At 36.0% G+C, this 57,671-nt stretch carries 52 protein-coding genes and 5 tRNA genes (2 of these 57 running past the window's edge); 32 read left to right on the top strand and 25 right to left on the bottom strand.

The features are described from left to right. From WCQ00_02695 to WCQ00_02685, 3 genes are all read left to right on the top strand, one after another. On the top strand, nucleotides 1-212 hold the end of the coding sequence (locus tag WCQ00_02695; protein MEI6042449.1) for a PAS domain S-box protein. The gene continues 625 nt to the left of window position 1, outside the view; the window shows 212 of its 837 coding nt (coding positions 626-837); its start codon lies off the left edge, out of view; the stop codon is at nucleotides 210-212. Nucleotides 213-507: 295 nt separating this feature from the next. Continuing rightward, nucleotides 508-1,974, top strand: coding sequence for a nitronate monooxygenase (locus tag WCQ00_02690; protein MEI6042448.1), 1,467 nt, complete (start codon nucleotides 508-510; stop codon nucleotides 1,972-1,974). A gap of 146 nt (nucleotides 1,975-2,120) precedes the next feature. Beyond that, the gene (locus tag WCQ00_02685) at nucleotides 2,121-2,672 is read left to right on the top strand and encodes a hypothetical protein (protein ID MEI6042447.1); all 552 of its coding nucleotides are present in this window, start codon (nucleotides 2,121-2,123) and stop codon (nucleotides 2,670-2,672) included. Nucleotides 2,673-2,746: 74 nt separating this feature from the next. Here WCQ00_02685 and WCQ00_02680 read toward each other — a convergent pair whose 3' ends face one another. The 3 genes from WCQ00_02680 to WCQ00_02670 are packed head-to-tail and all read right to left on the bottom strand — an operon-like array spanning nucleotide 2,747 to nucleotide 4,809. After that, nucleotides 2,747-3,136, bottom strand: coding sequence for a hypothetical protein (locus tag WCQ00_02680; protein MEI6042446.1), 390 nt, complete (start codon nucleotides 3,134-3,136; stop codon nucleotides 2,747-2,749). Nucleotides 3,137-3,196: 60 nt separating this feature from the next. Further along, nucleotides 3,197-4,393 carry an acyltransferase gene (locus tag WCQ00_02675; GenBank protein ID MEI6042445.1) on the bottom strand — a complete coding sequence of 399 codons (1,197 nt, stop codon included), beginning with the start codon at nucleotides 4,391-4,393 and terminating at the stop codon, nucleotides 3,197-3,199. Between the two features lie 14 nt (nucleotides 4,394-4,407). Then, entirely contained in the window at nucleotides 4,408-4,809 is a 402-nt protein-coding gene (locus WCQ00_02670) for a cupin domain-containing protein (protein MEI6042444.1), read from the bottom strand. A 49-nt stretch (nucleotides 4,810-4,858) separates the two neighbouring features. Between WCQ00_02670 and WCQ00_02665 the strand changes: the two genes are divergently transcribed. Then, entirely contained in the window at nucleotides 4,859-5,914 is a 1,056-nt protein-coding gene (locus WCQ00_02665) for a phosphatidylserine/phosphatidylglycerophosphate/cardiolipin synthase family protein (GenBank protein ID MEI6042443.1), read from the top strand. A 73-nt stretch (nucleotides 5,915-5,987) separates the two neighbouring features. Here WCQ00_02665 and WCQ00_02660 read toward each other — a convergent pair whose 3' ends face one another. From WCQ00_02660 to WCQ00_02630, 7 genes are all read right to left on the bottom strand, one after another. Then, nucleotides 5,988-6,614 (bottom strand): 3D domain-containing protein, encoded by a 627-nt coding sequence (locus tag WCQ00_02660; protein MEI6042442.1) that lies wholly within the window; start codon nucleotides 6,612-6,614, stop codon nucleotides 5,988-5,990. A 218-nt stretch (nucleotides 6,615-6,832) separates the two neighbouring features. Continuing rightward, nucleotides 6,833-6,915, bottom strand: a tRNA-Leu gene (locus WCQ00_02655). Next, nucleotides 6,895-7,389, bottom strand: a complete 495-nt coding sequence (locus tag WCQ00_02650) for an HNH endonuclease (protein ID MEI6042441.1) — start codon at nucleotides 7,387-7,389, stop codon at nucleotides 6,895-6,897. Before WCQ00_02650 ends, WCQ00_02655 begins: the two co-directional genes overlap by 21 nt. Before the next feature lie 42 nt (nucleotides 7,390-7,431). Next, nucleotides 7,432-7,504 (bottom strand) — tRNA-Cys (locus WCQ00_02645). A 57-nt stretch (nucleotides 7,505-7,561) separates the two neighbouring features. Further along, nucleotides 7,562-7,900, bottom strand: coding sequence for a hypothetical protein (locus tag WCQ00_02640; GenBank protein MEI6042440.1), 339 nt, complete (start codon nucleotides 7,898-7,900; stop codon nucleotides 7,562-7,564). Nucleotides 7,901-7,945: 45 nt separating this feature from the next. Next, a complete protein-coding gene (infB, locus tag WCQ00_02635) occupies nucleotides 7,946-9,526 on the bottom strand; it encodes a translation initiation factor IF-2 (GenBank protein MEI6042439.1) in 1,581 nt (526 codons plus the stop codon). A 55-nt stretch (nucleotides 9,527-9,581) separates the two neighbouring features. After that, nucleotides 9,582-10,070 (bottom strand): DUF4446 family protein, encoded by a 489-nt coding sequence (locus WCQ00_02630; protein MEI6042438.1) that lies wholly within the window; start codon nucleotides 10,068-10,070, stop codon nucleotides 9,582-9,584. Nucleotides 10,071-10,134: 64 nt separating this feature from the next. Here WCQ00_02630 and WCQ00_02625 point away from each other — a divergent pair, with 64 nt between their 5' ends. From WCQ00_02625 to rpmG, 7 genes are all read left to right on the top strand, one after another. Next, complete coding sequence (locus WCQ00_02625; protein MEI6042437.1) at nucleotides 10,135-11,391, top strand: cysteine desulfurase family protein; 1,257 nt, start codon at nucleotides 10,135-10,137, stop codon at nucleotides 11,389-11,391. Between the two features lie 88 nt (nucleotides 11,392-11,479). Next, nucleotides 11,480-14,179, top strand: a complete 2,700-nt coding sequence (locus tag WCQ00_02620) for a peptidoglycan-binding protein (protein ID MEI6042436.1) — start codon at nucleotides 11,480-11,482, stop codon at nucleotides 14,177-14,179. A gap of 22 nt (nucleotides 14,180-14,201) precedes the next feature. Further along, the gene (locus tag WCQ00_02615; protein MEI6042435.1) at nucleotides 14,202-16,307 is read left to right on the top strand and encodes a peptidoglycan-binding protein; all 2,106 of its coding nucleotides are present in this window, start codon (nucleotides 14,202-14,204) and stop codon (nucleotides 16,305-16,307) included. Nucleotides 16,308-16,375: 68 nt separating this feature from the next. Then, a complete protein-coding gene (locus tag WCQ00_02610) occupies nucleotides 16,376-19,126 on the top strand; it encodes an AAA family ATPase (GenBank protein ID MEI6042434.1) in 2,751 nt (916 codons plus the stop codon). Nucleotide 19,127: 1 nt separating this feature from the next. Further along, nucleotides 19,128-19,466, top strand: coding sequence for an ASCH domain-containing protein (locus WCQ00_02605; GenBank protein ID MEI6042433.1), 339 nt, complete (start codon nucleotides 19,128-19,130; stop codon nucleotides 19,464-19,466). Nucleotides 19,467-19,539: 73 nt separating this feature from the next. Beyond that, nucleotides 19,540-19,622, top strand: a tRNA-Tyr gene (locus WCQ00_02600). Between the two features lie 64 nt (nucleotides 19,623-19,686). Beyond that, nucleotides 19,687-19,842, top strand: coding sequence for a 50S ribosomal protein L33 (gene rpmG / locus WCQ00_02595; protein MEI6042432.1), 156 nt, complete (start codon nucleotides 19,687-19,689; stop codon nucleotides 19,840-19,842). Between the two features lie 110 nt (nucleotides 19,843-19,952). Here the strand turns inward: rpmG and WCQ00_02590 are convergent, their stop codons facing one another. Continuing rightward, complete coding sequence (locus WCQ00_02590; protein ID MEI6042431.1) at nucleotides 19,953-20,255, bottom strand: hypothetical protein; 303 nt, start codon at nucleotides 20,253-20,255, stop codon at nucleotides 19,953-19,955. A gap of 34 nt (nucleotides 20,256-20,289) precedes the next feature. Continuing rightward, nucleotides 20,290-20,580 carry a hypothetical protein gene (locus tag WCQ00_02585; GenBank protein MEI6042430.1) on the bottom strand — a complete coding sequence of 97 codons (291 nt, stop codon included), beginning with the start codon at nucleotides 20,578-20,580 and terminating at the stop codon, nucleotides 20,290-20,292. A 219-nt stretch (nucleotides 20,581-20,799) separates the two neighbouring features. On the opposite strand from WCQ00_02585, the gene WCQ00_02580 reads away from it, so the two are divergent. Both WCQ00_02580 and WCQ00_02575 read left to right on the top strand, forming a co-directional pair. Beyond that, a tRNA-Trp gene (locus WCQ00_02580) sits at nucleotides 20,800-20,871 on the top strand. Between the two features lie 17 nt (nucleotides 20,872-20,888). Beyond that, nucleotides 20,889-21,317, top strand: a complete 429-nt coding sequence (locus WCQ00_02575) for an NUDIX domain-containing protein (GenBank protein MEI6042429.1) — start codon at nucleotides 20,889-20,891, stop codon at nucleotides 21,315-21,317. A 77-nt stretch (nucleotides 21,318-21,394) separates the two neighbouring features. Here WCQ00_02575 and WCQ00_02570 read toward each other — a convergent pair whose 3' ends face one another. Beyond that, on the bottom strand, nucleotides 21,395-21,820 hold the full coding sequence (locus tag WCQ00_02570; protein ID MEI6042428.1) for a hypothetical protein: 426 nt from the start codon (nucleotides 21,818-21,820) through the stop codon (nucleotides 21,395-21,397). 237 nt (nucleotides 21,821-22,057) lie between these two features. Between WCQ00_02570 and WCQ00_02565 the strand changes: the two genes are divergently transcribed. Further along, nucleotides 22,058-22,456 carry a hypothetical protein gene (locus WCQ00_02565; GenBank protein MEI6042427.1) on the top strand — a complete coding sequence of 133 codons (399 nt, stop codon included), beginning with the start codon at nucleotides 22,058-22,060 and terminating at the stop codon, nucleotides 22,454-22,456. Between the two features lie 121 nt (nucleotides 22,457-22,577). Here WCQ00_02565 and WCQ00_02560 read toward each other — a convergent pair whose 3' ends face one another. The 9 genes from WCQ00_02560 to WCQ00_02520 form a co-directional block, all read right to left on the bottom strand. After that, the gene (locus WCQ00_02560; protein ID MEI6042426.1) at nucleotides 22,578-23,054 is read right to left on the bottom strand and encodes a hypothetical protein; all 477 of its coding nucleotides are present in this window, start codon (nucleotides 23,052-23,054) and stop codon (nucleotides 22,578-22,580) included. Nucleotides 23,055-23,223: 169 nt separating this feature from the next. Then, nucleotides 23,224-24,444 (bottom strand): ABC transporter permease, encoded by a 1,221-nt coding sequence (locus WCQ00_02555; protein MEI6042425.1) that lies wholly within the window; start codon nucleotides 24,442-24,444, stop codon nucleotides 23,224-23,226. A 44-nt stretch (nucleotides 24,445-24,488) separates the two neighbouring features. Next, nucleotides 24,489-25,223 carry an ABC transporter ATP-binding protein gene (locus tag WCQ00_02550; GenBank protein ID MEI6042424.1) on the bottom strand — a complete coding sequence of 245 codons (735 nt, stop codon included), beginning with the start codon at nucleotides 25,221-25,223 and terminating at the stop codon, nucleotides 24,489-24,491. A 12-nt stretch (nucleotides 25,224-25,235) separates the two neighbouring features. Next, nucleotides 25,236-27,008 carry an HlyD family efflux transporter periplasmic adaptor subunit gene (locus WCQ00_02545; GenBank protein ID MEI6042423.1) on the bottom strand — a complete coding sequence of 591 codons (1,773 nt, stop codon included), beginning with the start codon at nucleotides 27,006-27,008 and terminating at the stop codon, nucleotides 25,236-25,238. Between the two features lie 19 nt (nucleotides 27,009-27,027). Continuing rightward, on the bottom strand, nucleotides 27,028-27,594 hold the full coding sequence (locus WCQ00_02540) for a hypothetical protein (GenBank protein MEI6042422.1): 567 nt from the start codon (nucleotides 27,592-27,594) through the stop codon (nucleotides 27,028-27,030). 43 nt (nucleotides 27,595-27,637) lie between these two features. Then, nucleotides 27,638-28,045: a hypothetical protein gene (locus WCQ00_02535; protein ID MEI6042421.1), complete on the bottom strand. Its 408-nt coding sequence runs from the start codon at nucleotides 28,043-28,045 to the stop codon at nucleotides 27,638-27,640. Between the two features lie 53 nt (nucleotides 28,046-28,098). Next, entirely contained in the window at nucleotides 28,099-28,689 is a 591-nt protein-coding gene (locus WCQ00_02530) for a sigma-70 family RNA polymerase sigma factor (GenBank protein ID MEI6042420.1), read from the bottom strand. Beyond that, entirely contained in the window at nucleotides 28,661-29,656 is a 996-nt protein-coding gene (miaA, locus tag WCQ00_02525) for a tRNA (adenosine(37)-N6)-dimethylallyltransferase MiaA (GenBank protein ID MEI6042419.1), read from the bottom strand. The genes WCQ00_02530 and miaA overlap by 29 nt, the downstream gene beginning before the upstream one ends. A 4-nt stretch (nucleotides 29,657-29,660) precedes the next feature. After that, nucleotides 29,661-29,741, bottom strand: a tRNA-Leu gene (locus WCQ00_02520). 174 nt (nucleotides 29,742-29,915) lie between these two features. Between WCQ00_02520 and WCQ00_02515 the strand changes: the two genes are divergently transcribed. Further along, entirely contained in the window at nucleotides 29,916-31,202 is a 1,287-nt protein-coding gene (locus WCQ00_02515) for a ParB/RepB/Spo0J family partition protein (protein ID MEI6042418.1), read from the top strand. Nucleotides 31,203-31,280: 78 nt separating this feature from the next. After that, nucleotides 31,281-31,895 carry an ORF6N domain-containing protein gene (locus WCQ00_02510; protein ID MEI6042417.1) on the top strand — a complete coding sequence of 205 codons (615 nt, stop codon included), beginning with the start codon at nucleotides 31,281-31,283 and terminating at the stop codon, nucleotides 31,893-31,895. 84 nt (nucleotides 31,896-31,979) lie between these two features. Here the strand turns inward: WCQ00_02510 and topA are convergent, their stop codons facing one another. After that, nucleotides 31,980-34,196 (bottom strand): type I DNA topoisomerase, encoded by a 2,217-nt coding sequence (gene topA, locus WCQ00_02505; protein ID MEI6042416.1) that lies wholly within the window; start codon nucleotides 34,194-34,196, stop codon nucleotides 31,980-31,982. Between the two features lie 67 nt (nucleotides 34,197-34,263). Here topA and WCQ00_02500 point away from each other — a divergent pair, with 67 nt between their 5' ends. Further along, nucleotides 34,264-34,527, top strand: coding sequence for a hypothetical protein (locus WCQ00_02500; GenBank protein MEI6042415.1), 264 nt, complete (start codon nucleotides 34,264-34,266; stop codon nucleotides 34,525-34,527). 25 nt (nucleotides 34,528-34,552) lie between these two features. On the opposite strand, the gene WCQ00_02495 is transcribed toward WCQ00_02500, so the two are convergent. Together WCQ00_02495 and WCQ00_02490 are read right to left on the bottom strand one after the other, a co-directional pair. Then, nucleotides 34,553-34,789: a hypothetical protein gene (locus WCQ00_02495; protein MEI6042414.1), complete on the bottom strand. Its 237-nt coding sequence runs from the start codon at nucleotides 34,787-34,789 to the stop codon at nucleotides 34,553-34,555. A gap of 879 nt (nucleotides 34,790-35,668) precedes the next feature. Then, nucleotides 35,669-36,619 carry a DNA-protecting protein DprA gene (locus WCQ00_02490; protein MEI6042413.1) on the bottom strand — a complete coding sequence of 317 codons (951 nt, stop codon included), beginning with the start codon at nucleotides 36,617-36,619 and terminating at the stop codon, nucleotides 35,669-35,671. Between the two features lie 66 nt (nucleotides 36,620-36,685). Between WCQ00_02490 and serS the strand changes: the two genes are divergently transcribed. From serS to WCQ00_02415, 15 genes are all read left to right on the top strand, one after another. Then, the gene (gene serS / locus WCQ00_02485; protein ID MEI6042412.1) at nucleotides 36,686-37,978 is read left to right on the top strand and encodes a serine--tRNA ligase; all 1,293 of its coding nucleotides are present in this window, start codon (nucleotides 36,686-36,688) and stop codon (nucleotides 37,976-37,978) included. Next, nucleotides 37,962-39,014 carry a hypothetical protein gene (locus WCQ00_02480; protein MEI6042411.1) on the top strand — a complete coding sequence of 351 codons (1,053 nt, stop codon included), beginning with the start codon at nucleotides 37,962-37,964 and terminating at the stop codon, nucleotides 39,012-39,014. Before serS ends, WCQ00_02480 begins: the two co-directional genes overlap by 17 nt. Nucleotides 39,015-39,083: 69 nt before the next feature. Next, nucleotides 39,084-40,499 (top strand): serine hydrolase, encoded by a 1,416-nt coding sequence (locus tag WCQ00_02475; protein MEI6042410.1) that lies wholly within the window; start codon nucleotides 39,084-39,086, stop codon nucleotides 40,497-40,499. A 259-nt stretch (nucleotides 40,500-40,758) separates the two neighbouring features. Continuing rightward, nucleotides 40,759-40,980, top strand: coding sequence for a hypothetical protein (locus WCQ00_02470; GenBank protein ID MEI6042409.1), 222 nt, complete (start codon nucleotides 40,759-40,761; stop codon nucleotides 40,978-40,980). Between the two features lie 120 nt (nucleotides 40,981-41,100). Further along, nucleotides 41,101-41,979: a ZIP family metal transporter gene (locus WCQ00_02465; GenBank protein ID MEI6042408.1), complete on the top strand. Its 879-nt coding sequence runs from the start codon at nucleotides 41,101-41,103 to the stop codon at nucleotides 41,977-41,979. A gap of 65 nt (nucleotides 41,980-42,044) precedes the next feature. Further along, nucleotides 42,045-43,322: a tRNA guanosine(34) transglycosylase Tgt gene (gene tgt, locus WCQ00_02460; protein MEI6042407.1), complete on the top strand. Its 1,278-nt coding sequence runs from the start codon at nucleotides 42,045-42,047 to the stop codon at nucleotides 43,320-43,322. Nucleotides 43,323-43,945: 623 nt separating this feature from the next. Beyond that, the gene (locus WCQ00_02455; GenBank protein ID MEI6042406.1) at nucleotides 43,946-44,266 is read left to right on the top strand and encodes a hypothetical protein; all 321 of its coding nucleotides are present in this window, start codon (nucleotides 43,946-43,948) and stop codon (nucleotides 44,264-44,266) included. After that, nucleotides 44,266-44,499: a type II toxin-antitoxin system HicA family toxin gene (locus tag WCQ00_02450; protein ID MEI6042405.1), complete on the top strand. Its 234-nt coding sequence runs from the start codon at nucleotides 44,266-44,268 to the stop codon at nucleotides 44,497-44,499. The genes WCQ00_02455 and WCQ00_02450 overlap by 1 nt, the downstream gene beginning before the upstream one ends. Before the next feature lie 31 nt (nucleotides 44,500-44,530). Next, nucleotides 44,531-46,756 carry an excinuclease ABC subunit UvrB gene (gene uvrB, locus WCQ00_02445; GenBank protein ID MEI6042404.1) on the top strand — a complete coding sequence of 742 codons (2,226 nt, stop codon included), beginning with the start codon at nucleotides 44,531-44,533 and terminating at the stop codon, nucleotides 46,754-46,756. 169 nt (nucleotides 46,757-46,925) lie between these two features. After that, nucleotides 46,926-47,594, top strand: coding sequence for a nucleoside monophosphate kinase (locus WCQ00_02440; protein ID MEI6042403.1), 669 nt, complete (start codon nucleotides 46,926-46,928; stop codon nucleotides 47,592-47,594). A gap of 186 nt (nucleotides 47,595-47,780) precedes the next feature. Continuing rightward, nucleotides 47,781-50,714 (top strand): excinuclease ABC subunit UvrA, encoded by a 2,934-nt coding sequence (gene uvrA / locus WCQ00_02435; protein MEI6042402.1) that lies wholly within the window; start codon nucleotides 47,781-47,783, stop codon nucleotides 50,712-50,714. 45 nt (nucleotides 50,715-50,759) lie between these two features. Then, complete coding sequence (idi, locus tag WCQ00_02430) at nucleotides 50,760-51,293, top strand: isopentenyl-diphosphate Delta-isomerase (GenBank protein MEI6042401.1); 534 nt, start codon at nucleotides 50,760-50,762, stop codon at nucleotides 51,291-51,293. Nucleotides 51,294-51,383: 90 nt separating this feature from the next. Next, nucleotides 51,384-52,757: a GIY-YIG nuclease family protein gene (locus WCQ00_02425; GenBank protein ID MEI6042400.1), complete on the top strand. Its 1,374-nt coding sequence runs from the start codon at nucleotides 51,384-51,386 to the stop codon at nucleotides 52,755-52,757. 74 nt (nucleotides 52,758-52,831) lie between these two features. After that, entirely contained in the window at nucleotides 52,832-57,487 is a 4,656-nt protein-coding gene (locus WCQ00_02420; protein MEI6042399.1) for an IPT/TIG domain-containing protein, read from the top strand. Nucleotides 57,488-57,583: 96 nt separating this feature from the next. Beyond that, a protein-coding gene (locus WCQ00_02415) for a hypothetical protein (protein MEI6042398.1) crosses the window boundary here: on the top strand, nucleotides 57,584-57,671 show its start. The gene runs 3,944 nt beyond the window's last position; only the first 88 of its 4,032 coding nucleotides appear in the window; it begins with the start codon at nucleotides 57,584-57,586; its stop codon lies off the right edge, out of view.

Raw genomic sequence — 57,671 nt, 5'->3', positions numbered from 1 at the left:
TTGATTTTACAACTGATGGAGATACAGAAGAGGCTATAAAAATCTTTAAAAATTTCTCATTACTTGGACAGCCTTATAGAATAAACAGTAGGGCTTTTTTGAACAAAAAAGGTCATACAATGAGTGGAGAAATGTATTTTGCCCCTAAGTATAATGATATGGGTAATTTTGTTGGTTATTGTGTGTTGTCTTGGTTAAAAAATAACAAGTAATTTTGACTACTTGTTATTTAAACTGGGAATCTATATCAAAAAATTATAGTATCTGATATACTATATTAAGCAGAAAACCCGAGGTTCTAGAAGCCCGTGATCTATTTATAGGTTCGGGTTTTTTGCTTTTTTAAATAAGGTTTATAGGGTATTTTTAAATAATTCAACAGAAGAAGTAGTTCGTCGAAATAAGGAATGAATTTTCGTTTTATGCTATGATTTGCCTAGAAAAGGTCATTGACTGGTGTTAAAAATCGTTCAAATTCAACAACAAACAAATAGAAGGCTATTAATCATGAATGCAAAAACTAATGATAGTTTAGTATCAGTGAGCGCCGATTCAGTTAAGCTACCGCCCATCATTCAAGGTGGAATGGGGGTTGGAGTTTCTGGTTGGAGACTTGCAAATGCTGCAGCTCGTGCGGGTGCAATTGGCACCGTATCACTTACTGCGGTCGCCAACCTGTTGGCATATGTATTACAAAAAGGTGATCCAACTGGCGATTATCGTAGGTCACTAAAAAGATTTCCATATCCAAAAATTGTGGAGATGGTTATGAATGCATATTTTGTCGATGGTGGTATTAAGGAAGGAAAGAAGCAAAAACCTGTCCCGATGTATACCTTCGAACCCTCAAATTTATTGATGGGTTTAACAATTTGTGCGAGCTTTGTATTTGTAGATTTGTCGAAGGAAGGTCATTCAAAACCTATCTTTATCAATCTACTTCATGAAGTTCCGATGCCGAATCTTTACAGTGTACTGGGTGCGATGCTTGCTAACGTTGATGGTGTTGTAATGGGTGCTGGTATTCCAAAAGAAATGCCAAAGCTCATTGATGACATTATGAATGGCGAAAGGATCACTTATCCAATTTACGTCGTTGGTCAGGACAAAGTTCCTGGTTCCGATAAAAACACTGTGGACTTGGTGTTTGATTGTGTTTCGTTTTTTGGAGAAAGACTGTACATCAAGAATCGTCCTTTGTTTTTACCTATTGTGGCATCCAATACGCTTCTTGAGCGTTTGCATAAAACATATCCAGGAAAAATCTATGGATTTATTATTGAGGCTCCAACTGCTGGCGGGCATAACGCTCCACCTCGCGGAAAGGACTTAATACTGAATGCTCGTGGGGAACCTGTGTATGGGGAACGTGACGTTGTGGATTTTGCTAGGGTAGCAAGTTTGGGTGTTCCATTTTATATTGCTGGTGGACTTGCTTCTCCTCAGGGTCTACGCTACGCACAAAGTGTTGGAGCAAATGGTATCCAAGTTGGATCGGCTTTTGCTTTTTGTGAGGAATCTGGCACTCGAGAGGATTTAAAAAGCCAGTCTAGAAAGCTGGGCTTCAATGGTAGTCTCGATACTTTTACTGATGGCGATGCATCACCTACAGGTTTTCCATTCAAGGTTTCTAGAGTCTCTGAAACGCTTTCTGAAGAAGTCGTATATAATGAGCGCAAGCGCGTTTGTAATATTGGGCTACTGAGGACGGCATATATCAAGGATGACGGAAGCATTGGATTTAGGTGTTCTGCTGAACCTATCGACAATTTTGTCAGTAAAGGCGGTTGCATAGAGTGCACAAAACGTACTGTGTGTCTCTGTAACGCTCTCATGTCTACAGCGGGAGCAAGAGATGGAGAGAAGCCCATTCTTACCGCCGGTGACTCCTTAGGGTTCTTCAAAGTATTTATGGCGCATGAAGATGCTACATACTATGCGGAGGATGTCGTGAGGTACATTGAAGGTGTGTGATTTGTTGGTAGTTTTGATATGGGGCCGCATGCGAGTTTACTCGCATGCGGCCTTTTTTTTAGGTTAGGCACGGTAGTGACTTATGACAATACAAATACTAGTGCTACCTGACCCCGATATAAAATCAATATGATATAATTACAATCATGGAGAAACTGAAAGAAAATAAAAGAATTTTTTACATACCGGGTTGGATGGATATAGGGGAAATATATGGTTTTAAAAATAATCTTGATATTTGGGATAATGAAATTAATCTTGATGAAAGAATTGATGCAGATACTGTGATTGCTCACAGTCTTGGTTCAGTGGCGCTTTTGTATAATTGGAATATATATAGAAATTTTAGGATTATTCTAATCAATCCTGTATTTGTAAAAGATAATATATTTATTCGGTGGTCTAAATATATTATATTTGAAGGGGTAAGAAGTCCTGTTAAAAGAATTAAATTAATGTTATTTGCTGTACCTGCTTTTTATAAAGCAATGAAATTATTTAGTATTCCTGTTGTAGATATTATAAATATCGTACCACATGATAAAATAACAATAATTATGGGTGAAAAAGATAGATACTTGTGTGATAAAAGAATCGTAAATAGTTTAGAAAAAAAAGGTGTAGATGTTGTTAGGGTAAAAAATGCGGGACATAATTATAATTCAAATATTGAGGATGAGATAATGAAGATATTGTAAAATGGTAAATTTATGCCCGGCAGACCATGGGTCTGCCGGGCATTTTTGGGTTTGTAGATTTCCCGCACTAGGCGTTATATCTGAAAGTTGTTTGTGCCAGCGTCATCAACGTCAGCGTTAATACAAGCAAGTCCATGAAGATGAACTCGCCCGTCGGTAATCACTTTGAGGGGGCATTTCATGTGATTAGATTGCATACTTGCAAGCTTACACCAATTTGCCAAAAGGCAGTTATTGTAGAAATCACATCCTTTCTCAAATTCTTTGCGTTTTTTATCAAAAGCAACCGCTCCTCCATATTTTATGTAATGCTCAATCAGCCATTCTGGGTGTTTCTGTAGTTCCCATTCGTCACATCCATGCTCGACGCATGTCGCATGTCGATTAATGGGGCAGGTAAGTGCCTGAATAATCTGTTTGAGGTTATACAGCGTTGGGTCAAATTCTGCATAAATTTCCTTCATAAAGTGCTCCTTTGTTGGTTTTCTTAGCCTTGACTAGTATATAAAATTATGTCAGAAAAATCAATGTTTTGGCTTTTTACTCAAGAAATATTTTTCCATTCCATAATATGAAAGCGTTGCTAGCACGTACACGGTAGTCAATGATAGCCCCATAGATATGAACCAATTGATAATGGACATGTGCCATATATCGATTCCGAAGCAATACATAGAAAGCAGTACTATAACAAATGCAATCATGTGATATGAATATAATCCATAAGAAATCTTTCCAAGCGAGGTAAGTATTTTTGATCTCCCGATTTTAAAAATTGATCCACTTGATTCATTCTGCTCAAAAATTATAAGTGCATAGGTAGAGGCTAGGATTAGAGGAAATATCGAAACAAAAAGGCTGTAAAAAATAGAATGAGAAATTAATGCGTCAGTAGCATAATGTCTTCCTGCTATAATTAGTATTAAAAATGTATACAGTAAAGCAATGATTTTTTTTGGAGCAACTTTGATCTTAGAAAATAAACCATCCATTAAATTATTTTTAGTATAAAGTAAGTATGCTAAAACTGATCCAACTGCTAAATCGGACATAACAGAAAATGTCGAATATGATATCATGTCTGGAAAAAAAGCATAAAAATATCTATATAAACACGATATTAAAATAATAGTGCTTAGGAATTTCAATAGATGTTTCCTGGGAAGAAAAGCTATTACAAATGGCCAAACTAGATAGAATTGCTCTTCAACTGATACTGACCAAAGAACAGCTGTTGGCACATTAGTACTCAAAGCGCCATTGAAGTTAGCAAGAAAAAATATATAGTTAGGTAGTACTGAGAACAATGGGTTCATCAGAAAAACAAAACTTTCAGAGCCAATAATTAAGCGCGCTATTACTGGTAATATAAAAAAACCAACAATAAGAGTTGTGAAATACACCGGCCATATTCTAAGAATTCTTTTAAGATAGAAACTTTTCAAAGATACCTTACCATTATTATCTTTTTCTCTAATCAATAGGTAGGTAATCAAAAAACCAGAAAGTACAAAGAAAAATGATACGCCAACATCTCCATTTACTAGAATATACTTTTTAAATAGCTGATAAAAATAAGAATTATTGTCATACCCTAGAAATAACGATGCATGAGAAATAAAGACAGCAAAAAAAGCTATGAACCTAAGTCCATCAAGATTTTCAAAATATAAAGGTTTATGATGGTTGTCCGCCATCGCATCGTTTGTTACTACAGACACTTGAATATTTTTAATTACTCACTTAAAACACCATCAAATTCTGGTCCGTCTTTTTCCGCTTCCTCCTTGGTTAATCTTACGACACCATCTTTGTGATGAGCAGGAGAGTAGATTGTGTACATTTTTAAGTCTTCTGTATCTGAGGTATTAATAATATTGTGTTGAGTATTTGAAGGAACGATTATTACATCACCATCCGCTACTTCATATTCAGTCTCACCAACAATTACTTTTCCATGTCCCTTTTCAAAACGGAAAAATTGGTCATTTTCAGTATGAACTTCAAGGCCAATGTCTTCACTTGGTTTAAGTGACATAAGCACTAATTGCATATGAGCGCCTGTATAAAGCACTTTTCTAAAATTAATATTTTCTAATGTTTCTTTTTCTATGTTTTCTTTATATCCTTTTTTCATAACGATATTGTAGCATATTTGCTATTTGAGGTATAATATAAACATTAATATGCGTTACAAATTCTTCGCTAATTCTCAGAAGTCATGGCAAGCAATGTTTAATGCTATTTCTGTTGCTAAAAAATCTGTATATCTCGAGATGTATATTTTTCAGGATGGGATGGTGGAGTTTGATTTTTTGAAGTTAATAAAACAAAAAGCCTCAGAAGGTTTGAGAGTTAGAATAATTTTAGATTCATTTGGAAGTTCAAATTTGAGTAAAAAAGCAGTAATGGAAATTAGAGAATCAGGGGCAGAGATATTCTTTCTAAGTTATCTTTTCCACAGAACACATAGAAAAATTTTGATTGTCGATGAACAAGTAGCTTTTATTGGAGGTGTAAATTTTCAGCAAAGCTCATCGCTTTGGAACGATTTAGTTGTGCAATCAAAAGGAAAGTTGGTATCTGTTATAATTAGATCTTTTGCAAAGTCTTATGTAGAGTGCGGAGGTCTTGATCAATCCATTATTTCGCTTAGTAAAAGGAATAATGTTCATAGAAAAATTCCTAGAATCAGAAAGAAAATGCACGATTGGATTATAGAGCATTCGCCTGTGAAGAATAGATTTCGTCTAAAAAAGATTTACACAAATCATTTATCGAAAGCTAAAAAGGACATAGTTCTTTTAACCCCGTATCTTATACCAAAGCGATGGTTTATTGGCTTGCTCCACCAGGCACATCTTCGGGGTGTTAATGTTGAAATTTTAGTACCAAGAGACACTGATCATTATGTTATAGATAGAATTAATTACTATTATATGTGTAAGCTCTCTAAACTCGGAATAAAGTTTTATCTGGAGCCAAAAATGAATCATGCAAAAATTATGGTTATTGATTCTAAGGATGCAATTATTGGATCAAATAATTTGGATTTCTTATCATTTGAATTTAACTCCGAGATTGGCATTTTCTTTAAAGATCCTCATGCAATCTTGAAAATCACGAAAATAATTGATGTATGGAAAAAAGAATCAGTTTTTTTTGATCCAGGTTCATGTAAAATGAAGTGGTTTGATTATGTCTTGTTTCCTGTTATAAGTTTATTTTTGCGATTTCTCTAACGTCTGAATTAGGTTTAATAAAAAAAGATGGGGCTTGCGGCAGATGCCGCAAGCCCCATCAGGGGTTACAATCTTATTTGTTATAGGCCATGAACTGCTTCTTATCGGGCAGCTCAAGCCCTCTGGACATCCAGTATCCGGTGTACATGCGTTCTTTCAAACGCGGCCTCAACTCCGAGTCTTTCAGCTTTCCCAATGGGGCGGCTTTGACTATCATAACTGTTGACCAGTTGCTGATAATCTCTCGTGATGAATATACATCGATCACTGGGCGGGTAGCCCATTCCTTTCCTAGTCCATCTTGCTTCGCAAGTTGACGTGATGCTCTTCTGGCGGTTACTGCTCCTCCAATATCCACAGCGAGATAGAGGTTTGTGACCCCTTTCTTTGTAGTCATCAGAACGAGTGAGCCAAACGGTATGACCCTGGGGTCAGTTGCGATTGTCCCAATAACCTTGGAGTTTCCTTCACGGAGTTTAACGCCCGTTTTGGAATCTCCATTCAATGTACCTGGATCGCAGTGAGGTTCAGACTTGTGATACTTGGTCACGCAGACCTCCATGTAGCACAATTCCAACCTATTACAATCCCTATCTCTGTTGTGATTTTTGTTTTCTCCATCACCCTTGGCGTTGGTAGTGCCAAATGGGATTATAGTGATGAATGCTGCAAAAATAGCAACTTTCTTTATATGTATCATCAGTCTTTTTTATGGTTCACTTAGCACCGACAGTTGTGTACTCGGTCCTTATTACTTGTAATCTATTTTTGACGATGTGTCAAGTTTTTTACCAAAAATAAGGCTAATATGAGCCATTCTGTAATATATGATGTAGAATAGCGTCAAAATCAAGTAAGTTATGTAAACAAAAATACACATCTGGTTATTGATGTGTATTTTTGTTTTTTCCGACTTTGTGCTCGGGGCGGGACTCGAACCCACACAGGCTTACGCCTACGACATTTTAAGTGTCGCGTGTCTACCATTCCACCACCCGAGCTTTTTTATTTTTATTCAATCCTCTATGAGTAGGCTGCAAACTATGACAATTTGGGCAAAGTATCTGCAAATTAGATATTCTATTGTCCATATTATCACCATTTATATGGTCTAGTTCTAAAGGTAATCTTCCTTCGGCTGTTGTTTTGTTCCAACCACATATCTCACATTTCTTTTCCTTTAAGCCTTCTTTAAATAAACGCTTTTTAAGTTTGTGACTTTGAAATGTGCTGTTTACTACAAGAATATCTTTAGTTGGAATTAAAGGTGTCTTATCAGAAAATTTTTTACCCTTGCTCCACCCTCTACCTGTAAAATGTGCTATCGAAACATTGTATTCCAAAACATATTTCTTTATTTGAGTATAATTTCCTCCAGCCTCAACTAATGCAAGTTTTTTCAGAACCTGCCTATAGCTTGTAGATTCGGAAACTGACTTGATAAGTTGATCTTTTGACCATTTTCTTTTTCTCATTTAAAGATTTTGTACGGAAATATGTAAAACAAATTTTACATGAGGCGTAGGCCGGGATCGAACCGGCGCATAACGATTTTGCAAATCGCCGCGTTAACCACTTCGCCACTACGCCAAACCGTCACTGTCCTATATTTAGTCTTATTCAACCAAATCTAACCCTGACATTTTGCTATTTTAGCATCCTGTCAATATTCTGTCTATTCAATTCACCAAAGTCTATTTTGAAATCAAAGAAGGGTATAATACCTAGCTTTGACTTAGCTTTTACATAACTTCTGAACTCCTTACATTTTCTATTAGCAAATTCTTCAACAACTGGGCCTTTATCTTCTGGTAAAACACTAAGAAGGATTGTTGCTTTCTTAGCTCTATCGCCAAGAATGACATTAGTAACAGTAACAAGAGATGTTCTGTTTGCTTCACGTGACATAAACTCCATAGCCAATTCTTTAATGATATGAATAGCCCTTTCGTCTCTATGTGGTTTTATTATTGCTTTAGATTTCATGTTTTTTTGTTGGGGTCAGGCACCATGGTGCCTGACCCCAAAGTATTACTTTATGATTTTGTGGAATGTTTCCAATTTATCTCCAGCTGTTATTTCAACCTTTGACTCAACCATAGCTCCAAATTCTTTTCCTTCTTCAACTGAACCAATTTTAGCCTTAAGGTGTTGAAGTTCACGAACACGACCTCTACCAATTTCAATATCGCGTCTAAGAATTTTAACTTCATCGTTAAATGAAATCATTCCAGTTTCAACTCTTCCTCCAAGAACTTGTTTGTCCTTGCTTGCGCTAAATATTTTAAGAACCTTAATCATTCCTTTAGTTTCTTCAATTTGAGTTCTTGGTCTATGTTCTTCTGCAAATTCTTGTAACCATTCTGTCATCTTGTAAATGATATTGAATGTCATTATATGAATTCCATTTTTGTCCGCCATGGACTTTGATCCACTATCAATCTTTGTGTTGAATCCAAGAATAACTGTTCCAGCTTTTCCTGAAGCTAGTTTGACGTCTTTTTCTAGAATATCTCCAATACTCATCGCAATAATTCTAATTTCTACATTAGGAACTTTAATTTTATTTTCGATTTCATACTTCACAGCCTCCGCAGATCCTGAAGTGTCTGCTTTGATAATTACAGGAAGAACAACTGTATCAATAATCTCTTCACCATTTTCATGAGCAAGAGCATTAGCTTTGTTTGTAGCTGTAATTCTGTCTATAACACGAACCTTTTGAATAGCTTCAGATCTTTCTCTTGCTTTTATTAATTCTTCTGCAACATAAGCCTCAGCTGTTTTTTTGCTTCCAAATGTAAAGCATACTCCACCAACCTCAGGCTCTGCTGTCCAACCAACAACTCTAACTGGAGTAGAAGGTCCAGCTTCTTTTAATGGCTTTCCTAGAAAGTTTTCCATAATTCTAACAGGAGACAATGCTGTTCCTGAAACAATAAATGATCCAGTGTAAAGTGTTCCATTCTTAACAATTAGTGTTGCAGAAACTCCTCTAACTTTATCTCTATTTGCTTCAATAACAACACACTCTGCTTCAGCAAATGGATCTCCATTAATCTCATCAACTTCTGCAGTTAGTAAAATTAAATCTAATAGTTCATCAACACCAGCTCCTGTCTTACCAGAGAATGCTATCCATGGAATACTGCCTCCATAACCTTCAACATAGATTTCATTCTCTGCCAGGGAAAGCTTAACTCTATCAATGTCAGCGTTTGGCTTATCGATTTTACTGATTCCAACAATGAAAGGAAGTCCTGCATCTTTGATTGCTTTAAGAGCATCTAGTGTTTGAGGTTTAACTCCGTCTTCAGCTGATACAACAAGAATTGCAATGTCTGCTGCTGTTGCACCACGCGCTCTGATCGCGCTAAATGATTCATGACCTGGAGTATCAATAAATACTATTGTCTTTTTTTGTTCCTTACCATTAGCATCAACGGCAGTATGGTCAACTTCATAAGCTGACATTCTTTGTGTAATTCCTCCCACCTCTTTATCAACCACATTAGTTTTTCTGATGTAGTCAAGAAGTGTTGATTTACCGTGGTCAATGTGGCCCATTACGACAACTACCGGCGGTCTAGAGTCTGATGTTTGAATTTCCATTTAAACCCTAATATATAATATTTTTAGGGATTTGGCAAACTACTTCCAGATAAGATTAAACCTTTGGAGACACTAATCTGTCATGCGCCATTGCAATTGATTTTGCTTCTTCTTCGGTTAGTTCGAATGTTGACTTGAATTTTTCAATTGGCTTTGCAAAAACGCTCATTCTGTCACTTGAATATAGACTTGAAAAAACTACTCCATCTCCTTGTTCATTTATGAAAGCCGTTGAAAAGCTTTGATTTCCACCAGATCCAGTTCCTTTAAATGGATTGAATCTTAGTGTATCCACTCCTTGTATTCCATTTCTTAGGCGTTTTTCAACTAGTGTTAGGTACTCCTGAGATTCCTTTTTGAAGACCTCTAGGTCATCAATATGCTTAATCATTGAAGTGATACTTTCTTCAATTGATTTTGCTCCGCTTTTAAGAAGGTTTTTTAACCTCATTTGTATTCCGATAACCATTATTAGAAGAATCAGGACGACTACAGAAAGTGCAATTAGTCCGATTGACAATATATCAGCGCTTAAATAAAACATAACACAAAGTATACAGAATCAGTCTTTTTTTGTATAGTGTAGTTATTAACCTTTTGTTAAAAATATGTCCAAAAGAATTTATCTAGATTATGCGTCAGTTACACCTATCGATAAGAAAATATCGAAGGAAATTTTACGTGTGTCACAAAAATATGTTGCAAATCCATCTTCATTATATAAAGAGGGGGTTGAGGTTTTAAATTTTTTAGAATCATGTAGAAATCGAGTTGCAAAAGCACTTGAGGTACATGCTGATGAAATTATTTTTACATCAGGTGGAACGGAATCAAATGCTTTAGCTATTAAAGGTGTAATTAAAGGATATATAGCGGAACAGACAAAAGCTGATGGACTGGATAGTGAAATTAATAATGATATTAATGGGGATATTATAATTCCACATATAATTAGTTCAACAATTGAGCATCCTTCAATTAGAGAACTTTTGAATAATTTAGAAAAAAAAGGAGAAATTGAATTAACCCTAATCTCGCCAAACGAAGAAGGAATTATTGAAGCATCAGAAATTTCTGAAGCATTAAAACCAAAGACTATACTGGTGAGTGTTATGTATGCTAATAATGAAATTGGAACAATTATGCCACTAGCCCAGATTGGAAAAAAGTTGAGAGAATATAAGCGAGGCCTTGGTAGAACAGAATTTGATATGCCGTTTTTGCACAGTGATGCATCGCAAGCAGTTCAATATTTATCAATGAGAGTTCCATCTCTTCATGTTGATTTAATGACAATGGACGGTGGAAAAATTTATGGACCACGTGGAGTAGGGGCTTTGTTTGTAAAAAGAATTGTTCCTTTTAAGTCAATTACAGATGGTGGTAGTCAAGAAAATGGAAGACGAGCCGGAACAGAAAATGTGCCGGGAATTGCAGGCTTTGCATTAGCTCTTGAAACAGCAGAAAAAGAAAAGACAAAAGAATTTACGAGGGTTGAGGTTCTTCGTAATATGCTTTTGGAATATTTGAAGTCATCAAAAATTGGCGATTCTAAAATGGGGGAGTTTTTTACAATAAATGGCACAATAGAAGAAGGACAAAGATTACCTAATAATTTAAATATTTGTATCAAAGAAATTGACGCAGAGTTTCTTGTCGTAACATTGGATGCAATGGGCTTGTGCGTTTCTTCTGTAACAAGTTGTAGAACACTTTCTGAAGATTCATATTCATATGTTGTTCAAGAAGTATCAGGGGACGGTTGTTCTAAATCATCTCTAAGAATAAGTCTAGGAAAATACACAACAAAGTCCGATGTAATTAAGGCGGGGAAGATGGTGGTGGAGGCGGTCACTAGAGTTTAAACTGATGCTCTAAATAAATCTTAAAAAAGAGATGCAATTCTGTTTATATTTTGTAAATAATATATAAATTATGATATAATTTTTATATATGAAAAAAAATGCAACAATATTATTACTCGCTTTGTTTTTGTCTATCAGCTTTTGTAATGTTGTAAAAGCAGATAGTGTGAGTCAAACCATAAATATTCCTAGTATTTATAACAATGGTCTAGTGTCAGCCCCCGGTTACTCAGTTCTGGTTGGTTCTAATCTGTACATTGCAAACTCAGGTAGTCCATCTGTCGCAGTCTCAATAATGGACACAACTACTGACCTAATTTCTTCCACAAGATTATCCTTTAATTATGGGGATGATACTCCGATGTATATGACGCTAGTTGGAACTAAATTGTATGTTTCCACATATGGAGGACTTGGTACTGATAATGTTTATGTGATGGATACCGTAACTGGCTCTACTACACCTACAGCGACAATAATAGTTGGTGATGGCGCTTTCTTTTCGATCCTTGTTGGTACAAAGCTCTATTCTGTAAATAAAAACTCAAATGATGTGTCTGTTATAAATACTATAACGAATACCGTAAGTTCTGCTATTAACGTTGGCACCACCCCGATATCCGCAACACTTGTGGGTACAAAGCTTTATGTGACAAACTCAGGCTCAAGTAATATTTCTGTTATTGATACAACAACGGATACTGTTACAAAAACAATAACAGTTGGCACGGCACCTCAAATGTCAGTTGTTGTTGGAACCAATCTCTATGTGGTAAATAAAACAACAAATAATATTAAAATAATAGATACAATAACAGATACAGCTTCATCAACGACTATAACTGTAGGAACTTCTCCAAGATCAATAACTGTGATTGGTACAAAACTGTATGTAAGTAATAATACGACAAACAATGTTTCTGTTGTTGATACTACAACAAACACAGTTACAGGTATTATTATTGTTAATGCTGGTCCAGTAAATTCAACAGCTGTTGGTACAAAATTATATGTTAACAACTTTGGTTCTAGTACTGTGTCAGTAATAGATGCAAATACAAATAGTGTTTTGTCTACTATTGCTGTTGCGTCGACACCAAAGTACTCAGTACTTGTTGGGACAAAGCTGTATGTGCACAACTCTGGAAAAAATATATCAGTTATAAATACGCTAACGGATACGGTTTTGTTAACCACTCCACAGAATATCAATTATTTGTCAACACCTTACAAAACAGTTCTTGTCGGCACAAAACTGTATATAGCAAACCAAGGATCAAGTAATGTCTCTGTAGTTGATGCTGTAACAAAAGCAGTATTAAACTACGTTGTAGTAGGTTATGGTCCCCAAGAGATTATTAATGTAGGTACTAAAATATATACTTTTAATGCAGGGTCTTCTGATGTATCTGTTGTAGACACATTGACTGATACTAATATTAAAACTATTTCATTTTCATCAACATGTGTTTCGCCTGTCTTAATAGGTTCAAATATTTATCTTGGAAGTGGTAATAATATTAGGATAATCAACACAATAACAGACACAGCTTCATCAACAACTGTAGCAGTAGGAACGTCCCCCGGTTTTCTCAATCTTGTCGGTACAAAATTATATATAACAAACTCAGTCTCAAATAATGTCTCTGTTGTAGACACGACAACAAACACGGTGGTGGCAACAATCGCTGTCAATAGTAACCCCAGACACTCTACTTTTAACGGTACAAACCTTTACGTTGTAAACTATTCATCAAGTACTGTATCCGTTATAAATACAAGTACAAATACTGTTTCATCAACTATAAATGTTAACAAAAGTCCACTATACTCTATCTCTGTCGGTACAAAACTATATGTACTAAATTCCGCATCAAGTACAGTTTCTGTTATTGACTCAACGACAGATGCTGTGATAAAAACTATTGCTGTTGGTTCAACCCCTAACTCCGCAGCTCTTCTTGGTACAAAGCTATATATAAATAATCAAGCATCAAATAATGTATCAATAATTGATACCGTGACTGACTCAGTAACACAGACCTTATCCGTTGGGACAAAGCCAATTTACTCAAGTATTGTAAATGGTCAGGTGTATGTATCCAATTATTCTTCCGCCTCCATCTCCATTATCTCTGCCGACAACACAAAACCATCAATATTAAATACAAGTGTATTAACTGGTACAGATAATGCTGTTGTTAACATAACAACCGACAAAAATGTAACAAATACAGTTGATTACGGAACATCAAGCTCATATGGACAAACAGTTGTGTCTTCACTTGGCGTAACTAGTGCATTGTCATTAATTGGATTACAAAGTGGAACAGTATACCACTTCCGTATTACAGCAAGAGATGAATCAGCGAATATTTCAACCTCAACTGATTTAACTTTTACAACAAATGTTCCATCTGCTCTTGCTTCTGTGTATTCAGGTGGTGCTAGCGGTGGGTATGCGCCACAATCTCTACAATTAACACCTATCACTGTTAATATACCTTCTACTGCAACAACACCATCCATTTCATCAACAGGTCCTGTATCTTTCACCAAAAACCTATCTGTATATTCAACAGGTTCTGATGTTAAAAAATTACAGGCATATCTTAATGCAAAGGGATTCACTATTGCAAAGACTGGTGTTGGATCCAAGGGAAAGGAGACTACATACTTTGGACCTGCTACCAAGGCTGCGCTTATAAAGTTCCAGAAGGCAAACAAGATTCCTGCTACGGGGTATTTTGGACCACTGACAAGGGGGATTATTAGTAATTTGAAATAGAGTTTATCAATATAATTTTATGATGTCATATAAAATCAGATACCCTATACTTGTTCTTATTCTTTTGGTAGCAATTATTTTTCCATTAAATACCAAAGCAACATCCACGGTATTTTACGCTAATGGAGTTGCTTCTAGTACAGATATGTATAAGCACATATCTAGTGAGGTTGATAATAGATTGATCGGATTAAGTTCAACAACTGCATCAAGTATTTTTACAACACAAAATTTTGCAAGTAGTACATTTGTTAGAAATACAAATATTTGGACATCCAAGGGAACTACATCTATTGACTTAACCGGTATATCACCTTGGAATTCAGATGGTGCACAGACTAAAGCCGGTACATTGATATCTCCTAGACATATAATTTTTGCAAACCATTATACTATCGCAAATGGTTCAACTATTAAATTTGTTGATAATAATAATAATGTCATAACCAGAACTATGGTTAATAGTTTAAGAGTTGGTACTACAGATATTAGAATTGGTATTTTAGATTCTGATGTTCCAGCAAGTATTACATACTACCCATTAATTGCTGATCCAACTGTATTTGCTCAATACTTACCGATATTTAAGGATCTTCCTCTGTTTGCAACTGATCAGAATGAAAAAGCTTTGATTTTTAATGCGGATAGTATAACCATCGGTAACAAAAGCGTAAATTACAATGGAGTGGCCTCAGCCGATCCCCTTAGAAATAGTTTTTCTAAGACAGATTTGGTAGGAGGAGACTCTGGAGATCCTTTATTTGTTATTATTGACGGGAAACCAGTGTTGCTAACAACTTTCTTTGGAAACACAACTAGTGATTTTACGTCAGCATATATTTCTGATATAAATCAAACGATGGCCACACTTGGTGGTACTTATGAAGTTTCTACTTACAATTTCGATAAATTTAAAGTAGTACCAAATATTAGCTCATTAGCAACAAATCAAAATGCTATTAGTATATTAGATAATGTAAAGAATGGGGATGTGGTAGGTCAAACTGTTTTGGATCAAACAAGCTTTAATCAATTTCTTCCAATTAAACCGAAGTTTATAATAGTAAATGGTAATTTAGGTTTAGCTGTATCAGCAACAGGTACTATATCTATCAATGACAATAGATATATATCAAGTGGTTACTTAAATGTTCAGGTTTCACCTGATTGGGTTATTTCAAATGGGTATAGGCCAAATGAATCGGTTTATTTGACTATTCCAATAAATGTCCTGTCCTCAATTTCAAATATCTCAAACCTTGTGACAACAACTACTGATCTTACGGCAAATGTCTCGTTTAATACTAACTTTAATGCGACTTCAACACTGGATTATGGATTGACAGATAGCTATGGCTCAAGTACATCTTTAATCGCTACAACTACAACTCATTCATATTCGCTTACAAATCTTGTTCCTGACACGCTATATCATTTCAAAATTACAACGTTAAATATAAATGGAGTAATTGCAACAACAACAGATTCAACATTTAGAACAATCCCTACCCCGGTAGTTGTTGCACCTGTTGTATATAGTGGTGGTGGCGGAGGTGGTGGTGGGGGAGGATATTCATATATAGCTCCAATAGTTGTTGCTACAACTCCCGTCTCAACCATCTCAGCTATACAACCAATCCCAACCTCCTTATACAAAATCGGTGACAGAAACAAGAATGTAACAAACCTACAACTACTACTTGTCAAAGCAAAGCTTATGGATTCAAGCAAGGTCACAGGATACTTTGGACAAATTACAAAATCTGCACTTGATCTCTATAACAGCAAGATATCGAAAGATATATCAATATTAAATGCTTCATCCTCTGTTGTATCAAACATAGTTGCTACCACATCAAATGTTGTTAATACTACAACTACAACATTTGAATTCACAAAAGACCTATCACTTAACATGGTTAATGAAGATGTTAGGAATCTACAGATATACTTGAACAACAATGGATTCCCAATTGCATCATCAGGTGTTGGCTCACCCGGTCATGAATCAAATAGATTCGGCCCTGCTACCAAGGCTGCTCTTATCAAGTTCCAGAAGGCAAACAAGATTCCTTCTACGGGGTATTTTGGGCCACTGACGAGGGGAATTATTAGTAATTTGAAATAGTCCAACTCACTGTAATTTGGTGTGAGATGGTTTTTCAACTTGTCGAATATGTGCTATAATAGCTATATATGCCACCATTACATCATTTTACAACCAAAGCCAAAGATGTCATCAAAAAAGCCCATGAATTAGCCATAGAACGTGGTCAAAATCATGTGAATCCGCTTCACTTGCTAACAGCCCTTGTTGTCCAGGAAGACGGTATTGTTTTGGCTATTTTAGATAGACTAGAAGTTGATACAATTTTGCTTGCTGACAACCTTATTGAAGAAATTGATACAGGTGAGGCAGGGAATACAATGTCTACATCATATCAACTATATTTAACTCCAGAGCTTGCTCAAGTTATTGAAGCGTCAGGCAGAGTTTCCGCAACGCTTAAGGATGAGTTTGTATCTGTTGAGCACTTATTGCTTGCGCTTTTTGATGTTGCATCATCTGCGCGTGAACTTTTGTTTAAATTCAAATTAGAAAAATCTATGGTGCTTGATGCGTTAACTGCATTCAAAGCTGGAAAAGGAGCATCTGCTGATGCTGCTCCAAAGAAAATGAAGGCAATTCTTAAGTTCACTCGTAACTTAACAAACCTTGCTAGAGAGAATAAATTAGATCCAGTTATCGGAAGAGATGCGGAGATTGCAAGAGTTATTCAAATTCTTTCAAGAAGAACAAAAAATAATCCAATGTTAATTGGAGAGGCTGGAGTTGGAAAGACTGCAATCGCAGAAGGGTTGGCAAACAGAATCGCACTAGGCGATGTACCAGAATCTCTAAAAGATAAAGACCTTGTATCGCTTGATATGGGTATGCTTGTTGCTGGAACAAAATACAGAGGAGAATTTGAGGAGCGTTTAAAAAATATTTTAAAAGAAATAGAAAAATCAGATGGAAAGATAATTCTTTTTATCGATGAAATCCACACTATTGTTGGAGCTGGATCTGCAGATGGCGCACTTGATGCATCTAATATGTTGAAGCCTGCACTTTCTCGTGGAGAGCTGCATGCAATTGGAGCAACAACACTTAAGGAATATCAAAAGCATATTGAGAAAGATCCTGCTCTTCAAAGACGTTTTCAACCTGTTTTTATTAATGAACCATCAGAAGAGGATGCAATTTCAATTCTTAGAGGTCTAAAAGAAAAGTACGAGTTGTATCACGGTGTTCGTATAACAGATGATTCAATTGTTTCCGCTGTTAAATTCTCTTCAAGATATATTTCAGATAGATTTTTGCCAGATAAGGCAATTGACTTAATTGATGAGGCGGCATCTGCACTTAAAATCGCGCTAGAAAATAAGCCGCCAGAACTTGAAGTTGCTCATAGAAAAATAATGAGATTGGAAATTGAGAGACAGGCTTTAATTAAAGAGTTAGTAACCAACAAGTCTGTTAAGGCTAGGATAAAGGATATTGAGGCTGATATTGCAAATCAAAAAGAATCAACTAGGGAGACTGAAGCTAAATGGATTAATGAAAAAGAAACTCTTGCTGATATTAAATCTATTAAGAAGCAATTGGAGTCATTAAGACAGGACGCAGAAAGGGCAGAGGCAACAGCTGATTTATCAAAAGCAGCTGAGATGAGATATGTAAAAATTCCGGCACTTGAAAAAGATTTGGAAGCAAAAGCAAAGCGCTTAAAAAAGTTACAAGTTTTCAGAAGAATTCTCAAGGAAGAAATTACAGAAAATGATATTGCCGCAGTTGTTTCAAGATGGACTGGAATTCCAGTTTCGAGAATGTTAGAAGAAGAGGCAAGAAAAATATCTAGAATTGGTGAGGAGCTTACAAAACAAGTTGTTGGACAAGATGCTGCTGTTAAGATTGTAGCAGACACTATTAAGCGATCACGTGCTGGTATTAATGATCCACAAAAACCAATCGGTTCATTCATTTTCCTTGGACCAACTGGCGTTGGAAAAACAGAATTAACAAAAGCTCTTGCAAAGTTTATGTTCGATGATGACAAGGCTCTTATTAGAGTTGATATGTCCGAGTACATGGAAAAGCATTCAGTTTCAAAAATCATTGGTGCACCTCCCGGATATGTTGGACATGATGAAAGCGCAACACTTACTGACATTGTAAGACATCGTCCATATTCTGTAATTTTGTTCGATGAAATTGAGAAGGCTCACCCTGAGATATTCAATATTCTACTTCAGGTTCTTGATAATGGACGATTAACTGATTCAAAAGGTAAAACTGTTAACTTTAAAAATACTATTATTATAATGACATCAAATATTGGTGCTCAATATATTGATAATATGCAAAAAATTGGATTTGCAATCGAGAAAACTGATAAGTCAGATTATGAAGATGCAAAGACAAGAGTAATGGGAGCACTTAAGAATAGTTTCAGACCAGAGTTCTTGAATAGAATCGATGAAATTGTTATTTTCGATATATTATCTCCTGAGGCAATTAAAGATATTGTTAAAATTGAAGTAGAGAAAGTTATTAAAAGACTTCTTGAAAAGGAAATCACACTTGTTGTTTCTGAAGGTGTTTATGAGTATCTTGCAAAGGAAGGATATAATCCACAATATGGAGCTCGTCCATTAAAGAGATTAATTCAATCTAAGATTCTGACTGCCGTTGCTGGTTTGATTATCGATCAAGGTGTAATTAAGGGTGGAACAATTAACGTTGGAATTGACGCCAAAACATCTGAGTTTACATTTGATGTTAAGAAGGTGAAAAAAGGCAAGGTTATTGATGTTAAGGAGGTAACAGATGGATCTTTGTCTAAGGAGAGTTTAGTTGCTCCAATCAAGGCTAAGGTGGCAAAGAAGAAGGTTTTGGCTAAATAGTATGACTAGACATATAATTCATGTAAATGAACCTTATTTTACACACCTCGCAAATGAGTCCAAGAAAGTCGAAGGAAGATTGAACAAGGATAAGTTTTCAGAGATGAATGTAGGAGATGAATTGTTTGTGAACGATTGTCTAACTTTAAGTATTGTCGGTAAGAAGATATATAAGACCTTTAGAGAGATGATTGCCAAAGAGGGCTTGAATAATGTAATACCTGGGGCTAAGTCTATTGATGAGGCTGAATCTGTCTATTATGGATTCTACACCGTAAAGGATGAAAGCTTGTTTGGGGTGGTGGCTATAGAAGTGGTTGTTGTTTCAAAGGTATTATAAGGGAATATACCTGTCTTTTAGCTAATAATAAGATATTTGGAAAAAACAGGAATATCTGCTATGATATTCCTACGCGCAGATGGCAGAGCGGTCAAATGCATCTGACTGTAAATCAGACGCCTTCGGGCTACGTAGGTTCAAATCCTACTCTGCGCACAAGGCTCAAACGGTGATTGGCACCAAAACATTATTAATTCGGGGCCCAAATATATATACAAACATGTCACAAACAAGATTAGTTAAAGTAGCTCACAAAAAGACAGGTGAGATCTATCACACAAGTAAAAACAAGAAAACTGTAGAGCGTAAGCTAAAACTTATGAAGTACAGTCCAAAGCTACGTAAGCACGTAGAGTTTTCAGAGATCAAGAAATAATTTCTTTAAATAATCCGACGGGATTATGAATAGAAAAATAAAAAACACCCTCCTAGGTGTTTTTTATTTGCGTTACTAAAACTTTTGGCTTACTTCAGTATAAGAATATTTTACTCTACACTTGGGTACATCTGCCTTAGTTGTTTCATAATCATGTTGTACGCTCCCTTACTCATTGATCTACTTGTAACCTTAAACTTAGCTGCTGCAATAAATTTTTCTATTGAGTCAATACCCCTTTCTCTTGTGAGCGCATCAGTGGCGTCGAGGGCTTGCTTTTGTAAGGCCTCAATGTTGACGTCCCGTGGTACATCCCCGAGTCTTTCATTGTCTTCGTCGATTGTCTCGCCTAATTGCTTATAGATTTCTTTTGCGTTAAAGGGGGTCTCCTGTGGAGGGGGAAATTCACTCATAATTTTATCTAATTATATTCCAATTATTTTTTAATTAATAAACTTGCTGGATTATTATACTATAAACTGACTCATCCATGCCGTGTTTTTCTTTTACGTCATCTAAAACTTTGATGAACGCTTTTTCAGAATCTGGTTGAGGGTGCATTCTTCTAATGTGAATTAATATATTTAATGCTGACTCATATTTACTTGTCATTTCATCTGATATAACTCTTCCATACTTTTCCTCTTCCTCTCTATGATCATATATAACTTGATCTAATCTATTATATATCTCTGCCACATCAAAAAATGTTTCGGGTGTCTGATGTTTTTCGCCCATATTTCTTGTGGTTATTGGTAATGGGTTAATTATATCAAAGTGGTCCTTATTAACAATCATATAAATGTGTCATAATTTTAGTTGTGATTTTGGTTGGTGTAAATGGGTTGTATGGGCCTAGTCATAAGCAGGTTTGGCTTTTTAGTCAAAATAGATTAAGATAGTAGAACAAACGTTCAGAGGCTGGCAGGGGACGATTTGGTTAGAATCACAAAATACGGGCCTATAGTTTCAATGGTAAAACGACGGTTTCCAAAACCGCAGTTCGAGGTTCGAGTCCTCGTGGGCCCGCTAGAATATACAATATTATGAAAAAAGGAGAAGATTATACAGGTGTTACAATTGTATATCTATGTCACGATGGAAATGGTAAATATTTGCTTTCAAAAAGAAGTAATAGTTGCAGGGATGAGCATGGAACCTGGGACTGTGGTGGAGGAGGTCTTGAATTTAATGACACTGTAGAAAACACTCTAAGAAAAGAGATTGCTGAAGAATATCGCACAGATATATTAAATTTTGAATTTTTAGGGTACCGAGATGTTCATAGAGAGCACCAAGGAAAAAATACTCATTGGGTAGCTCTAGATTTTAAGGTTAAGATTGATCCATTGAAAACAGGTAACGGGGAGCCTCATAAATTTGATGCTGTAGAATGGTTTTCTTTAGACGCCTTTCCTGAACCACTTCATTCTCAACTTCCAAATTTTTTGAACTTGTACAAATCTAAAATATGATTTAAATATTATGTACAAATAAACCCCGCCGTTCTGCTTAATGCATACTAGGCGGGTTTTTTTTGTTTAATTAACTATCATTGGTACCAAATTAATGGGCCCAAATCGGGTAAGGGTCTATTCCTCAACATAACATAGATAATAGAATCTTTAGACATGGAAGCTTGATCAGTTATTTGCCATCCTTGTTCAAAGAGTTTGGTTGCAGGTTTATTCTCAAAAAATATCATAGACTTACCATCCCAGCATCCAATATACTTTACGGAAGTTGGCCATGTGACAATAGATTTATGTCCAAGTTTGGATGCTTGAACATCTAGTTTCCCTAAGTTGGCGTTGATGCATTGAACTTCAGAAATTGACATCGGCAAATAAATATTTTTATCTCGGTCCTGTTGAACAACAAGATTGTGGAGTTTTTCATATTCGTAAAAAATACCAATAGCTACACCTAAAACAAATATGAAAATAACAACAGCAGCATATGCAAGTTTGTTTTTCATCGAGTTATTTGGTTTGAGTTGATTTAGTTCCTCAGTAAATAAAAGAACTATGTTTATATAATGATATAACGAGGATTATTTTATGTCGAATGAGTTATATAACCTATCTCTTAATGGTGTAAAGTTCGATATAAGAAATTTTCAAAATTGACACAGATTATTGTCTATGAGATATTATTATCGGACCTAGAGAGGCAGTTCTCTGCTGGGATCGGCAAATTCAACACCAATAATTCAGTGAAAAATCCACCTGTCCACATTGTAGTTTACAGAAGTGATGCTGATGCGAGTATGATTGCCAGATTGTACTACAGATGCTCAGCAATGGCTGTTCCAAATTATGCAAAGTCCGGGCCGTATTTTGAAGGCTGGGGTAAAAGTGCTGAGGAGGCTATTGGAGATGTGGTTTCCAAACATGGCCGCAATGAATCATTTAATCTCAAAAAGTTCCTTGATACAATTGATATGCGCGAGGTCACACCTGAACAACTCGGCCGGTTCATCTTGTCCTACAGAAAAGGATGCCCAATTAACATTTATATTGATACTAGCAAGAGATGGGGCGACCTAGAACTTGTGTTACCAGAACATCTGAAAATTGAGTTTGCTCCTAAGGCTGATATTCGAAAAGGGTAGAGAAGTGCGATTATCATCTGGAATATCTAATCAAAACAAAGCCCCCGCTACGCGGGGGCTTTTCTGTATTTGTATTTTTTTATGAGCGATGTATACGGTTTATTGTACTACTATCTAATCTTTATCTTGCTTGTTGAGCACCTCCTTGTGGGGCTCCTGCACCCGCTCCAGCGCTTTGTACAGGTACATTAGGTCTTTGATTGATTGATGTTGCGTTGATACTTCCATCAGCATTAGCTTGGCCTGTAGCTGAAATTTGACTACCGACTACTACATCTTCAATTGTTCCGGCTGATGTTTTTTGAACAGCAGTTCCTGATGTAATAAAGATTATCTTTGATCCTCCATCTCTTAGCTTTACTGTGATACTTGTTGCATCTTTACTTAGTACCTCTCCAGAAACAGCTCCACCCATCATACCGCCTCTGTTTGTTCTAATATTATTTCCAGGGCCTCCTATGCCATTTGCATCTTGTCCAAATTGTCCCATTTGTCTTGATGAAGAAGGGTTACTATTAACTTTTGTACCTGCATAGAATGATATTCCAGCAACTAATACTAAAACTATTACTGCTATTATTATTTGATTTTTTTTCATATGATTTTGCGAAATCATGTCGCGCCGATGTCCTTTGGGCGCGACTATGATTAATGTGTTTTATTATTTTTTAATTTTTACCTTTATCTGTTCTTCACTTCGTCAATACCAAAATCTGCTGATTTTGGTACGATTTTTACGCATAAAAATCGGCTTAAAATCGAATCGTTTACTCATACTTCAGCGCATCTATCGGATTCAATCCCGCAGCCCGCCGCGCTGGATAGTATCCAAAGACAACCCCAATTACAGCTGAGACCGTGAAGGATAGAACTACAGAAGATATTGAAACTTGAGTTGCAATCAATCCCGAATAATTTATTCCGAAGGATATGAGCCATCCGAGGAGTATTCCAATGAACCCCCCGATAAAAGTAATCATTAAAGCTTCAATTAAGAATTGTAAACTAATATCTTTATTTTTTGCACCAATTGCTTTTCTTAATCCAATTTCCCGAGTTCTTTCAGTTACCGTTGTAAGCATCATGTTCATAATTCCAATTCCACCAACAACTAGTGATATCCCTGCAACTGAACCAAGAAGAATGGTGAATATTTGAGTGATGCTCGATGCTGTTGCTGCAATGTCTGCTTGATTAAGAACACTGAAATCAGCGACGCCATTTTTTAGATTATGTTTTTCAAGTAGAAGGGAAGTAATCTGAGCTTGAATGTCAGCGCTAGAATTTGAGTCAGGAGCTTGAACACTTATTGTTGTTACATATTCATCGCCAGAAAGCATTCTTTGAGCTGTTGTAAGTGGTACCCAAATAAGATCGTCCTGACTACCAAAACCAGTTCCTCCTTTTGCAACCGTTAATCCGATAACTGTAAAATCAACTTTGTTAATTCTTATTTTTTTCCCAATCACATCAGCACCGGTTCCGTATAAGTCATCTCTGACATTGGGACCAATTACCGCAACCTTACTTCCAGATTGTAAATTTTGATCTGTTATAAATGTACCCTCAGCAATGGAAACATTTCTTACACTTTGATAATCAGGTGTGGCGCCTGTTACAGTTGTATTTGTATTTTGGCCAGCCGCAGTAACTTGATATCTTCCTGTGACTTCGGGAGCTACAGCTTTAATATTTGTGACCTGAAGTTTGATTGCATCAACATCAGCGAGTGTTAATGTTTTTGCACTTCCACGCCCGGCACTTACTTGCACACCTGGGCCACGTTGTGCACCTGGTGTTATAAGAATTAGGTTTGACCCAATTGATTGAATGCTCGATTGAATGGAATTTTGTGCGCCCTGTCCAATTGCGAGCATTGCAATAACGGAGCTAATTCCAATAACGATTCCAAGCATTGTCAGTCCAGAACGAACCTTGTTGGAAAAAATCGCAGAATATGTTTCGTGTAATATGTCTAATATTGTCATTTTTTTGGTTGGGGTCAGGCACCATGGTGCCTGACCCCAAATAATTATTTTTTATCGTCGTTCATTTTTTTAAGCAAAGCTATCGCATTTTGTTTCTTATGATTCTTTCTGTCTTCTGTGATTTTTCCATCTCGAATCACAATAATCCTATCTGCATGCTCAGCAACATCTGGCTCATGGGTAATTAGAACGATTGTCCTTCCAAGCTCTTCATTTAATTTTTGAAATGTACCAAGAACAATTTCCCCAGTTTTACTATCTAGGTTTCCAGTAGGTTCATCGGCCAAAATTAAACTTGGATTATTTACAAGGGCGCGAGATATAGCGACGCGCTGAATCTGTCCACCAGATAATTGATTGGAAAGGTGAGTGAAGTGCGATTCATCTAATCCAGATGCATGAAGTGCTGCGCGAGCTCTCTGTTCTCTTTCTTCTTCACCAACTCCAGCATAAATTAAGGGGAGCATTACATTCCTAAGAACAGTGCTTCTTGGTAGAAGATTAAAGGATTGAAAAACGAATCCAATTTTTTCTCGTCTAATGTCTGCAAGTTCATCATCGGATAGAACAGACACATCTTTTCCATCTAAAAAGTACGTTCCTGTTGTTGGAGTGTCCAGCGCTCCAAGTATATGCATTAATGTCGATTTTCCAGATCCTGATGGTCCCATGATTGCAACAAACTCGCCATCCTCAATGGTAAAACTTACTCCATCAAGCGCAAGAAATGCATTTGCGTCAGGGTCATATATTTTTGTGATGTTTTTTACTTCAATCATGTTTTTATATTATTATCGTCCTGTCGCAGCTCTTGTTCCTCCGCCTCCTCCAAACAAGCTAGGTGTTGATGTTGTCTTAGCGGCAGTTGCACTGGATGTTGTTGTTTTTGTAACAATTCTGTCTCCAACAATTAGACCTGATAAAATTTCTGTTTGAGTATCATTTGATAATCCAACTTCCACAGCTTGTTGTATAGGAACCTCATTTGCAGTTTGTGCTGTTGTTGATGTTGCAACTTTTGAACTAAACAACTCTACATATTTTATTCCTCCCTTACTTTTTACAGCACTATTTGGAATGACAATTACATCTTGTTTATTGTTTGTAATTATAGAAGCGCTGACGCTCATTCCAGATTTGACTCTGTCATCCTGAACATCAAAAGTAATTTTGACATTGTAATTAACAACACCTTGTGTGACAGTTCCAACTAAATCAATTGATTGAACAACTCCAGAAATACTTAAGGCGTCAATAGCGTCAAAAGTAAGTGTTGCTTTTTGTCCAGCAAGAATCTTGGCTGCATCAACTTCGTTTACAGTAATATCGGCTACTTTGTTCTTTGTGATAATTGTTCCAACAGATGCTCCTGAGGAAACTGCATCAGATGGCTTAATACTTATTTTTGCTATAACTCCATCAAAGGGGGCTGTGACAAAAAGATTTTGATAGGTTAATTGCTTTTGTTGAAGATTGATTCTTTGGGCTTCAATATCAAGATTGTCTGCACCATTTACAACCTTATCCAAGTTTGCTTGCTTTTGTGCAATCGTTTGTGGACCATTTTGAATAGTATCTTTTAAATCATTAATATTATTAACTGAGCTTGATAGATTAGATAGATCAGAGTTAATTTTACCTATCCAATTAATTAGATTGTTTGATGCGTTTACGGCTGCTGTACTGTTGCTTGATGCGTTTGTGCTGTTTGGATCTTGATTTTTAATGTAGTCAACAGTATTTTTTAGGTCCTTAAGAGTACTTGAAACTTCTTTTGTTATCTCATACGCTGTCTTAATTAATTGTTCAATAGAGCTTGTTGAATTTGATCTTGACGATGCTCTATAAGTTTCAAGAGCTGTCCTGTAGTCATTTTTTACTTTATCAAAATTTACACCAGCATTATTTTTAAAAGTCTTTGTTTGTGACGAAAGTGCTACCAAACTTTGATCATTCAAATATCCAGAACCTGAATAGAGTATATCGTTCATTCCAGTTACGGCCTCTGTCATGTCTAGATAACTTGAGGCAACAGAACTGTATCCGGTATCGTATGCATTATTTAGATTGTCTACTGATTTATTGTAACTTTGCTTAGTATTATTTAAATCATTTTCTGCTTGAATTCTTGTTGAAGCATCTGCAGGTTGAACAAATTGTTCATATGCAATTTGCGCAGCTCTATAATCAAGATATGCACTTGGATTATCAATTTGTGCAATAATTTGCGCAGCCTTAACCTCTTGTCCTGTTGTAACGTTTACTTTTAATATATCGCCAGAAGCCTTGGTCTTAAGGTCAATTTGATTTGATGCAGAAACTTGTCCGCTACCTGTTACGTTCGTGATAATTGAGCCTTTTTGAACATCAGATACAACATACGATGTAATAACTGGTGTAGGAAAAATTAATTTTATCAGCCAATATACTAATGCGATAACAACTATAGCAATGACGATACTTGTCTTTTTGTATGTCAAAGCAATTTGTTTCCATTTTAAATATTTATTCTTTAACCTAATCTTAAATGGTTCTTTATGTATATTTTTGATTTCTTTTTGCATATTGATTTAATTAAATTAATTATTTTGTCTCTGTTACTGATTTTGAAGTAGTTGCAGGTGCTACAATCGATGTGTTATCAGATTGCGGTGGTGGAGGTAATAATCTAATTAATTTTGCGTTAATTATTCCCTTGTCTGAAGGAGAAGTGTCTGTACCAGAAATTTCCCCAAGAACTATAATATAGTCACCAATTTTCAAATCTTTTGAGTTGATATCTTCTCTGAATTGTCTAATTAAAGTGTCCTTAGAAATATTAATTGTTTTTTCAATATTGTCAGGTGAGGCAACAACAATTGTGGGTAAGTTGATTGAAACGATTTTTCCTACAGCCCCATGTCCTCCGGGAAGATTTGCGTCTTTCATAAATTCATCAAATTGTTCTGGTCCTCCTTTGCCTGCAGGACCGCCTTTGTTATTAAATGCTCTGTAGTAGTTATCTCCAGTAGATTTATAAAACATCGCTTTGTGATATCCCACAAATATTCCCGCTTGGAAAACTACAGAAATTACTATTAAAATTACCAGGAATTTAATTATTCCAAACTTATCAATTTTTTCTTTTATTTTATTTATGTGTTCTTTCATGTTTGGTTTTGGGGTCAGACACCATGGTGCCTGACCCCAAATGTTAGGCTGTTATTAAATTATTTCTTACAACTGAAGTCGCCTTTAGAATTGACCAAGTAAATATTACGGCAACCGCAAGTAGACTTGCTATACCAATTATTGGTAAGGATTCAGCTAGTGACATTACTATTTCTTTCCAATACACCATTGCGACATCTGAATCTGAAAATATAATTGATACATAATTATAAAAACCAGATTGTGTAAATGATGTAATAATTTGTGCAATTATTGGAATGGAAACAAAGAATGAAATCATGGATACAAAACTTAAGCCAAGTGCTTTGTACTTGGCGTTTTGTTTAGCTTTCTCATCAATGCTAAAAATAATGCGATTTGCAAGATCGTAAGGCGCTGATATCACTTGTTTATCCATTTCCTCTAACGCTCTCTTTAATTCTACGTTCATACTAACTATATACGAGACGGGGGAGAGGTTTGGTGCAAATATCTGTGCAACGCCTATTTGTCTGTAAGTAGCTCCTTAAGCTTTGAAATAGCACGTCTATATTGGCTTTTGATTGTGTTCATTGGCTTATTTGTTATTTCTGAAATTTCTTCAAAGGTTAGTTCCTCCGTTACATGTAGGGAAATAATCAAGTTTTCACTTGATGACAATTTTTCTAGGGCAATCCTTAGGCTTTCAAAATATTCTTTCTTTTCAAAGACTTCATTGGGTAAATCTTCTGTGTCCATTATATTGCTCTCAAAATCAGTCTCTATATCATTATGTGAATCCAAAATATTAAGAACAGAAAAAGGTACCGCGTTCTTCTTTCTAAGCTTATCTATAGCCGTATTTTTGGCGATAGTAAATAGCCAAGTTTTAAAATTTTTATTTGCATCAAATTTTGATATTTTTTGCCACGCCTTAATAAAAGTCTCTTGAGATATATCTTCTGATCCCTCTTTGCTTCCAGTCAGTCTGTAAATAAAAAAATAAACAGAATTGGCATAACGCGCAACTAGGGTATTAAATGAAAGCCTGCCTTCTTTTAGGTAGTTTGTAGATTCTTGTATTTCTTTAATTAATTCTAGATCTGTTTTTTCCATCTATTGTTTTTACCGATGTTTTTATGGAGCTTATGCTTGTACCTAGAAACTTTTTCACAATATTTTCTACTTTCTTAAAATTTGTGATACTGGGCTTAATCCAAATAGTTTCTTCTCTTTTTTTAAACCAAGTTCTTTGTCTTTTAACAAAATGCCATATATCTTGTGCTAGTAGCTTTTCAAAATCCAACTTAGAAATTTTGTCTTCAAGTAAATCTGCAAGATGTCTATATTCTAAACCAAGCGCACGCATTCTCTTATAGCTTAAACCATTTTCATGTAAATTACGAGCTTCTGCAAGCATTCCTTTTTTCATTCTCGATTTAATTCTAAGTAAAATTCTTTCCTTTAGGGTATCATCATCAAAATCAAGACCAATAAAAACTGCCTCAAAATTTTCTTTATTTTTAAGCGGAGGAACAGCACCAAGCTTTAACGCAATTTCAATTGCTCTAATAATTCTAACTTTATTGAATTGACCACCTCCATCGTTTTTAAGCTGGTCAGCTCTATTTTGATCTAGCTTTATTAATTTATTATAAAGATTTTCTGTAGTCTCTGTGGATAACTTTTTTCTAAGCTCAAAATCTGGTTCAACATTTGGAAATTCAACACCATTAACTAGCGCATCAATGTACATTCCTGTTCCTCCACATATAATTGGAACCTTACCTCTGGATATAATATCGTTCGCAATTTTTAATGCTTGCTTGGCAAATTTATCAGCTGTGTAAATTTTTTTTGGATTTATAACATCCAGCATGTAATGAGGAACACCCTGCATTTCTTTTTTTGTAATTTTACCAGTTCCTAAATCTAGCCCCTTGTATACCTGACGGGAGTCGGCAGAAATAATCTCGCCATTGAATTTTTTTGCGAGTAAAACCGCCAAGTCACTTTTTCCAGTAGCTGTTGGACCATATACAACAATTGCTTTTTCTAGCCCTGTCTTTTTAGGCTTTTCCATTTTGTGCCAGAGGTGGGACTTGAACCCACAAACCTTGCGGCGCTCGATTTTGAGTCGAGTATGTTTACCATTTCATCACTCTGGCGTTCTGTTATTTGTGTCTGGAGTCAGGTGATTTTGGTCAATGACCTAAAACAAGCACCGGGCTCCAGCTGACCAACCCCAACCCCTTCAGTATTATTCAATATCAACATGATGTCAACACTTTTGTTGATTTTCAAGGGTTATAAAGAAAATATCTGTGCTACAATCTTAACATATGCAACCACAATCACAGTATTTTAATAATTCAATTTTCTGGATAGAGATAGAAAAAATCGTTCCAAACCCATATCAGCCTCGTAGAGACTTCGATCAAAACGCCTTAAAAGACCTATCTGAATCTATCAGAATGTACGGCTTGTTACAGCCAATTGTTGTAACTCGTACTGAAATTGTTAAGGACGATGGGGGACTTGCTGTTCAATATGAGCTTATTTCTGGAGAAAGACGTCTTCGTGCTTCAAAGCTTGCGGGCCTTTCTCAACTTCCAGTTATTATTAGATCGGGCGATGATGACAATAGAGTTAAACTTGAGCTTGCAATCATTGAGAACTTGCAGAGAGAGGACCTAAACGCAGTAGATAGAGCTAGGGCATTTCAACAGCTTGCTGATGAGTTTGGGCTTAAGCACGTACAAATTGCACAAAAGGTTGGAAAGAGTCGTGAATATGTTTCAAACACAATTAGACTTTTGGCACTTCCTGAACACATGCTTAAGGCATTATCTGAGAAGAAAATTAGTGAGGGACATACTCGTCCACTATTGATGTTAACTGATAGACCTGAAGAGCAAGAAGTTTTGTTTAAGGAAATAATAATCAAAAAAATTACAGTTAGAGAGGCTGAGAGAATCGCAAGAAGTGTAGCTACGGAGCGCGTAAGAAGAAAAGATCCTCTTGCACCAGATCCTGAGATTACAGAAATTGAAGGAAAGCTGAATGAGGCACTAGGAACAAGAGTTCAAATTGAAAGAAAGGAGGTTGGTGGAAAGGTAGTTATCGATTTCTTTAATAATGATGATCTTCATCACTTACTACAATTATTGGAAGGCTCAGAAAAGATGCAAGGTTTTTCTCAAAAGCTAAAAAGTGAATTAGCAAAGACTGCTGTTGCTGATGCTATTGCTGCAGTTCAAGCTCCATCGGCTACTTCGATTGCTAACCCTATTACGGATCCAGTTACGCAAGATGCACCTATTGCGTATTCAGCCCCAGCTTCATACATAGCTCCAGTTTCACCTATTGAAAATGTAGCTCCTGTAGAAGTTCCTGCATATAATCAATTACAACAAACTGAAGCACCTCACACAGAGGTACCTCAGGCTGAAATACAATCAAAAGAAAATATTGAACAAAATCAGGAATCACAAATTGTTACTGATTTAATTAAGGATGAAACTGATGTTGGTGTAACTGAAAGTGGTGCACCTATTGATGATTCAAGTCCAGCTGACGCAGGTGAAGACGATGAAGACCTGTACTCAATCAAGAATTTCTCACTTTAGAACTAGCTCAGAATTAAATTTGGATTTTCTTTAGAATTTATTTATAAGTTCTTCATCTTTATTTGTTATGATTTTGTCATGCAAAAAAAAGAAGTAAAAGAAACAGAGGAAATAGAGGAAATAGAGGAGATTTCCTTAAGTGTTGATAATATTAAAGAGAATATTTATATAATCAGAGGACAGAAGGTGATGCTGGATAAAGATCTAGCTAGGCTTTATGGGGTCACAACAAAGAGACTGAACGAATCTGTAAAAAGAAATTTTAGAAGGTTTCCAAAGGATTTCATGTTCCAGCTGACAAAGGAGGAGTATGAACTCTGTTCAAGGTCGCAATTTGCGACCTTGAACAGAGTTCATGTATTCAGTGAAGGTTTAGGATTCCAGGAAGATAATTTAAAGACAAGAGGTCAGAATATAAAATATATCCCCATGGTTTTTACCGAGCAGGGAATTGCCATGCTCTCAAGTGTGTTAAATAGCGATAGGGCTATACAAGTAAATATTCAAATAATCAGAGTGTTCACAAGGCTGCATGAAATGGTGAATGATTACAAGGATTTAAAAGAAAAAGTTGAAGAAATGGAGATTGATAATGAAATTAATTTTACGGAAATATTCAGGGTTATAAGATTATTAACTACAGAAAAAGAAAAAACTAAAGGACCATTTGGTTTTGTTGCATTAAAGGAATAACTTTGCTAAATGGCTAATAATATAGTTTTGTTTGAGGTCACAATTTGTGACCTCAAGATTTTCTACCAACATTTTTATTTACGCTTATTCCGCTTTAGGCACTTCCTCCACTTCCTTCTTCTTAAAATTTCCACGTCTACCAACCACCTTGGGTAGTGAAAGGATTTCAAGAGCTCGTTCTAATGTTATTTTGTAAACATCGTCAGTTTTAAGAGATCTAAAATCACCATCATGAACTATGTAGGGTCCAAATCTTCCTATGCTTGCTGTAATATTTTTACCACTCTCTGGGTGCTTTCCTAAAACTCGAGGAAGAGATAAATAAACCAAAGCTTGCTCAACAGTAACTTCTGCTGGATTAACTTCTTTTGGAATAGATGCCATTCTTGGTTTCTTGTTCTCAGGTGTCTTTTCACCAAGTTGAACATAAGGACCAAATCTTCCTATCTTTGTGAAGATGGGCAAACTAGTTTCTGGATCAACCCCAATAGGCTCATCAGTTTTTATAGAAACTCCTTCCATTGTTAACGCACCATCACATTCAGGATATTTAGAACAGCTTAAAAACTTTCCAGTTCTTGCAAGCTTGATAATCATGCTTGCTCCACATTTTGGACAAACAAGTGATGGGTCAGCATCGCCAAGATTTGTAACTTTCTCAATATCGATTTTCTCCGCAATAGCGCTCACCAATGGATCATAGAATTTTTTGATTGTTGGAATATACTTTGCTTTTCCTGCTGCAATTTCATCGAGCTCGTTTTCCATATCGGCTGTAAAATCGTAATCAACATACTTCATAAAGTGCTCTTCAAGGAATGAAATAACAACCTCACCTGTATCAGTTGGCTTTAGAGATTTATTTATCTTCTCAATATATTGTCTAGTCTCAAGAGTCTTAATAATACTTGCATAAGTTGAAGGGCGGCCAATGCCTTTTTTATCTAGTTCCTTAACAAGACCAGCTTCAGAATATCTACTTGGTGGTTCTGTAAACTTTTCAACCCAAACCATTTTCTCTAATTTTAGAGGTTCATCTTTTTCTGTCTTTGGAAGAATAACATCTTCACCAACAGCAGCTGGGTCTGCAAGTAGCCATCCATCAAAAATTACACGTGATCCTGTTACCGTAAAGTTTGGTAACTTTGAATTAGTTTCTTCATCTCCATTTGCACATGCAATTATCTTTGTTCTAGCAATTCTTGCATCGGCCATTTGAGAAGCTAAAGTTCTTGCTCTAATTAATGTATATAGTTTTTTCTCCTCCTCATTTCCACCTGCATTTGCAACAGATAGGTGTGTTGGTCTTACGGCCTCATGGGCTTCTTGAGCGTTCTTGCTTGTTGATTTAAATGTTTTCGATTCTGCGTATTTATCGCCAAATTCTTTTTTAATTACAATTTGTGCTTCGGCAATAGCGAGTGCACTTAGGTTTGTACTATCTGTACGCATGTATGTAATGTGTCCACCTTCATATAATTTTTGCGCAATACCCATAGTTCTTGAAGGAGTGAATCCAAGTCTCGATGATGCTGCTTGCTGAAGAGTTGAAGTTGTAAATGGGGGACGAGAAGTTCTTTTTAATTCTGTTTCTTCAATATCTTTAACTTTCCAAATAGTTTTCTCACCTAATGCTGTTATTTCTTCTGCTCTTACTTTGTTATTAATTTCCTCTGTACATGACATTTGCAAAAGCGCTCCATCTTTATTTTTGAAGTCAGCAGAAATTGGATAATATGCAACAGGAATGAAAGCTCTAATTTCACGCTCACGTTGAACAAGAATTCTAAGTGCTGGGGATTGAACTCGTCCAGCAGAAAGTCCGTATCTAACTTTTTTCCATATAACTCCAGATAGATCATAACCAACAAGTCTATCTAATACTCTTCGTGCTTCTTGAGCTTTTCTTAGATTATCATCAATTTCTCTTGGGTGTTCAATGGCCTCTTTTATAGCTTCTTTCGTAATTTCATAATAAACAACACGCTTTGGATTTTTAAGACCAAGCGCTTCTTTTAAGTGCCAAGCAATGGATTCACCTTCACGGTCGGGGTCAGTAGCCAGAAGCACTGCTGATGCTTTTTTTGCTCGAGCTCTAATATCTGCGACAACCTTTTCTTTTCCAGCAGAAATTTCATAGTGAGGAATGAATCCTCCGGGTATATCAATTGCTGACTTATTACTCTTTGGTAGTTCTCTAATATGACCAACTGAAGCAACTACATCATATTCACCTCCAAGATATTTGGAAATGATTTTTGCTTTCGATGGAGACTCAACGATAAGAAGTTGTTTGGACATGTCTATAATTAATACTACAGATATCGGGATTGCGCAAATTTAGGTAATAATATGATAGAATATTATTATGAATGAGGAGAAAATAGAAAAAATTAAAGGACTGAGCGAGTTATCAGAAGCCGCATCAAAATTGGAGGATTTTGGCAACCCAAATAACTGGATGTTAAAAAAAATATTCTTTGATATTTCCGAAAATGAAGATTATCAGGATTCAGTTAGGGATATAGCTACTGACTTAATGCTTTATTGCGAAGAGGATGAGTCGGTGGGTTCATTAAGTAAGGAAAAAATATTAAAAAAAATAGCTACGACATTTTGTATGGTATCGTAGCTATATATGTTTGATTTGGCCTAATTCAGTTCGGCCTCCTTTCCTTTTTTGGGGGCTCATAGTGCGCAGAGCTACTCCCGTTGTTGTTTCTTTTGACATAAACGTGGGAGTGATTTTCACGATCTCCATTTTTTGATCGGAGAGTGTGATGTTCTTTTCCACTTGAAGTCTGAACCGTCTTTTCTTTGACGTGTTCCTTGCCATCTTTTTTCCATTTTCCCCATCCCATAATATACCTTTCTTTTTTTTTGATGTTAATCATTCCGAGTGAGAACACCGCGTCCTTACTTCAGTAGTTAGATTAGCACCATCTATGTTAATGTCAATTTGTAATAAACCGCAAATTTCTTAAAATAATCAAATTAAAAGCGAGGTCTTTTGATTATTATGACCTCGCTGTTTTGAACTGCGTGATTTGCAACTAGTAGATACGGGATTTTCCCCTCCAGGTTTGTGCTGGTCCGCATTTGTTTTGGGTATTTGGACCTGTGGATGGAGATGCGATTGTATCTTCTCTTCGAACAAAATTAGTTCTTGAGAATAGACCATTTCGCTTCCGTTTCTTCTTTTGTTGGTTTTGGGTTGAGATTAGATCAAATAGTATGATTAGTATATTGGGTATATTCATATCGATGTATTTCTAGTTTCTGCAACTTAATGTGGTTGCATTTTTTAAGACTCTGATAAGTTCTAAAAAATACAACCAAGTGTTTGGGATAAAGAGCTTTGTATAATGTAACATAATGAGGGGTTGGTGCAAATTTTAGCGAATGAAATTATTGCAATAAAAAAACACGCGTACCTTGCGTGTTAGTTTTGGTTTTATGCGAGCGTGAGTACTCGCTGTCTTAGTTCGATCGTAACCTGGCATAAGACTAAACCGCTCTGACTTTTTTCGCCTAAAACGGCCTTCTGGAATCAGATTAACCATGTATTTACTCCACTGAGGAAGTTAGTTATTTATAAGGTACTATACCAAAAAGGAAACTTGCTGTTGGCCGAGGACCGCAGGGGTCTAGAACGAGCCGATTGCATACACTAACCTTTTGGCACCAGAAAGCTTTGACCGCTAGATGGTGTAGATATAATACAAGTATCTGTGATTTTGTCTACCATTTGAACCATTTGAATAAATATTCTATCAACCTCTTAAACTCAGTTTGGAATAAACCTTCCCATATCTCTCCTCAACCAATCCACGCATCTGAAGCATTGAGACAGTGACAAGTACCTTGGAAATATTAAATCCGGTTTGTCTGCAAATTTCATCTGGTGTAATTGGGGAATCTAATAAATCTAAAATTTCTTTCTCCTCTCCAGAGCATGAATCAAATAGAGATTGTGCAACTTCTTTGATTGTATATTCTGTAATTCCTAACGCGTCAGTAATGTCCACTGCTGACGATATTGGAATGGCCCCTTGTTTAATTAATTCGCGGGGGCCTTCTGAATGAATACTGAAAATTGATCCAGGTACAACTAAAACTTCTCTATTATATTCTGAAGCCATACGAGCTGTTATCATTGTTCCAGAATCTTTTTTGCCTTCAATTACAACAGTCATATCTGACAAACCTGCCATTATTCTATTCCTTAATGGGAATGTCCAAACATTGGCTTTTGCGTCCGGCTCAAATTCAGAAAGAAATACTCCGCCTGATTCATATATTTGTTCAGCTAGCCTGACATTTGTCCTAGGGTATAAAACATCCGCATTCAGTCCTGATCCAGGAATTACAATACATGGCACTTCATATCTTAAGCATAACCTATGAACAATACTGTCTATTCCTATTGCAAGACCTGACACTATGGCAATCTTGTCCTTATATAGTGAAAGACCCTCTATTAGCTTCTCGCATACTAGTTGTCCATATTCAGTATACGAGCGGGAGCCTACGATACATATAATTTTAAGGGTCTCATCATTAGCGATGCGCCACAATAGCGAGCCTTCTTTGCTGGCTTTGTCTGAGTCTACGCCCTCCATGTCTTCATCTGGCTTATATATATAGTATAAGGTACGAGGTGGGTCACTAATCTGTCTTAATAATCTTGGATAAAGCGCTGCTTTTAATTGTTTTGTTTGCATGACCAAAGTGTATCAATATGATATGATGTTTCTATAAATTATTCATAAAGAAAAACGAAAGAAAATATGTTAGATATTAAATTCATACGGGAAAATAAGGATCTTATAGACGCAGGTGCTAAAAAGAAGCATATAAACTTTGATGTTAATAAATTACTAGAAGTAGATGACGCAAGAAGAGCCTTGCTAACTGCAATAGAGAACAAGAAATCTGAGCAAAATAAGGTGGGGGAGCAAATTACAAACCCAGTTATTGATCAGGTTGAAAGAGACCGTCTAATTGCAGAAATGCGTGATTTAAAGGAGTTAATTAAAATAGAGGAAGAAAGATTTACAGTAATTATGAAGGATTGGCAACAAATGATGGTTGCTGTTCCTAACATCCCAGACATGTCAGTTCCAGAAGGTGTTGATGATTCTGAAAATCAAGAAATACGCACATGGGGCGAGATTCCTAAATTTGATTTTGAACCAAAGAATCATATTGACCTGTTGCTTCAAAATGATATGGCTGATTTTGAAAGGGGAACAAAGGTTGCCGGCTTCCGTGGTTACTTCCTTAAAAATGGAGGAGCTCGTTTGGAGTTTGCAGTCTGGCAAGCAGCAATGGAGTTTTTCACAAAGCGTGGATTTGATCCAATGATTGTCCCATCACTTGTTAGAAGGGAAACTCTACTTGGCACAGGATATATTCCTCAAGGAGAAGATGATCTTTATAAAACTCAAGATACGGATTACTTGGCAGGAACTGGAGAAGTTGCAACTATGTCATATTATTCCGATGAAATAATTGACCTCAAAGAACTTCCAAAAAAGATGCTAGCTTTTTCTCCATGTTTCAGAAGGGAAGCAGGAAGTCATGGTAAGCAAACAAAAGGGTTGTATAGAGTTCATGAATTTTTCAAATTAGAACAAGTCATTTTGTGTGAAGCATCACATGAGAAATCAGTTTCTTTTCATGAGGAATTAACAAAGAACTCAGAAGAATTCTTGCAAGCTCTTGGATTACCTCATCATGTTGTAATTAACTGTGGAGGGGACATTGGTCTTGGACAAGTTAAAAAGTATGACATAGAAGCTTGGATGCCGTCAGAAAATAAGTACGGTGAGACTCATTCTTCTTCATATTTTCACGATTTTCAAACAAGACGCCTTAACATTAGATATAGAGACGAGGAAGGAAAGTTAAGATTTGCACACTCATTAAATAACACAGCTATAGCAACACCTCGCGTACTGATTTCAATTATTGAGAATAATCAGCAAGCAGATGGTTCAATTTTAGTTCCAGATCTACTTAAGCCTTATATGGGTGGTATAACTATTATTCAGAAGGAAGATAATGCAAAAAGCCTCTAGACACACTAAAGATGTTCTCAAATACTCCGCTGTTTACAAAAAACGACAGAAGGTAAAAAATGTAAAGCGGGTAATTTTTGGAATTGTAGTACTACTTACTATAGTAGGACTTATTTTCATATCCCGAACAGCAACTTTTGCAATATCTGAAATTCAGGTTAAGGGATTACAGTCTGTGAGTACACAAGACGTAATTGCAGAAGTAGATTCTCAGGTTAACGGAAGTTATGCTTTAGTATTTCCTAAAAAAAATATTCTATTTTATCCCAAAGAAAGAATAAGAGAAGATTTGCTAAAAAAATTTGGTGCGTTTGAAGATATTCAAATTAGGACAATTGATACAAACAAACTAGAGGTTTCTGTTGTTGAAAAAAATGCGGTGGCAGTTAGTTGTAAGACGGAACAGTCTGTTGTGAGTGGGGCGTTCACTGATTGTTTTTTTATTGACTCAAATATAAGAGCTTTTCAACGGGTTGTGGGGGAGCCGGACCAAAGTCTTACAAGATTTATCGATTACAATACTAACTCAACATCTACAACGTTTTCTTCAACTACCCTAGATCAATTAGAAAAAATCAGACAAAATCTAGTCAGTAAAAATCTTATCACTCAGTATGTGTTAATTTCGGATTCAAAAGATGTTGAATTTAAAATCGTAAATAATGGAAAAATTAAAATTTCATTACCTGTAGGGGAAAATTTCTTGAGTGTTTTAAATACAGCCCTAGGTACAAAACAACTTTCAGGTAATGTTTTGTTTGAATATATAGACGCTAGATTTGGAAATAAGGTGTTCTTAAAACTAGGAAATACAGCTAATGTTATGTCTGCTATTGGTATAATTAGTGTTGTTGGATCATCAAGTACCTCAACTATTTCAAGTACTTTAAGTAACACTACTTCTTCTGGAGCGAGTTTGGTTGTAAAGATGAAGCCAAAAACAAAAATATCAACAAGTACTAAAACTCGTTCATCAACAAGCACCTCAATCGTGGTTAATAAAGCCAAAACTGTGGTTAAAAAGAAGACTCAGTAAAAGTATACAGCAACAGTAGTTAGCTATGGTATATTTGAATAATTTTGGTATAATTTAGGTAAGTTATTTATGAACGATGAATTAAATCAGCAGAAAAAATATCAGGGTAATTATGATAATGATTATAAAGATAGTATAAAAGCTATCTCGGATATTGCTGATAATAATTTGTTAAAATATTCACCAGTAGAGGATCCTAAATACATGAATCTTGGGGCGCCAAGGGAGAGAGATGAGCAAGACGTTACACACCATAAAAATAATATGGATGCACTATGCAAGAATTGTTCTGTTGCAGATCTGGCAACTCTAGGTTTTACTGCTAAGAAAAATGATGAATATGTGTTTGCTAAGAAAAAAACAGGACCCATTGCTGGTTTTTTTGCAAAATATTTTAATTTGTATTTCCATGGTCCACATTTTAAATTAACAAAAACAAGCGGTTTAAATTCTCATGGAACCTTCGCTAAAATAAAATGGGGAGCGGTGATTGTTATTCTTGCTGTCTCTGTGTCATCATTTCTGACTCAATCAGTTTTATACCTTAAGGATTTTTTTGTAGGCAACAGCGCTATTGCTGTAAACATTAATAATTCAAATAATGTTGCTGGTATGAGTGCAGCTACAAAGTCAGGGGAAGCGAGAGGTTCAGATGATGGAACTGATGTAAACGGAAGTTCAACCAGTCAAAAAATTGGAAACGCTAGCGCTTATAGACTAAATGACGTAGCACATTTTCCGTCTCTTTCAGCAAAATCTTTTTTAGTGGCAGACCTCGTTACCGGTGAGACTATAAAAGAAAGCCAAGATGTCGGTGTCTATCCTTTGGCCTCAGTTTCAAAATTGATGACTGGTGTTATTACGTATCAACAAATGGATCCAAAGTCTATGGCTACAGTATCTAGGAGTTCATATAATACATTTGGCACAGAAGGGGAGTTACTTTTAGGTGAGTCAATTAGAGTTAGCGATTTAATGTATCCGCTTCTAATGGAGTCAAGCAATGACGGAGCCGAGGTATTAGCTGATTCATTTGGTCATGATAAGTTCATGTCAGAAATGAATAAGAAGGCCATTTCTTTAGGTATGGCTGATACTTATTATAATGATCCAAGTGGTCTTGATCCAAAAAACGTCTCAACCGTTGATGATCAGTTTAAGCTAGCAAAATACATTTATGAAAATACTCCAGTTATATTTGATTTAACAAGAGTTAGGCAATTTGAAATTTTAAATCACAGATGGTATAGCAAGAATGCTATGCTTAAGATGGATTCATTTCTAGGGGGAAAGAATGGTTTTATCGATGAATCAAAACAAACTACAACCTGTCTATTTGATGTTCAAATGGCTAAAGGTGGAAAGAGAAAGGTTGCAATAATACTATTGAGAACAAGTGATAGGGAAGGTGACGTCGTAAAGATTCTGAATTTCCTAAAAAAGAATGGATACTACAATATTGCACCAGAACCTATTGCAAAGTAATATATCACATGTGATATATTGGATTTGACACATAAAACCAAATAAGTTAAAATATAAGAGTCAGAGAAACAAGGTCCTTGAAAATCTCACCACCCTTCCAGAAAAGGTTAGATTACAAGGCCTTTTTCTATACCTATAAATAGTGCAGACCAAGACAGTCCAAGTAATCCAATTTTTTCAGGGGGGATGAGTTAGCAATGAGCTGACAATGTATACTTAGTCAGTGTACATCTAAGGTCCCCCTTAATTACAAACCAATATGTTTAAAGCAATAGGTTTGGTTGTCTTGCTCATTGCAGTTCGAGTCTTAATGCCAGGCGTCTTTGGGGCGATGGATGAGGCTGGTACAAAGTTCTTTCATGCGATTGGTCGCACTGCTGACATGGTTGATCCTGCTAATTTTAAAACACAAAGGTCCCTAAATACAGCTGGTATAAATTATATACCAAAACCCGCACCGCTCGTAAACAGCTTTCAATAGCACTTCGCACAACCGCTCCAATATGGGGCGGTTTTTTATACATACTTATATTCTGCTTAAATAAACAATATAGCCTTCTCTGGTAAAATCGCTAAAAATGTTGTATGCTGTGCATCAATTATGTCTATTATATTAATAAGTCTTTGTGCGTGTATATTTACTGTCCTTGGCGGCCTTTTTGCTTTAAGGTTCAAGGATAAGCTCCATTTAATTATCGGCTTTAGTGCTGGTGCAATTTTAGGTGTAGCTTTTTTCGATTTAATACCTGAAGCTATTATTCTTTCTGGGGATGTATTTGGTGTTGCTCGCGTTATATCAGTGGTAGCACTTGGTTATCTTGTCTACTTGCTGGCCGATAGATTTGTTATTTCTCATAATCATAAAACTGGCGAGTATTGTGAATGTGAAGAGGAAATTGAATTGGATGATGATGTATTGGAGGAATATAATAATCAGGATTGTTGTTGTGGTCATGATCATGATGTTAGCGATAGTCATGATGACCACCTCGATGAGGAGGAAAATGAAGGTGAACATGACAATAATCGATCAGCTCATGAAAAAAGAAAGGGTATGCTTGGTGCATTAAGCCTCTCCGTTCATAGTTTTATAGATGGTATTTCTATTGGTATTGCTTTTCAGGTTTCTCAAGCTGTTGGAATCATTGTTACTATTGCAGTTTTGATTCATGATTTTTCTGATGGGTTAAATACTGTAAACATGATTCTTAAAAATAATGGCAAAAGAAAAGAGGCATTGAAATGGCTTGCGATTGATGCTATCGCTCCTGTGCTTGGAGTTTTATCTACATTATTTTTTACAATACCAAAGAGTACACTCGGATTAATTTTAGCGATGTTTGCCGGCTTCTTTATTTACATTGCATCAAGTAATATGATTCCTGAGAGTCATCATGAACACTCAACTAAGTGGACTACTGTAATGACAGTTCTTGGTATGGTGGTTTTGTACACGGCAATAAATTTGGCGGGCATGTAAATTAGAGTGTGCTCATGTCTGGGGTCAGGCACCATGATGCCTGACCCCAGACAACCAGACAAACAATGAATAAAAACTTCTCATTTAAAATTGAAAAAGAATTGGAGCAAGGCACGATGGCTCGTGCTGGTGTTATTCATACGCCCCATGGAGATATCAAAACTCCTGCATTTGTTACTGTTGGAACAAAAGCAACAGTTAAGGCTATTCCACCAGAGATGCTAAAAGATTTGGGTGCACAAGTTGCTCTTGCAAATACATATCACTTATATTTACAGCCAGGCGAGGCTACAATAAAGAATCATGGGGGAATTCATAAGTTTATGAATTGGCATGGTCCTACAATGACAGACTCCGGAGGCTTTCAAGTTTTCTCATTAGGTAGTGCATTTGGTAAGGGTATAACAAAATTAATAAAAGGCAGAAATGCTAATAAAAATTTTGGATCAGATTATGAAGATGAAATTCCGCTTCCTGAAAGAACAGAGTTGTCTAAATTAGATACTGAGGATCATGTTATGAAATCGGCAAAAATTGATGCACAGGGTGTAATGTTCAGATCGATAATAGATGGAAGCTCACATTATTTTACTCCTGAAAAATCTATTCAAATTCAAAATGATATTGGGGCTGACATAATTTTTGCTTTCGATGAATGTACATCTCCACATGAACCTATTCACTATCAAGCAGAGGCGTTAGACAGAACCCATAGATGGGCAAAGCAATGTCTGGCCTATCATATAAAAAGTGGTTATGCAGAGGGCCAGGCTCTTTTTGCGGTGGTTCAGGGCGGAAGACACGAAAGTTTGCGTAGAGAGAGTGCTAAAGCATTAAGTGAAATGAATATTGACGGTGAGCATTTTGATGGATATGGGATTGGGGGGTCATTTGATAAAGAAGATATGTCTACAGCAGTCGCATGGGTTAATAGTGAATTACCAAAAGATAAACCAAGACACTTGCTTGGAATTGGTGAACCGGAGGATTTATTTAATGCGGTAGAAAATGGTTGCGATTTATTTGATTGTGTTATGCCAACAAGAAACGGTAGAAATGGATCAATCATTACCTCATCCGGTAAAATAAATATTTTAAATACAGAATACAGGGAAGACTTGCGTCCAATAGAAGAAGGTTGTGATTGTTATACTTGTAAAAATTATACAAGAAGTTATGTAGCCCATTTGTTTCGTGCAAAAGAAATGCTTGCTGGAACATTAGCTAGTGTTCATAATTTATATTTTTTAATACACTTGGTAGACAGAATGCGTCAGTCAATTTTAGATGGAAACTTTAAGGAGATGAAGGAGGATTTTTTGAAGGGGTACAATTCTAAGTAATTAAACGAAGCTAATTTCAAGTTCCAGCCCCGCCGGCCCTATAGCCGGCGGGGCTGTTTTTTTATTATGTAATCCAGAAATCGCTGGACAGTTTTTATGCTATTTTATAAAGGCTTGACAAAATAGATACTATGCTATTATGTACAAGTCGATAAACGAATATACGTCTAGTACGTAGATAGATATCGTCAAAAGCCCTGACAGAACGGTCCGTCCGACTGTTAGGTAGGTTAGTAAAGCCAGTCGAGTTCAGAGCGGAATCCCTGAACAATAGCCGTAAGGGCTACGACAACAACGGCGTTAGATGTCCAAATACAATAGCGGGTGGGCGTGTGTAAATGTCCACGGGCCCAAACCAACTCGAAATTGTAAAGTAAAGAGAATGATCAATTCTTGTTTTGTTCTTCAAGATAATGCTATGTGACGTTAGTAGCTAGGATACAATTAACTCTGAGGTAGGTACCTTTATATGTAAAACTATCCGAATCATAAACCTGGATGATATTTGGTTGCGCCCTGCGCACTTCATGTTTATGGAAAGAGAACAACTACCTGGTCGGTCTTGCGCAAGCAGGGCCGGCCTTTTTTTTGTTTTTTTGAATCCAGTGTGTTATATTGTTGATATGAATACTCTAACTAAAGGATCATTCAGACATATTGTTTTTAAAGATGGTGACACATGGTATGCTGTCGCCCTTGAATTTAATATAGTCGAATCTAGTGATGACCCAAAATTAGCCTTCTTTAATTTACTTCAAGCTGTGAGCGGATATATTGAATCTGCAAAAAAAATAAAAGGCACACGTTTTCACTCGCTAAATCAAAAGACAGATGAGGAGTATGAAAAACTTTGGTCATTTCTTAATACTACAAAAAAGACAAATTCGTCAAAATCTATTAAGTCTCCATATTTGGTGAATATGTACGGAGTTTCAAAAATCTAATGTCAAAAAACTACGTCAATTGGACATTTAAAGATGCTGAATCTTTTCTAAAAGAGAATGGATTCAAACTGAATTATACAAATGCAAGTCATTTTTATTATATTGGAAACTATGAGGGTATATTGAGAAATGTGTGCATTCCATTCCATGGAAGTAAGGCTATAAAACCAAGAACTTTAAAGGGAATTATTCTTCAATCGGGAATAGATAAGAAAAAATGGTTTAATTTTTAAGGATCTATAATATAAATGTATGAAGAAAAATATGGATAAAAATGAGAAAAATTCAAGATCTTCAAAAAGCGTTAAAAACTCGGAGGTTTTTCATCTATCTACAGAATACACTCCAGCCGGTGACCAACCAGAGGCGATTTCTAAATTACTGACTGGGCTTAATAAAGGCTTAAGATATCAAACTCTATTTGGTGTTACTGGATCAGGAAAAACCTATACGATGGCAAATGTTATTGCAAAGGTGGGGAAGCCTACGCTTGTAATCGCGCATAATAAAACTCTAGCAGCTCAGCTTGCTCAAGAATATAGGGAGTTTTTTCCAAATAATGCGGTTCACTATTTTGTATCATATTACGATTATTATCAGCCTGAAGCCTACATTTCATCATCGGATACCTTTATAGAAAAGGAGGCACAGATCAATGAAGAAATTGAGCGTCTTCGTCACGCTTCAACTCAGGCATTATTAACTCGCAAAGATGTAATTATTGTTGCTTCTGTTTCTTGTATTTATGGCTTGGGTTCACCAAAAGAATATGAGAAAGTAAATTTCAAAATTGAGCAGGGAATGAAGGCCGATAGATCTGAGTTTGTAAGACGTCTTGTTGGAATGTATTTTGAAAGAACAAATGCAGATTTAAACCCAGGAACTTTTAGAGCTGTTGGGAATTTTATTGAAGTAATGCCTGTTAGTGAGAGAGTTGTTTATAGAGTGAAGATTGAAAAAGATTTGGGACAATTGGAAGGAGGCTTGGCTGGAAGTATGGCAGGAGGAGAAATAGTTTCTGAAATTATTATCATCGATGCTATCACAAGAAATATAATAGAAGAGACAAAGAGTTTGTTTTTGTTTCCTGCGAAGCACTTCGTCACACCAGAGAATGAAAGAGCTCGTGCTGTTGCTGATATTAAAGCAGAACTTGATAAGCGCCTGAAGGAACTTGATAAGGAAGATAAAATTATTGAAGCGGAAAGACTTAGACGTAGAACTACTTATGACCTGGCTCTTATAAAAGAAGTTGGATATTGTAATGGAATTGAAAACTACTCTAGGCACTTTTCTGGAATGGCCATCGGGGAAGCACCAGATACTTTGCTTTCATATTTTCCACACAATGAGGATGGATCACCTGATTTTCTAACGGTTATTGATGAGTCTCACGTTGCCGTATCACAGCTAAATGGAATGTATGCCGGGGATGCATCTCGTAAAAAGAATTTGATTGATTACGGATTTAGGCTTCCAAGTGCTGCTGATAACAGACCGTTGAAGTTTTCTGAATTTGAAGAGAGAGTTGGTCAGGTTATTTTTACAACAGCAACGCCAGGTAAATTTGAACTTGAACATAGTGATCAAATTGTTCAACAAATCATTAGACCAACCGGACTAATTGACCCCGTGCTTATTGTTAAACCCGTTACAGAGATTTTAAAAGTTAAGGGTGCAAAAGGACCAGATGGAAAAAAGATCGATGGAAACACAGGGCAGATTTTTGACTTTATTGAGGAAGCAAAAAAAGTTATCAAGAAAGACCAGCGTGCTATTGCGACAACTCTGACTAAAAAAATGGCAGAGGACTTAACAGAGTATTTGAAAGAACAGGGAATTAAAACTAATTATATTCACAGCGATATTCTAACATTGGAGCGAATTCAAATTTTGACCGATTTTAGACGTGGTGTCTTTGACGTTCTTGTTGGAGTTAACCTATTACGTGAGGGTCTAGACTTGCCTGAAGTTTCTTTGATTGGAATTTTAAATGCTGATAGAGAGGGATTCCTTCGTTCAGAATCTGCGTTGATTCAAACTATCGGGCGTGCTGCAAGAAATGTTGATGGTAAGGTGATTTTGTATGCTGATCAAATAACAGGGTCAATGGATAGGGCAATGAAAGAAACTGAGAGAAGAAGAGAGATTCAACTTGCATATAATAAAGAACATGGAATTACTCCAAAAACTATTATAAAAAGAATTAATGATATTACTGATCATATAAAAAGCGAGCATCAAAAGACAGTTGGAAATCTTTTGCTTTTGGATGAATTGGAGTTTGCGAAGAATCCAGATAAATTGATTAAGTCTAAGGAAAAGCAAATGGAGGAGGCTGTTAAAGAATTGGATTTTGAAACGGCAGCAATACTCCGTGATGAGATAAAAGAATTATCTGAGCGTGTGATGAAGAAGCAGAAGAAGGAAGACAAAGAAAAGCGAGATGTGAACAAAGGATCACGCGCAAGAAAACAAATGTTGCAATAGTCGTAGACTGCTTGAGTAGTTGCAAAGGCCCCGGCGGAAAATTCCGCCGGGGCCTTTGCTTGCCAACCCACTTTTTTTATGTTATTTTTTGCCTATCTGCTAAAGTAGGCAGGATGTCCTTTTTGTATAGAAGTTATAAATCAGAAACCACAAACCAGAAAACAAGACAATGGCAAAAGTAGCAAAGAGAGCAGCTCTTTCCTTCGCAGGACCTCCGGGTTGCGGCAAGGGAACACTATTCAAGTTTATCGTTGAGCCGTTTTGCAGAAAAGCGGGTGTCAGGGCGATTTTAATCCCGACTAGTGATGAAATCAGGCTCTACAGGGACGAACACCCAGAGGAATCAGATGGAATTATGCGTGACATGAAGGCGGGACGTTTGGTTGAAGATGGTATATCGAACCAAGCTCTAATCAACGGTGCTTCAAAAGTCATCGACGGTCTTAGAGCTGAGGATTTCAATGGTGATTGTTTGTTTGTACTCGATGGCTCCCCGAGGACCTTGGGGCAAATCAATACATCGGTATTCACCATGATGAGTATTTTGAATGTAGCTCCGCCTGAATACATGACTGTCTTTTTCACGACTCCGCATTATTTGTGCGGACACCGTATCCACGGACGTGGTCGTGAGGATGATCTCGATGAAGATGCGTTTATTACGCGCTGGGAGCAATACTTTGGAAAAACTGAACCCGCAATCAAAACTTTGAAGAATTCCGCCAAGGACTTGGGGATTGAGTATCGTGAGATTGATGGCCAGCTGAGCAAGAAATCTGTCAATTTGTATCAACGTATTCTTTTCAACAAGATGTGGCCGGAGTACTTCCGAGGATGATTGTGCTTGAATTTTCCAACCTTCTGCCCGGCAGACCCCCTTCGGGGTCTGCCGGGCATTTTCTTTGCCAACACCCTTAAAATACTCTATACTACCCATAACGGCCAAACGCCGGTTTTTGTCGTATCGTATTTTATAAACAACATAAATACACACAATAAAAACCGTCTAAAACCTAATAAAAACATGACAAAATCATTAAATAATGCTGAAGATAAGCCTAAGAAAAAGAGCCTAAAAAGCCCTGTTGTTAGTGGTAAGTCAAAACAGCTTGCGGATAAAATCGCTAAAAATAATCCCAGTGCAGCAATAAAAACAGGAGCACATATAGGTACCCTTGTTCATGATATAAATCATGGGGCGCATTATGGCACTCCGAACAACCCAACTCTTACTGGAGATATAATAAGCATAAGAGGTGCCAGAACTCACAATCTTAAAAATATCACAGTTGATATGCCAAGAAATAAAATGGTTGTAATCACAGGGCTATCTGGTTCTGGAAAATCATCTCTTGCATTTGATACAATTTTTGCAGAAGGACAACGTAGATATATTGAATCACTTTCTTCATATGCCAGACAATTCTTACGTCAATTACAAAAGCCAGATGTAGATGAGATTATTGGACTTTCTCCTGCAATTTCTATTGATCAAAAATCAAGATCAAATAATCCTCGCTCAACTGTAGCAACTATCACAGAAATCTATGACTACCTTAGAATTCTTTTTGCAAGAATTGGAAAGCCTCATTGTCTAGAATGTGGAAGAGAAATTAAAAAACTTTCTAAAGAAGAAATACTTACAACGATTTTCAATACCGTATCAACTGATGCAACAAAGAGTCAAAGTGTAATGGGAATAGATATCGATAAAGCAATGTTCAAAATTTATGCACCTGTTGTAATTGGAAGAAAGGGTGAATATTATCAAATGCTTTATGACCTTCTTGGAAAGGGATATGAGGAGGTGAGAGTTGATGGTGTTATAAAAAATCTCCGTCAACAAATTATTCTATCAAAAACAAAGAAGCATAATATCGATGTTCTTGTTGATCAATTCTATATTTCAGAAATTGGCGATAATTCAGCAAGCTTTAGAGAACGTCTTAACGAGGCCGTAGAAAAGGCATTACAAGAAGCAGATGGTCTTATAAGAATAATAAGTGACGCTGATGAAGCAATAGCCAATAGTACAACCGTAGTTGGACCAAATGGGGAAGTAAAAGCAAAAAAGAAATCTAAACCAAAGGGGGATGCTGCTGAGGCTCAAGTTGGCCACTTAATTTCTTCAAAGTTTATGTGTCCACACGATGGATTCTCATTCCCAGAAGTTGAACCTCGATTATTCTCTTTCAACTCTCCATATGGAGCATGTCCTGAATGTAATGGTCTAGGAACTCGAGAATTTTTTGTTAAGGATCCTTGTAAGGTTTGTCATGGAGCGCGTCTGCGTCCTGAAGCTCTTCACGTTTTTTTGAAATCAGCTACAGAAATGGATTCTGTAATTGATACTCTTGGAGTAGATAGAAAGGATAAGAAGAATATAAATGTTGTTGATTTAACAAAGATGACAATTCAAAATTCTATTAAATTCTTTGAGACAATTCCACTTACTCAAACGGAAGAAGAAATTTCAAGAATTGTTATTAAAGAAATTGTCTCAAGATTAAAATTCATGGAGAATGTTGGAATAGAATATCTATCGCTTGATAGACGTGCTAACACACTCTCTGGTGGAGAAGCACAACGTATAAGACTTGCATCACAATTAGGATCTGGTCTTGTTGGAGCAATGTACGTATTAGACGAGCCTACAATTGGACTTCACCAGCGTGATAATGACCGTTTAATTAAAACACTTTTACAGCTGCGTGACATGGGTAACTCTGTGATTGTTGTTGAGCATGATGAAGATACAATCTTTGCAGCAGACTACCTAGTTGATATTGGGCCTGGTGCTGGAGTTCATGGTGGGCACGTTGTTGCTGCTGGTTGGCTTGATAAGCTATTAACATCAAAAACAAATGAATCAAACTCAGTAACTCTGGAGTATCTAAGGGGAGAAAAGGTTATTGAGCTTCCAGAAAGAAGAAGAGATGAAAATAACGGCTGGATAAAAATCGTAGGAGCTACAGTTAATAATATTAAAAATCAAAATGTTGATGTACCACTTGGTAGAATGACATCGGTAACTGGAGTTTCTGGATCAGGAAAATCAACTTTTGTTTATGAAGTTTTGCACAAGAACTTGCTTGCTCGCCTTGATCGTGATCATAGAAGTGCAAACATTTATAATTGTGCAAGCTTCTCTGGAACAGAATATTTGGGAAGAACTGTTTTAATTGACCAATCTCCAATCGGAAGAACACCAAGATCAAACCCTGCAACATATACAGGTGCCTTCACTCACATTAGAGACTTGTTTGCAGAGACAATAGAATCTCGTGCTAGAGGGTGGAAATCAAGCCGTTTCAGTTTTAACGTTAAAGGAGGGCGATGTGAAAACTGCCAAGGAAATGGAATGATAGAAGTTGAAATGCATTTCCTTCCAACCGTGTACGTAACATGTGATATATGTAATGGAAAGAGATTCATGAAAGAAACTCTTGAGGTTAAATATAAGAATAAAAATATTTACGATATTCTGAGAATGACCATTGAAGAAGCTATTGTTTTTTTTGAAGAGGTTCCATCAATTTATGATAGACTAAAAACTTTACAAGAAGTTGGTCTTGGATATTTAGAGCTTGGACAATCTGCAACAACACTCTCTGGTGGAGAAGCACAGCGTGTGAAAGTCTCTGCAGAACTTTATAGAGAGCATATTCAAAAAACAATTTATCTTTTGGACGAACCTACAATTGGTTTGCATTATGAGGATGTTCGTAAATTAATAGAAATTCTTAAGCGCCTTGTGAGAAAGGGAAACACGGTTGTTGTGATTGAACACAATATGGATATTATAAAATGTTCAGATTATATTATCGATATTGGCCCAGAAGGCGGGGACAAGGGTGGTAAGATTGTCGCCGTTGGAACTCCAGAGGAGGTAGCTAATAATACAAATAGCTATACAGGACAACACCTAAATATGGTTCTTAAGAAGTGGCATAAATAATTGAGTTGAGGTTAGGCGCCACGGGGTCTGACCATAAATAAAAAAATGACTAATCAAATACTAATAAACTTATTGGATACTGAAGGAAACAGAATTGGCAGTATTGAAAAACTTGAGGCTCATAAGCTTGGGGTTTTGCATGAGGCGTTCTCTATTTTTATTTTCAACGATGAAGGCAAATTACTTCTTCAAAAAAGAAATAAAGAAAAATATCACTCTGGTGGTTTATGGACAAATACATGTTGTGGTCATGCAAATTATGAAGAAGAAATAAATGTTGCTACGCACAGAAGACTTCAGGAAGAAATGGGTTTTGATACGGAACTTAAAAAAATATTTAATTTTACTTACAAAGTAGAATTAGAAAATCAATTATTTGAAAATGAAACTGACCATGTCTTCTTTGGAAAAAGTGAATCTACACCAATACCTGACCCTGAGGAAGTTGAAGATTTCAAGTGGATTGCAATACAGGATTTAATTGACGATGCAAATGCTAATCCTGATGCATATACAGAATGGCTGAAAATTATTTTAAAAGATCAAAGTTTTTTGGATGAGATTTCGAAATTAAAATAAATTGACAGCAGGTGTATAATGTAGGTGCAAGGACATCCATATTAAGCCTTATATTCAAAAAAGAGTGCGTGGATCCCCAAAGTAAAAAATATGAACAAAAAAGACTTTCAAAAATCATTTTTGCCAAAACTACCGGATTCTCCAGGAGTCTATCTTTTTAAGCATGGGAAGAATTTGCTATATGTTGGAAAGGCAACGAGCCTAAAACAACGTGTTAGAAGCTACTTCTCTGATGATTTAATAAAAACAAGAGGACGTCTACTTGTTGATATGGTTACCATTTCAGATAAAATTGAATTTATAAAAACTGATTCTGTTCTAGAGGCTTTACTTTTAGAAGCTCAATACATAAAAGAGAATCAACCAAAATATAATACAAAAGATAAGGATAATAAAAGTTATAATTATGTTGTTATAACGGAGGAGGACTTTCCAAGAATTCTAGTTATTAGAGGAAGGAGTCTTGAGCAAGATAAGGAGACAAAATACAAGGAAGTGTTTGGGCCTTTTCCATATGGTGGAGAATTAAAAGAGGCTCTTAGGCTAATTAGAAAAATATTTCCTTTTAGAGATAAATGTACGCCATATGATGAAAATAAAATTGTCCCCAAGGATGGATTAATATCAAACAAATCCAAGCCTTGTTTTAATAGAACAATAGGTCTATGTCCAGGTGTTTGCTCAGGTGAGATTTCCAAAAAGGATTATGCTATGGAAATAAAAAATATTAAATTATTTTTTGAAGGTCGCAAACCTGCACTTATTAAGAGTCTTGAAAAACAGATGCTATCTCTTGCAAAGGAAAAAGAGTTTGAAAAAGCTGGAAAAATAAAAAGAACAATTTTTGCATTAAATCATATTCAAGATGTTTCCCTGATTAAAAACCCAAATTTAACTGATGTGATGATTGGTGGGTCTACGACGGACGAGAAAGGTCTAGTAAAAAATATAAGAATTGAAGCATATGACATAGCTCATATGTCAGGAAAAGAAATGGTGGGTGTAATGGTTGTTATGGAGAATGGTGGATTTGCAAATAATCAATATAGAAAATTTATTATAAATAACTTTGATAAAGCAAATGATGCCGGGGCGCTTGAGGAAGTGATTAATAGACGGATTAAACATTCAGACTGGCAAACTCCCAATATTGTTGTACTTGATGGAAATGAAGTTCAATTGAAACGTGGATATAAGTCTTGGAGTGAATCAATGTCTGAGTCAAAAATTTCACAAGTTCTAGCGCATCCCGCAGGAGCACAAACACTAAGCTTACCGCTATTTTGCAGTATTGTAAAAGATGATAAACATAAGGCCAAAGATGTATTGTTTTTGATTGAAAAGAACTGGGAGAGTTTTGATAAAAAAATTCTAAAAGATCAACTAATAAAAATAAATGCGGAGGCACACAGATTTGCAATCACTTTTCATAAAAACAGAAGGTCAAAGAGTTTTCTTGAATAAGTAGCCAGAAGTTTTATACACAAAATATTGAATTTTATGTGGACGGATATTAACCTACCTGCTATAATTAAGTCATGAATTCTTCCTATAAAAAGGCAATTGCGTTTTCTTTATTTTGCGCCTCCATATTTTCCGTGTTAATTTTAAATCAAGAAATTTCACACATAGCGCATGCGGCATCATCAAATACTTTTACAGCAACAACTACGGAGGCATTGTGCTCAGAATATAATAGCAATGGAGTTTCGATTAGTATGCATCCAAAAATCATCGGGGCATCAGCCGGCTCCAGTATTGATTTTGTTGGATATATACAGAACGATAATAAGTTTCCAGTAGTTGAAGGTAAATTATATGCAAAAATAATAAGGCCAAAAATTAAGGATGATGGTAACGGGCCTGATATTTTAGATACTTTTGTTATCAAAGATAACATTACTCTAAAGGTTGGTCAAAAAATACCAGTAGACTTTACTTGGGCTATACCAGCCTACTCTATCGGTGGAGACTTTAAATTAACTACATACTTCATATCAGGAAATAGATTTAGTTTAGGCGGAAACTTAAGTACTAACACACCAGGTGATATTGTAAATCTAAATGTTAAGAGCCAGCAGAATACAGGTGTATTTTTCAATAAAATAGGTATAAAGATAAATAATAAAAAATATTTGACAACTCAGTTACAATCGGATTTTGAAAGCGCAACAGGAACTGTAACTATATCTGTGCCAGTTACAAATACTACCAAAGCAAGACAGGCTGTGAATGCAGAGATTAATATTTTCAAATATGACTCTCAGTCGCCAGAAAATAAAATTAGTACAAAGAAGCATATTTTAATAATTGAAGCCGGAAAGACAATTAATATCCCTGTTGTTGTAAATGACACTTCTGCTTCAATATATTACGTAGAATCAGTTTTGAAATATAAGGATAGTAAATCCATTTTAGGAGTTAATTTTGTTAGAGGTGTTGATTTGATGCCAAGATTTAATTTTATATCATCAAATACTTTTCCGTTAGGGTCAGGTCAGAAGAGCAAAATAATTGCATGCTTTCGTAATACATCAAGTATTGACACTCAATCTGATGTAAAATTGAATCTTGAAATTTTGGATGTGAATAGTCTTAATCCTGTAATGTCTTATCAATATAATGGAAAAATAAAAAATACTTCACAATCTGTGTCGCAAGAATTTAGTCCAAAATCTGGTTATAGAAATTTCAAAATTCATGCGACTTTATACAGTGGTGAAAAATTAACCGATGAAGTTTATATTCCATATGATTGTAATATTATCGATCCCTCAATCTGTAGTATGTTTGATAAGGGACCAGTCTCAACTAAAATGTGGTTAAATGTTGTATTTGTCATTTTTTGTATCTTGATATTATTCTTATTAGTAACAAAATTCAAAAATATACAAATGTTCTTGCTAAAAATTAAAAAAAATAGAAGTAACAGGAATATGATGTTTCTTTTAGTTCTTTTGATACTTTTTTCAACTAATACAAAAGTATATGCAGATGCATGTAATCCAAATATTACAAATATATCTCCTAATTATGGTTATAAAACGGGCCTGACTACAGCAGGTAGCCCAATCACTGTCACAATCACTGGTTCTGATTTTGATAATATTGAGTCTGTGCTGATGGGTTATAAGATGGTTAATAATTTTACTATTAATTCATCTAAAACGTCTATTACATTTAATGTACCACCGGAGTCTCCTGGGTGGAGAGATGTTGGTGTTAAGGGTTCTTGTTGGGGGCATAAGATTACTAGTGTTGTTAATGCTTTTTATTATGAGGAAGAGAAGGGAGTCCACCTTGAACCGCCTATTGTTAGGCATTTAGATTGGGCCTATAACGATGTTCAGATTTCAACAGGGATAAATTACCAGCTTTTTACTACCCAGTATTTAGGACACACCTACTTTAGCCAACAAGATAATTTCCTTGACAATAAGCAGTTTTATCAAATGGTAGATAGAGAAACATGGCCTTCATTGCTTGGTAAATATAGTACCTTTTCTGCTATTGGAGAAATACCAAAAAATTCAAATTGGAGTAGTCTTGTAGTTAGGTATCCTTCTGTTATTTATGATGATTACGGAAGAGTATTGGATGATTCAATAACAATACCCTCTATATCAATTGGAGATAAAATTCATTTTAATTTTGATAAGGCGTCTTCAAGTGACAATTTATCATTTTCAAATTACCCATCAAGTCCTAATAGTGCTAGTTGGGTGACTGACGCTAATTCTACTAATAATGTTTGTTCTGATAAAAACTATATCTTAACAAGAGACAGAATGGATGCTGTGTCATATGATAAAAACAATGAGATTCATGAACGATCTCCTCAAGATTACTCTGTTTGGCAGTGGGATCCCGTTGGCTTAAGTAGGCCACCAGTTCTTCAACTGGGTCATTATTTAGATATAATTTATAGCCCAAGTGGTGATTGGCCGTATCACCTTAGAAGAGTTATGTCTTCGTACTCTTCTAATGGTATCAACTTTACTAACTCATACGGTTATAATACAGATCTTGTGGATATATATCCCGATTATGTTGCTAATGTTCCTAGTGAATTAGTTCATGTTGGTTCAGCGCCAATTAACAGTACAAGCGTAAAAGTATATTGTCCAAGTGGTTATTCTCTTGTTTCATATTATAACGGAGAAGATTCTGCGGGAAGATGTATAAAACCAATTACAGTATTATCAGAGGCATGGGATTATGATAGAGATAGGGGTTTTCCTGATGGCCCATTTCCTCCTTATTCTGAATGTAAAATTGGAGGCCTGTATCAATATAAGGATACAAGTTTAAATAGTAGGCGTATGAATATACTTTCTCATGACGAATTAACATACAGAATCAGTACCTGGTGTAGTGTACCCCCAATTTATAATCCTAGAGAAGCTGACATTATACTTCCAAATGTTGATGAGTTTGTACAAACATCAGTTACCCCACCTGAACATAAATTATCATTCATAGATACAGTTTTTTTTGATTCTAATCGATATAGTAACCCATCAGCCCTTCTTTCAACTACAACGTTAAATCAATATAGTCAGCCACCTCTGAAAAATTTAGATGCAGCTAATTGGTTATGTGATTCTAACCAGACAACTTGTTCGCCAACAGCAGCTGGAACTAAATCAATTTTCATTTACTATTCTCCAATTTACGGAAGGCAATATTATGGTGAGCAGACCGATACAGAAAGATCAAATGGAATATGTAGGACAAACGGCGTACCTTTGTTTGCGATGACTACCAAAGAGGTTAATAAAGCTGTGGATCCTTATAGTACTTATGTTGTAAAAAATGCACCAGTATGTATTCCAAATAATACAAATTGTCCATACATGTACTTTTCTAAGAGTGCTATTGATAAAAATGTTGTTGGTTGTCCTAATTCTGCACCGTACTACAGTTCATTAGATAATAAATGTTATGATTCGGATAATTATAGATACCTGTCCATCGACCCTCGGGCAGCAACTTCTTCCTATGTACATTATTTTTACCCCGAAGATATACTTTTTAAAAATGCTACGTATAGACTCAAGGTTAATATAACACCTGTTGATGCTGATCATACTCCAGCAGCTCCTACTATTACTGGATCATCAACTGTAAATATTGGTGATGTAAATATATATGAGATGTTTTCTCCTGCTAAAAAAGTCGCAAAAAATGACACAAATAGCTCAATGTTAGGGTCAATAATATTTGGAATTAAGAAACTTTTTGCGCAAAGTGGACCGGAGGAAACTGTTCATTATATGATTGATTGGGGTGGTGGTGCGAGCCCAGGGCAAACTGACAATTTTGCTTATGGATCACATGCATCATCAACGCATATTTGGACTGAAGCTACGACAACACAGATTAGGGTTGCTGCAGTGGACACTTTGACTGACTCAAAGTCTCCATGGACTACATTTCCAATTACTGTTGTCGACCCAGCCGCAGACTACACTTATGGAACCCCTTCTTTGTCAACAAGTAAAATTTGTTCTGGTAATCTAACATTATCATGGAATAAGACCTATAGATCTGACGGAGCACTGTCAAATTTTTATTCTTTGAACAAGAATGATTCCATAATTAATGATGTCATTAGTGGTTCTGTAACAAGTATTTCTCTTGGAACAGACTTTGCAAATGGAGATCGTTATCAATTATATGCATATGGACCAACAAGTTTTGCTGATCCAGATACGTCAAAATCGTCTGCTCCAAGTAATATACTAACAATATCAGCAACAGTTCCAATTCGCGATAGTTCCTCGTGTACTGTTGTAGTACCTCCTGTTAATACGGATCTTGATGTTGTAATTCTGGATGGTATGACATTTTCAGCTAATCCTTCATGGGCAAAAATAAGTGGTAAATGTAATTTCTCAGGAAAAATTGATGCAACAATAAAAACAGCAAAGAATGATATACCTCTGGATACTTACACAAACATAACTGTTAATTCTTGTTCTGTAGATGGCAAAACTGTTCCAATAGGAGCGGCTCCATTCAAGGTGACGGCCGAGATACCGTTTTCAATTTCCAGCTTGCAGTTTGGAATAGGTAAGCATAAATTATCTTGTGAGATTACAGCAAGCAGTTCTAATACAAACTCTATTGTATTAGCATATCCATCTGTAGAAGCCAAGTGTTCAAAAGTTCCAACTGTTATAGAGAAGTAATCAAAAAATAATCTATATATTAAATACACTATTATGTTATACACATAATAGTGTATTTAATATAGACGTTGCTTATCTACCTGCTATAATTAAGACATGAAATTTTCTTTAAAAATATTTGGTGTAAATGCGAGTAAAAAAAACAATCGTAGCCCATTATTTATTGTTTTTTGTTATTTATTTA

Source organism: bacterium (assembly GCA_037127815.1).
Classification (GTDB): Bacteria; Patescibacteriota; Minisyncoccia; order Phycocordibacterales; family CAIZLB01; genus CAIJKW01.
The sequence above is the reverse complement of the archived record's forward strand: the minus strand, read 5'-3'. Positions and strand labels throughout refer to the sequence as shown.

Excerpts from the sequence above, each read along its gene's own strand:
- WCQ00_02690 (MEI6042448.1), top strand. The coding sequence starts at position 508 with ATGAATGCAAAAACTAATGATAGTTTAGTATCAGTGAGCGCCGATTCA.
- WCQ00_02685 (MEI6042447.1), top strand. The coding sequence starts at position 2,121 with ATGGAGAAACTGAAAGAAAATAAAAGAATTTTTTACATACCGGGTTGG.
- WCQ00_02680 (MEI6042446.1), bottom strand. The coding sequence starts at position 3,136 with ATGAAGGAAATTTATGCAGAATTTGACCCAACGCTGTATAACCTCAAA.
- WCQ00_02670 (MEI6042444.1), bottom strand. The coding sequence starts at position 4,809 with ATGAAAAAAGGATATAAAGAAAACATAGAAAAAGAAACATTAGAAAAT.
- WCQ00_02665 (MEI6042443.1), top strand. The coding sequence starts at position 4,859 with ATGCGTTACAAATTCTTCGCTAATTCTCAGAAGTCATGGCAAGCAATG.
- WCQ00_02660 (MEI6042442.1), bottom strand. The coding sequence starts at position 6,614 with ATGATACATATAAAGAAAGTTGCTATTTTTGCAGCATTCATCACTATA.
- WCQ00_02650 (MEI6042441.1), bottom strand. The coding sequence starts at position 7,389 with ATGAGAAAAAGAAAATGGTCAAAAGATCAACTTATCAAGTCAGTTTCC.
- WCQ00_02640 (MEI6042440.1), bottom strand. The coding sequence starts at position 7,900 with ATGAAATCTAAAGCAATAATAAAACCACATAGAGACGAAAGGGCTATT.
- infB (MEI6042439.1), bottom strand. The coding sequence starts at position 9,526 with ATGGAAATTCAAACATCAGACTCTAGACCGCCGGTAGTTGTCGTAATG.
- WCQ00_02630 (MEI6042438.1), bottom strand. The coding sequence starts at position 10,070 with ATGTTTTATTTAAGCGCTGATATATTGTCAATCGGACTAATTGCACTT.
- WCQ00_02625 (MEI6042437.1), top strand. The coding sequence starts at position 10,135 with ATGTCCAAAAGAATTTATCTAGATTATGCGTCAGTTACACCTATCGAT.
- WCQ00_02620 (MEI6042436.1), top strand. The coding sequence starts at position 11,480 with ATGAAAAAAAATGCAACAATATTATTACTCGCTTTGTTTTTGTCTATC.
- WCQ00_02615 (MEI6042435.1), top strand. The coding sequence starts at position 14,202 with ATGTCATATAAAATCAGATACCCTATACTTGTTCTTATTCTTTTGGTA.
- WCQ00_02610 (MEI6042434.1), top strand. The coding sequence starts at position 16,376 with ATGCCACCATTACATCATTTTACAACCAAAGCCAAAGATGTCATCAAA.
- WCQ00_02605 (MEI6042433.1), top strand. The coding sequence starts at position 19,128 with ATGACTAGACATATAATTCATGTAAATGAACCTTATTTTACACACCTC.
- rpmG (MEI6042432.1), top strand. The coding sequence starts at position 19,687 with ATGTCACAAACAAGATTAGTTAAAGTAGCTCACAAAAAGACAGGTGAG.
- WCQ00_02590 (MEI6042431.1), bottom strand. The coding sequence starts at position 20,255 with ATGAGTGAATTTCCCCCTCCACAGGAGACCCCCTTTAACGCAAAAGAA.
- WCQ00_02585 (MEI6042430.1), bottom strand. The coding sequence starts at position 20,580 with ATGGGCGAAAAACATCAGACACCCGAAACATTTTTTGATGTGGCAGAG.
- WCQ00_02575 (MEI6042429.1), top strand. The coding sequence starts at position 20,889 with ATGAAAAAAGGAGAAGATTATACAGGTGTTACAATTGTATATCTATGT.
- WCQ00_02570 (MEI6042428.1), bottom strand. The coding sequence starts at position 21,820 with ATGAAAAACAAACTTGCATATGCTGCTGTTGTTATTTTCATATTTGTT.
- WCQ00_02560 (MEI6042426.1), bottom strand. The coding sequence starts at position 23,054 with ATGAAAAAAAATCAAATAATAATAGCAGTAATAGTTTTAGTATTAGTT.
- WCQ00_02555 (MEI6042425.1), bottom strand. The coding sequence starts at position 24,444 with ATGACAATATTAGACATATTACACGAAACATATTCTGCGATTTTTTCC.
- WCQ00_02550 (MEI6042424.1), bottom strand. The coding sequence starts at position 25,223 with ATGATTGAAGTAAAAAACATCACAAAAATATATGACCCTGACGCAAAT.
- WCQ00_02545 (MEI6042423.1), bottom strand. The coding sequence starts at position 27,008 with ATGCAAAAAGAAATCAAAAATATACATAAAGAACCATTTAAGATTAGG.
- WCQ00_02540 (MEI6042422.1), bottom strand. The coding sequence starts at position 27,594 with ATGAAAGAACACATAAATAAAATAAAAGAAAAAATTGATAAGTTTGGA.
- WCQ00_02535 (MEI6042421.1), bottom strand. The coding sequence starts at position 28,045 with ATGAACGTAGAATTAAAGAGAGCGTTAGAGGAAATGGATAAACAAGTG.
- WCQ00_02530 (MEI6042420.1), bottom strand. The coding sequence starts at position 28,689 with ATGGAAAAAACAGATCTAGAATTAATTAAAGAAATACAAGAATCTACA.
- miaA (MEI6042419.1), bottom strand. The coding sequence starts at position 29,656 with ATGGAAAAGCCTAAAAAGACAGGGCTAGAAAAAGCAATTGTTGTATAT.
- WCQ00_02515 (MEI6042418.1), top strand. The coding sequence starts at position 29,916 with ATGCAACCACAATCACAGTATTTTAATAATTCAATTTTCTGGATAGAG.
- WCQ00_02510 (MEI6042417.1), top strand. The coding sequence starts at position 31,281 with ATGCAAAAAAAAGAAGTAAAAGAAACAGAGGAAATAGAGGAAATAGAG.
- topA (MEI6042416.1), bottom strand. The coding sequence starts at position 34,196 with ATGTCCAAACAACTTCTTATCGTTGAGTCTCCATCGAAAGCAAAAATC.
- WCQ00_02500 (MEI6042415.1), top strand. The coding sequence starts at position 34,264 with ATGAATGAGGAGAAAATAGAAAAAATTAAAGGACTGAGCGAGTTATCA.
- WCQ00_02495 (MEI6042414.1), bottom strand. The coding sequence starts at position 34,789 with ATGATTAACATCAAAAAAAAAGAAAGGTATATTATGGGATGGGGAAAA.
- WCQ00_02490 (MEI6042413.1), bottom strand. The coding sequence starts at position 36,619 with ATGCAAACAAAACAATTAAAAGCAGCGCTTTATCCAAGATTATTAAGA.
- serS (MEI6042412.1), top strand. The coding sequence starts at position 36,686 with ATGTTAGATATTAAATTCATACGGGAAAATAAGGATCTTATAGACGCA.
- WCQ00_02480 (MEI6042411.1), top strand. The coding sequence starts at position 37,962 with ATGCAAAAAGCCTCTAGACACACTAAAGATGTTCTCAAATACTCCGCT.
- WCQ00_02475 (MEI6042410.1), top strand. The coding sequence starts at position 39,084 with ATGAACGATGAATTAAATCAGCAGAAAAAATATCAGGGTAATTATGAT.
- WCQ00_02470 (MEI6042409.1), top strand. The coding sequence starts at position 40,759 with ATGTTTAAAGCAATAGGTTTGGTTGTCTTGCTCATTGCAGTTCGAGTC.
- WCQ00_02465 (MEI6042408.1), top strand. The coding sequence starts at position 41,101 with ATGTCTATTATATTAATAAGTCTTTGTGCGTGTATATTTACTGTCCTT.
- tgt (MEI6042407.1), top strand. The coding sequence starts at position 42,045 with ATGAATAAAAACTTCTCATTTAAAATTGAAAAAGAATTGGAGCAAGGC.
- WCQ00_02455 (MEI6042406.1), top strand. The coding sequence starts at position 43,946 with ATGAATACTCTAACTAAAGGATCATTCAGACATATTGTTTTTAAAGAT.
- WCQ00_02450 (MEI6042405.1), top strand. The coding sequence starts at position 44,266 with ATGTCAAAAAACTACGTCAATTGGACATTTAAAGATGCTGAATCTTTT.
- uvrB (MEI6042404.1), top strand. The coding sequence starts at position 44,531 with ATGGATAAAAATGAGAAAAATTCAAGATCTTCAAAAAGCGTTAAAAAC.
- WCQ00_02440 (MEI6042403.1), top strand. The coding sequence starts at position 46,926 with ATGGCAAAAGTAGCAAAGAGAGCAGCTCTTTCCTTCGCAGGACCTCCG.
- uvrA (MEI6042402.1), top strand. The coding sequence starts at position 47,781 with ATGACAAAATCATTAAATAATGCTGAAGATAAGCCTAAGAAAAAGAGC.
- idi (MEI6042401.1), top strand. The coding sequence starts at position 50,760 with ATGACTAATCAAATACTAATAAACTTATTGGATACTGAAGGAAACAGA.
- WCQ00_02425 (MEI6042400.1), top strand. The coding sequence starts at position 51,384 with ATGAACAAAAAAGACTTTCAAAAATCATTTTTGCCAAAACTACCGGAT.
- WCQ00_02420 (MEI6042399.1), top strand. The coding sequence starts at position 52,832 with ATGAATTCTTCCTATAAAAAGGCAATTGCGTTTTCTTTATTTTGCGCC.